45 protein-coding genes (2 of these 45 only partly in view) are annotated in these 57,671 nt (G+C 68.8%); 26 read left to right on the top strand and 19 right to left on the bottom strand.

Annotated features, from left to right (window positions below):
* Positions 1-951: the start of a DNA polymerase III subunit alpha gene (gene dnaE / locus BM252_RS02295; RefSeq protein WP_093383031.1), read on the bottom strand. 2,601 nt of this gene lie to the left of the window's left edge; only the first 951 of its 3,552 coding nucleotides appear in the window; the start codon lies at positions 949-951; its stop codon lies beyond the left edge, outside the window.
* A gap of 129 nt (positions 952-1,080) precedes the next feature.
* Between dnaE and BM252_RS02290 the strand changes: the two genes are divergently transcribed.
* The 4 genes from BM252_RS02290 (at position 1,081) to BM252_RS02280 (ending at position 2,925) form a co-directional block, all read left to right on the top strand.
* Positions 1,081-1,263, top strand: coding sequence for a type II toxin-antitoxin system HicA family toxin (locus tag BM252_RS02290; RefSeq protein ID WP_093383028.1), 183 nt, complete (start codon positions 1,081-1,083; stop codon positions 1,261-1,263).
* A 9-nt stretch (positions 1,264-1,272) separates the two neighbouring features.
* Positions 1,273-1,662 carry a type II toxin-antitoxin system HicB family antitoxin gene (locus BM252_RS02285; RefSeq protein ID WP_093383025.1) on the top strand — a complete coding sequence of 130 codons (390 nt, stop codon included), beginning with the start codon at positions 1,273-1,275 and terminating at the stop codon, positions 1,660-1,662.
* Between the two features lie 211 nt (positions 1,663-1,873).
* Positions 1,874-2,152, top strand: coding sequence for a hypothetical protein (locus BM252_RS30840; protein ID WP_174900386.1), 279 nt, complete (start codon positions 1,874-1,876; stop codon positions 2,150-2,152).
* Positions 2,071-2,925 carry a Fic family protein gene (locus BM252_RS02280; protein WP_174900385.1) on the top strand — a complete coding sequence of 285 codons (855 nt, stop codon included), beginning with the start codon at positions 2,071-2,073 and terminating at the stop codon, positions 2,923-2,925. The genes BM252_RS30840 and BM252_RS02280 overlap by 82 nt, the downstream gene beginning before the upstream one ends.
* A 96-nt stretch (positions 2,926-3,021) precedes the next feature.
* On the opposite strand, the gene BM252_RS32175 is transcribed toward BM252_RS02280, so the two are convergent.
* Positions 3,022-3,210 carry a type II toxin-antitoxin system HicA family toxin gene (locus tag BM252_RS32175; RefSeq protein WP_093383018.1) on the bottom strand — a complete coding sequence of 63 codons (189 nt, stop codon included), beginning with the start codon at positions 3,208-3,210 and terminating at the stop codon, positions 3,022-3,024.
* The gene (locus tag BM252_RS02270; protein WP_093383015.1) at positions 3,207-3,470 is read right to left on the bottom strand and encodes a DUF1902 domain-containing protein; all 264 of its coding nucleotides are present in this window, start codon (positions 3,468-3,470) and stop codon (positions 3,207-3,209) included. The genes BM252_RS32175 and BM252_RS02270 overlap by 4 nt, the downstream gene beginning before the upstream one ends.
* A gap of 160 nt (positions 3,471-3,630) precedes the next feature.
* Between BM252_RS02270 and BM252_RS02265 the strand changes: the two genes are divergently transcribed.
* Complete coding sequence (locus tag BM252_RS02265) at positions 3,631-3,858, top strand: AbrB/MazE/SpoVT family DNA-binding domain-containing protein (RefSeq protein WP_093383012.1); 228 nt, start codon at positions 3,631-3,633, stop codon at positions 3,856-3,858.
* Positions 3,859-3,888: 30 nt separating this feature from the next.
* Positions 3,889-4,011 (top strand): hypothetical protein, encoded by a 123-nt coding sequence (locus BM252_RS31950; protein ID WP_281249336.1) that lies wholly within the window; start codon positions 3,889-3,891, stop codon positions 4,009-4,011.
* Between the two features lie 29 nt (positions 4,012-4,040).
* On the opposite strand, the gene BM252_RS02260 is transcribed toward BM252_RS31950, so the two are convergent.
* Together BM252_RS02260 and BM252_RS32170 are read right to left on the bottom strand one after the other, a co-directional pair.
* A complete protein-coding gene (locus BM252_RS02260) occupies positions 4,041-4,355 on the bottom strand; it encodes a colicin immunity domain-containing protein (protein WP_093383009.1) in 315 nt (104 codons plus the stop codon).
* Positions 4,355-4,681 carry a colicin D domain-containing protein gene (locus BM252_RS32170; protein WP_093383006.1) on the bottom strand — a complete coding sequence of 109 codons (327 nt, stop codon included), beginning with the start codon at positions 4,679-4,681 and terminating at the stop codon, positions 4,355-4,357. Before BM252_RS32170 ends, BM252_RS02260 begins: the two co-directional genes overlap by 1 nt.
* A 190-nt stretch (positions 4,682-4,871) precedes the next feature.
* Between BM252_RS32170 and BM252_RS02250 the strand changes: the two genes are divergently transcribed.
* Positions 4,872-5,780, top strand: a complete 909-nt coding sequence (locus tag BM252_RS02250) for a sulfurtransferase (RefSeq protein ID WP_093383003.1) — start codon at positions 4,872-4,874, stop codon at positions 5,778-5,780.
* A gap of 80 nt (positions 5,781-5,860) precedes the next feature.
* Here the strand turns inward: BM252_RS02250 and BM252_RS02245 are convergent, their stop codons facing one another.
* The 6 genes from BM252_RS02245 to BM252_RS02220 all read right to left on the bottom strand — a co-directional run bounded on the left by BM252_RS02245 (position 5,861) and on the right by BM252_RS02220 (position 15,794).
* On the bottom strand, positions 5,861-6,067 hold the full coding sequence (locus BM252_RS02245; RefSeq protein ID WP_245774045.1) for a DUF6447 family protein: 207 nt from the start codon (positions 6,065-6,067) through the stop codon (positions 5,861-5,863).
* A gap of 21 nt (positions 6,068-6,088) precedes the next feature.
* Complete coding sequence (locus tag BM252_RS02240; protein ID WP_093383000.1) at positions 6,089-7,432, bottom strand: TolC family outer membrane protein; 1,344 nt, start codon at positions 7,430-7,432, stop codon at positions 6,089-6,091.
* Positions 7,432-8,793 (bottom strand): HlyD family type I secretion periplasmic adaptor subunit, encoded by a 1,362-nt coding sequence (locus tag BM252_RS02235; protein ID WP_093382997.1) that lies wholly within the window; start codon positions 8,791-8,793, stop codon positions 7,432-7,434. Before BM252_RS02235 ends, BM252_RS02240 begins: the two co-directional genes overlap by 1 nt.
* 2 nt (positions 8,794-8,795) lie before the next feature.
* Positions 8,796-10,595 (bottom strand): type I secretion system permease/ATPase, encoded by a 1,800-nt coding sequence (locus BM252_RS02230; protein WP_093382994.1) that lies wholly within the window; start codon positions 10,593-10,595, stop codon positions 8,796-8,798.
* Positions 10,596-10,801: 206 nt separating this feature from the next.
* Entirely contained in the window at positions 10,802-14,002 is a 3,201-nt protein-coding gene (locus BM252_RS02225) for a DUF4214 domain-containing protein (protein WP_093382991.1), read from the bottom strand.
* A 433-nt stretch (positions 14,003-14,435) separates the two neighbouring features.
* On the bottom strand, positions 14,436-15,794 hold the full coding sequence (locus tag BM252_RS02220) for a FecR family protein (RefSeq protein ID WP_093382988.1): 1,359 nt from the start codon (positions 15,792-15,794) through the stop codon (positions 14,436-14,438).
* Positions 15,795-15,985: 191 nt separating this feature from the next.
* On the opposite strand from BM252_RS02220, the gene BM252_RS02215 reads away from it, so the two are divergent.
* The 12 genes from BM252_RS02215 to BM252_RS02160 all read left to right on the top strand — a co-directional run bounded on the left by BM252_RS02215 (position 15,986) and on the right by BM252_RS02160 (position 34,130).
* Positions 15,986-17,887, top strand: a complete 1,902-nt coding sequence (locus tag BM252_RS02215) for a CHASE2 domain-containing protein (RefSeq protein ID WP_093382985.1) — start codon at positions 15,986-15,988, stop codon at positions 17,885-17,887.
* Positions 17,884-19,263: a tetratricopeptide repeat protein gene (locus BM252_RS02210; protein ID WP_245774044.1), complete on the top strand. Its 1,380-nt coding sequence runs from the start codon at positions 17,884-17,886 to the stop codon at positions 19,261-19,263. Before BM252_RS02215 ends, BM252_RS02210 begins: the two co-directional genes overlap by 4 nt.
* 67 nt (positions 19,264-19,330) lie before the next feature.
* On the top strand, positions 19,331-19,654 hold the full coding sequence (locus BM252_RS02205) for a VanZ family protein (protein ID WP_245774043.1): 324 nt from the start codon (positions 19,331-19,333) through the stop codon (positions 19,652-19,654).
* Positions 19,651-20,466 (top strand): Crp/Fnr family transcriptional regulator, encoded by an 816-nt coding sequence (locus BM252_RS02200; RefSeq protein ID WP_245774042.1) that lies wholly within the window; start codon positions 19,651-19,653, stop codon positions 20,464-20,466. The genes BM252_RS02205 and BM252_RS02200 overlap by 4 nt, the downstream gene beginning before the upstream one ends.
* Positions 20,467-20,626: 160 nt before the next feature.
* On the top strand, positions 20,627-21,412 hold the full coding sequence (locus tag BM252_RS02195) for an ABC transporter permease (RefSeq protein WP_174900384.1): 786 nt from the start codon (positions 20,627-20,629) through the stop codon (positions 21,410-21,412).
* Position 21,413: 1 nt separating this feature from the next.
* On the top strand, positions 21,414-22,637 hold the full coding sequence (locus tag BM252_RS02190) for an ABC transporter ATP-binding protein (RefSeq protein ID WP_093382977.1): 1,224 nt from the start codon (positions 21,414-21,416) through the stop codon (positions 22,635-22,637).
* A complete protein-coding gene (locus tag BM252_RS02185; RefSeq protein ID WP_093382975.1) occupies positions 22,634-23,935 on the top strand; it encodes an FkbM family methyltransferase in 1,302 nt (433 codons plus the stop codon). The genes BM252_RS02190 and BM252_RS02185 overlap by 4 nt, the downstream gene beginning before the upstream one ends.
* 2 nt (positions 23,936-23,937) lie before the next feature.
* Complete coding sequence (locus BM252_RS02180; protein ID WP_093382972.1) at positions 23,938-28,338, top strand: glycosyltransferase; 4,401 nt, start codon at positions 23,938-23,940, stop codon at positions 28,336-28,338.
* Positions 28,335-29,798, top strand: coding sequence for a UbiA family prenyltransferase (locus tag BM252_RS02175; protein WP_093382970.1), 1,464 nt, complete (start codon positions 28,335-28,337; stop codon positions 29,796-29,798). The genes BM252_RS02180 and BM252_RS02175 overlap by 4 nt, the downstream gene beginning before the upstream one ends.
* A 34-nt stretch (positions 29,799-29,832) precedes the next feature.
* On the top strand, positions 29,833-30,174 hold the full coding sequence (locus tag BM252_RS02170) for an SMR family transporter (RefSeq protein WP_093382968.1): 342 nt from the start codon (positions 29,833-29,835) through the stop codon (positions 30,172-30,174).
* Positions 30,175-30,209: 35 nt separating this feature from the next.
* The gene (locus tag BM252_RS30835) at positions 30,210-32,192 is read left to right on the top strand and encodes a hypothetical protein (protein WP_093382966.1); all 1,983 of its coding nucleotides are present in this window, start codon (positions 30,210-30,212) and stop codon (positions 32,190-32,192) included.
* A 15-nt stretch (positions 32,193-32,207) separates the two neighbouring features.
* Positions 32,208-34,130, top strand: a complete 1,923-nt coding sequence (locus tag BM252_RS02160; RefSeq protein ID WP_093382963.1) for a hypothetical protein — start codon at positions 32,208-32,210, stop codon at positions 34,128-34,130.
* 75 nt (positions 34,131-34,205) lie between these two features.
* Here the strand turns inward: BM252_RS02160 and BM252_RS02155 are convergent, their stop codons facing one another.
* A complete protein-coding gene (locus BM252_RS02155) occupies positions 34,206-35,999 on the bottom strand; it encodes a DEAD/DEAH box helicase (RefSeq protein WP_245774041.1) in 1,794 nt (597 codons plus the stop codon).
* Positions 36,000-36,422: 423 nt separating this feature from the next.
* Between BM252_RS02155 and BM252_RS02150 the strand changes: the two genes are divergently transcribed.
* Together BM252_RS02150 and BM252_RS02145 are read left to right on the top strand one after the other, a co-directional pair.
* A complete protein-coding gene (locus tag BM252_RS02150) occupies positions 36,423-39,635 on the top strand; it encodes a ligand-binding sensor domain-containing diguanylate cyclase (protein WP_093382958.1) in 3,213 nt (1,070 codons plus the stop codon).
* A 20-nt stretch (positions 39,636-39,655) separates the two neighbouring features.
* Complete coding sequence (locus tag BM252_RS02145) at positions 39,656-39,880, top strand: oxidoreductase-like domain-containing protein (protein ID WP_425442245.1); 225 nt, start codon at positions 39,656-39,658, stop codon at positions 39,878-39,880.
* Positions 39,881-39,981: 101 nt separating this feature from the next.
* Here the strand turns inward: BM252_RS02145 and BM252_RS02140 are convergent, their stop codons facing one another.
* From BM252_RS02140 to BM252_RS02115, 5 genes are all read right to left on the bottom strand, one after another.
* Positions 39,982-41,709 (bottom strand): methyl-accepting chemotaxis protein, encoded by a 1,728-nt coding sequence (locus BM252_RS02140; RefSeq protein ID WP_093382956.1) that lies wholly within the window; start codon positions 41,707-41,709, stop codon positions 39,982-39,984.
* A 200-nt stretch (positions 41,710-41,909) separates the two neighbouring features.
* Positions 41,910-43,847: an alkaline phosphatase family protein gene (locus BM252_RS02135; protein ID WP_245774040.1), complete on the bottom strand. Its 1,938-nt coding sequence runs from the start codon at positions 43,845-43,847 to the stop codon at positions 41,910-41,912.
* A gap of 109 nt (positions 43,848-43,956) precedes the next feature.
* Positions 43,957-46,197 carry a TonB-dependent receptor gene (locus BM252_RS02130; protein ID WP_093382953.1) on the bottom strand — a complete coding sequence of 747 codons (2,241 nt, stop codon included), beginning with the start codon at positions 46,195-46,197 and terminating at the stop codon, positions 43,957-43,959.
* 209 nt (positions 46,198-46,406) lie between these two features.
* The gene (locus BM252_RS02125) at positions 46,407-48,257 is read right to left on the bottom strand and encodes a hypothetical protein (protein WP_139236241.1); all 1,851 of its coding nucleotides are present in this window, start codon (positions 48,255-48,257) and stop codon (positions 46,407-46,409) included.
* A complete protein-coding gene (locus BM252_RS02115; protein ID WP_093382946.1) occupies positions 48,254-48,982 on the bottom strand; it encodes a PEP-CTERM sorting domain-containing protein in 729 nt (242 codons plus the stop codon). Before BM252_RS02115 ends, BM252_RS02125 begins: the two co-directional genes overlap by 4 nt.
* A 323-nt stretch (positions 48,983-49,305) precedes the next feature.
* Between BM252_RS02115 and BM252_RS02110 the strand changes: the two genes are divergently transcribed.
* Positions 49,306-49,719 carry a hypothetical protein gene (locus BM252_RS02110; protein ID WP_245774039.1) on the top strand — a complete coding sequence of 138 codons (414 nt, stop codon included), beginning with the start codon at positions 49,306-49,308 and terminating at the stop codon, positions 49,717-49,719.
* Positions 49,720-49,843: 124 nt separating this feature from the next.
* Here BM252_RS02110 and BM252_RS02105 read toward each other — a convergent pair whose 3' ends face one another.
* The gene (locus BM252_RS02105) at positions 49,844-51,877 is read right to left on the bottom strand and encodes a methyl-accepting chemotaxis protein (RefSeq protein WP_093382943.1); all 2,034 of its coding nucleotides are present in this window, start codon (positions 51,875-51,877) and stop codon (positions 49,844-49,846) included.
* 261 nt (positions 51,878-52,138) lie between these two features.
* On the opposite strand from BM252_RS02105, the gene BM252_RS02100 reads away from it, so the two are divergent.
* From BM252_RS02100 to BM252_RS02085, 4 genes are read left to right on the top strand one after another with little or no spacing between them, the layout of a single operon-like run.
* Positions 52,139-52,888: a substrate-binding periplasmic protein gene (locus BM252_RS02100; protein WP_139236240.1), complete on the top strand. Its 750-nt coding sequence runs from the start codon at positions 52,139-52,141 to the stop codon at positions 52,886-52,888.
* A gap of 8 nt (positions 52,889-52,896) precedes the next feature.
* On the top strand, positions 52,897-54,840 hold the full coding sequence (locus tag BM252_RS02095; protein WP_093382938.1) for a PAS domain-containing protein: 1,944 nt from the start codon (positions 52,897-52,899) through the stop codon (positions 54,838-54,840).
* Entirely contained in the window at positions 54,825-55,256 is a 432-nt protein-coding gene (locus BM252_RS02090) for a response regulator (RefSeq protein ID WP_093382935.1), read from the top strand. The genes BM252_RS02095 and BM252_RS02090 overlap by 16 nt, the downstream gene beginning before the upstream one ends.
* A 6-nt stretch (positions 55,257-55,262) precedes the next feature.
* Entirely contained in the window at positions 55,263-56,966 is a 1,704-nt protein-coding gene (locus BM252_RS02085) for a hybrid sensor histidine kinase/response regulator (protein ID WP_245774038.1), read from the top strand.
* A gap of 15 nt (positions 56,967-56,981) precedes the next feature.
* On the opposite strand, the gene BM252_RS02080 is transcribed toward BM252_RS02085, so the two are convergent.
* A protein-coding gene (locus BM252_RS02080; RefSeq protein WP_093382933.1) for an aldo/keto reductase crosses the window boundary here: on the bottom strand, positions 56,982-57,671 show its 3' portion. 336 nt of this gene lie beyond the right edge of the window; 690 of the gene's 1,026 nt are visible here — the last part of the coding sequence; the start codon falls outside the window, past its right edge; its stop codon occupies positions 56,982-56,984.

Here is a 57,671-nt window from a genome sequence, read left to right as displayed (position 1 = left end):
GCCGGGCGGCGTGGGGAAGTTGGGCAGCTGCGGCTTGCCCAGTGTGAGCGTCAGGTTGCAGCGCTTGGCGATCTCCACCGAGTTGGCCAGCGCCGCCGGCAGGTCGGCGAAGCGCTCGGCCATTTCGGCCTGGGTCTGGAAGCGCATCGACTCGTTGAAGCGGCGCACCCGCTTGGCGTTGGCCAGCATTTCGCCCTCGGCGATGCAGGTGCGCGCCTCGTGGGCGATGTACTCGTCGGGCGAGATGAACTGCACCGGATGGGTCGCCACCACCGGCAGGCCCAGCTTGGCCGCCAGCGCCACGGCGTGGCGCACCTGGGCCTCCTGGTTGGCCTGGCCGGCGCGCTGGATCTCCAGGTAGAAGTGGCCGGGGAAGATCGCCGCCCACTTCTGCGCGTGGCGCTCGGCCAGCGCCAGGTTGCCGTTCTCGATGGCGATGCCGACGTCGCCGAAGTGGGCGCCGGACAGCGCGATCAGGCCGTCGGCCGGGTTCTCGCCGGGCAGCAGCTCGTAGGTGTTGGTGGTGAGCGCCTGCAACCACTCCAGGCGCACCTCGGCGCGGCCCTTGTACTGGTTGGTCAGGAAGGCCGACGACAGCAGCTCGCACAGCTGCAGATAGCCCATGCGGTTCTTGGCCAGCAGCAGCAGGCGGCTGGGTTTGTCGCGGTTGTCGTCGTTGCTGATCCAGACGTCGACGCCGACCACCGGCTTGATGCCCTTGCCGCGCGCCGACTTGTAGAACTTGACCATGCCGAACAGGTTGGACAGGTCGGTCATCGCCAGCGCCGCCTGTTTGTCTTTTGCGGCGGCCGAGATCAGGTCGTCGATGCGCACCAGGCCGTCGACGATCGAGTATTCGGAGTGCACCCGCAGGTGGACGAAGGCCGGGCCGCTGGCGGCCGCCGCAGGGGCGGAGGCCGCGTTGTCTTGTTCGTTTGCTACCATGTTCATTCGCTGCTACCCGCTGGATTCATATCGCGCTATTTTACCGTGTTCAACGCTCCAGCCGGGTTTGAATGATGGGGCGCGGCGCTGGCGGGACTGGCTTGCGGGGCGGCGCTTTGTGTGTATCATACACACATGAACAGCGCCGAACTTATTAAGCGGCTTGAACAGTCGGGTTGGGTGCTTCGAGGCATCAAAGGCTCGCACCACGTCTACACACATCCCGGCAAAGGCGGCCATATCAGCGTTCCCCATCCCAAAAAGGATCTTGGCATCGGGTTGGTGAACAACATATTGAAGCAGGCCGGCTTGAAATAGGAGAGGCTGATGAAGTATCCCGTTGCAATTGAACCCGGCAATGATAAGCAGGCGTTCGGCGTGGTGGTGCCCGACCTGCCCGGCTGCTTTTCCGCCGGCGACACCTTGGACGAGGCGATCGACAACGCCCGCGAGGCCATCGACCTGTGGCTGGAGACGGTGATCGACGACGGCGGCCCGGTGCCCGACGCGCGCCCCATTGCAGAGCACTACCACGATCCCGCGTTCGCCGGCTGGATTTGGGCGGTGGTGGAGATCGATTTGGCCAGCCTGTCGGACAAGACCGAGCGCATTAACATCACCCTGCCCTCGCGCGTCCTGCGGCGCATCGACAAGGCGGCGCTGGCGGCCGGCGAATCGCGCTCGGGCTTTATCGCCCGCCGCATGCTGGCGGTCTGAGGCCATTCCCGACTACATCCATGGGAAGCGCGCTATCTCAGCGCATTACTTGCAAATGGCTGTTCTTTGTCAGCACTGCCTTGCCGGTCACCAGACCATTACCATTTAACGTTTTCTTGAAAAACTCCCGTTTTTTTAATGGTTTCATCTAGATCAGAACGTTTTGTGAGAGACTAGGCTAGGTTTAAACAAAAATAATGCGGGGGTGTCAATGCTCGGCGCCGACCGCGTCCTAGCCTATGTGGAACGCCAGCCAAACGGCAAGTACGCGCGTCAACTCGGCTACCTATATGAGCTGCTGGCTGGCGAACAGCTGCCGTTGCAGGTGGTGATCGGCGGCGCCTACGTCGACCTGCTCGACGCGGACAAATACCTGGTCGCCGCCATGCCCGACAAGAGCAGCGTTTCGTGCGCGCCTTGCGCGATGCCGGCAAGTCGACGTTCGCCGAGGTGTTGGCGGAGTCCGCGCTCGCCGAGCTGCAGAATCTGATCGTCGAGCAACGCTATGCCCAGGCCGCCTTTCGCGATTGGCAGAACTATGTTGGGGAATCGATGCCGGGACGCGCCCCCATCGTGCACTACGTCTGCCCGCCGGGCAACATGGTGCGCGACCTGATGGCAGGCCTGGTCGACTGCGCCGCCAGGACGCAGGGCGTGCACCCGATCGTGCGCGCCGCATTGGTATCGTTCGGGTTCGTCTTCATCCACCCTTTCGAGGACGGCAACGGGCGTATCCACCGCTTCCTGATCCACGACTTCCTGGGCCGCGACGGTGTCGTGCCGGCCGGGATGGTGCTGCCCGTATCGGCCCACATGCTGCACCACCCGCAGGAATATGATCGCGTGCTCGATTCGTACTCCAAGCCGCTGCGCACCGTCGTCAGCATCAGCGTCGACGACGACGAGCAACTGACGATCAACAACCCCGCCGAGGCTTCCGGATCGTACCGCTACCCGGACCTCACCGGCCAGGTCCATTATCTGCTGCAAGCGGTCGAACAGACCATTCGTACCGAGCTGGTGACGGAAATCGTGTTTATCCGCAGCTATGACCGAGCCAAGGTAGCCATCCGCGAAGTGGTGGACATGCCGAACGCGCGCCTCGACCTGCTGATCAAGCTGCTTTATCAAAACAAAGGCAGCCTTTCCAACGGCAAGCGCCCGCTGTTCAAGGAAATCGTGGACGAGGAGTTGGCGCGTATCGAGATGGCGTTCCAGGCTGCTTTCGCCGAGCAGACGATTGAGCTGGGCGAAGCAGACTGAAGACGTATTTGACGCGGCGCATGGGCCAGGCGCGCGCCACGGGCAACAGCGGGTGATCGTAAAAAAACCCGCGCGGGGCGGGTTGTTCGATGCGGCCTAGAACCGATGGTTAATTTGACAATCCCTCATGATTCCGTTCGCAGTATGCCGTGATGCACAGTTGAACGGGACAATCTGATGATGGCTTCCTTTGCACCAAATTTCGTGAGACCCTTTGCCCTGTCGGAGGTACACATAGCCATGTTTTTTTAAGAGTTCAATGACAAGCTTGTAATACCCATTCATGCCAGGCAAAGGCGCAGATCTGTTATAGGCTGAGGAACCGGCATCGAGTGCATCTGCAGCGATAGTAGTTCGCATGTGGCAAGGTTCACCTCTTTTACGAGATCATCCATTGACGTCGCTTCGCAGACCAGCCCCCGCAGATCGTCGCTGGTTGCCACAAATACGCCAGCCTCGTCATCGCGGATCACATTGACTCTCAGCTTCAAGGGCACGCCCAGACGGGCCATCTGCTTCCAAAACGGAAAACCGATTCTGTACATGTTGTGCGCCCTAAAGCTTGTTGAATAGTAAGGTGTTTCGCGTGTTACTTTGGCATGGCTCTGATACGGCCATGGAATCCGAATCATTGTACATAAAAAATTGGCGTATTTCCTTGCTAGACCAGATATACAATAAAACTCATTTAGAAAGGAGGACCTCGTGATCGCAATCAAAGTAACTACCGTAGGTGCATCTGAGGGGCTGATCTTGAACAAGGAGGTCAGTCGCATCCTGAACGTGCGGAAAGGCGATACCCTGTATCTGACCGAGGCCCCGGACGGCGCGATGCGCATCACACCGTACAACCCGGCGTTTGAGCGGCAGATGGCCTTGGCCGAGTCGATCATGCACGACGACCGCGAGATCCTGCGGGCGCTCGCCAAATGAGCTGGCAATGGGTGCGGCGAGATACGGTTTTTGCGCTCCACGACAAGCAACTGGCAGTTCGACGCCATCAATTTCATGCTTGCCATCGCCGCCGGCAACATGACGGAGCTGCAGGCGGCCGACTGGATACGCCAGCGCCTTGTCACAGCATAATCCCCCTGCCCTCGTCTACAGTGGCGAAGTCAGCGAAAATTTGCTGAGGCCAATTGGGAGCGCGCATGCCACTCCCCCATGCGCGCCGCAATTTCCGCCGCCTTGCGCTCCACCCCGGGCTCGTCCAGGTAATAGCTGGGGTCGCTGGCCAACAGCTCCATGTCGTCGGTATAGGAATCGAGGACGGCAAAAAGCTCATCAAGCAGGAGGAACAGCGGTTCATCGAGCGCCAGAGACTCCGCCTTGAACCGTGCGATGAAAATACGTTGAAAGTCCGGCAGAGACAACTCATGGTTCAGATAGCTCGCCAGCAACTTGCTGAAAATGGCGTAAGCGTCAATCATCACCCACCTCCCAATCTTCCCGTGTTTAGCACATGCCACAACTGTAATTCTGTCAACTTCCAGGCGGACAAAAAATCGCCATTCGGCTTGCGTATAACGTTTAGCCCGCTAGACCTATCCACCAAATGTACCACTGGCAAGTTTCTGAAGCTACCGACGCATACCACGGTGTGCGGCGATGCCACGTGCCGAAGCAACGCCATTTGAAAAGCATGCAAACTTGCAGAATCCCGTTGGCCAAAAATGCCAAAGTCAGCCGCATGTTTAAACGCATGACATAGCTGCTTCTTGGTGAAGCGGATCCTCTTTCCCCGACTCGTATCCATTCGACGTTACCTCAGACGACATAGTTCAAATGGTATGGTGGGCGCATCGGCAGCCAACGACCATGATACGCCGCAAAACCCAAGCGGCGGCGCGGCGCCCACAATTTGCCCAATAAACAGGCAGCGGCGGCGCCCGCCGCCGCGTTAGCGCTTATAATGTCGCCTGTCCCGCTTTTTACCGATACGCACCATGCAAGAGCACACCTCCAGCGCCGCCGACCAGGCCGGCGCAGCCGCAGCGGCGGCCGCCGCCGCGCTGCACGTCAACATCTCCGCCTACAAGTTCATCACCTTCGACGACACCGAGGAAATGCGCCCGCAGTACCAGGCCATTTGCGCCGAGCTGGGCCTCAAGGGCACCATTTTGCTCACGCCCGAGGGCATCAACATGTTCCTGTCCGGCCCGCGCGGCCAGATCGACCGCTACCTGGCCTGGGTGCGCAGCGACGCCCGCTTCGCCGACCTCGAGGTCAAGGAGAGCTACTCGGCCGAGCAGTCGCACAAGCGCATGCTGGTGAAGATCAAAAAAGAGATCATCACCATGCGCATGCCGCTGATCAAGCCGGAGGACGGCCGCGCCCCCTTCGTCGAGGCCAAGACGCTCAAGCGCTGGCTCGACAACGGCGTCGACGACGCCGGCAAGCCGGTGGTGATGGTCGACACGCGCAACGACTTCGAGGTCGACGTCGGCACCTTCGACAACACGGTTGACTACCGCATCGCCAAGTTCACCGAGTTCCCCGAGGTGATCGCCGCGCACAAGGACGACTTCGCCGGCAAGACCGTGGTGACCTTCTGCACCGGCGGCATCCGCTGCGAGAAGGCGGCGATCCACATGCAGAACATCGGCTACGACAGCGTCTACCAGCTCGAGGGCGGCATCCTCAAGTACTTCGAGGAGGTCGGCGGCGCCCACTACACGGGTGACTGCTTCGTGTTCGACTACCGCACCGCGCTCGACCCGCAGTTGCAGCCGACCGAGACGGTGCAGTGCTTCGTCTGCCGGGCCGTGGTCACGCCGCGCCAGCAGTTGTCGCCCGAGTACGTCTATGAGGTGTCCTGCCCGCACTGCCACGGCAAGCAGCAGCCTGAGGCCTGAGGCCTGGCGCCCGGTGCGCCGGGCGCGGACGAAAAAAAGGGCGGACCGCGCTGGTCCGCCCTTTTTTCGTCCGCGCCGCGCTACTGCCGGGCGCGCGGCACCAGTTGCTGCAACACCGACTGGTAGGCGTTGCGGGCGGTCTGGAACACCGCCAGCTTGGCGTTCAGCTCGGCCATCTGCGCGTCGACGAACTGCAGGTTGGTGACCTGCTCGCGGGCCGCCTCGCTCAGCTCGCCCAACCTATAGCTGACGCCGTCGACCGTCACTTCCACCTCATCGTTCAACATGTCGATCCCTCCGCCGGCCGCTTAGCGGAAGTACATCGCCGTGTCGCGCACGTCGTCGGCGGCCAGCAAGCCGGCCGAGGCGCGCATGCGCAGCGAGGTCAACAGATAGTTGTAGCGCGCCTGTGCCAGATCGCGCTTGCTGGTGTAGAACTGCTGGCGTGCGTTCAGCAGGTCCAGGTTGATGCGCACGCCACCCTTGATGCTCTGGGTGGTGGCCTTCATCAGCAGTTCCGCCGAGGCGACCGACTTCTCTAGCGCGCCGATGCGCGCTACGCTGCTGAGCAAGGCGTTGTAGTCCTTGCGCAGCTCAACCAGCACCTTGTTGATCTGCCCCTGCAAATCGGACTTGGCCTTTTCCTCGTTGGCGATGGCCTGGCGCGCCTGCGCGTTGACCGAGCCGCCGGAGTAAAGTGGAACATTCAACTGGATGCCGATGCTGCGCACCGTGGTGTCCTGGTTGACCGTGGTGATCGAGTCGGACGAGCCCTTGCTGTAGTTTGCGACAAAATCGACGCGCGGGGCATGACCGGCCATCGCCTTGTTAAACTCCTGGCGGGCAATCTCGGTGCCGACCGTCAAGGTCTTGATGTCCGGATTGCGCTCCATGGCGATCGCTTTCCAATCTTCGAAGCTCTGGCCGTCCGACGGCCGGACGCGGAAGTCTGGCGCCAGGGGATCGAGGTCGCCGACGTCGCTGCCGATGATCTTAGCCAAGGTCTCGCGTGCGTTGGCGACGCCGTCTATGCTTTCCAACACCTGGGCCTCCGCCACATCCAGCCGGGCCTGGGTTTCCAGCATGTCGGTGCGAGTTCCCTCGCCCTTTTCGAACATCTTGTCGTTGACCTTGCGCTGCTCAGTGTACAGGTCGCGCTCGGCACGGGACAGGTTCAGTAGATCGTCCTTGTACAGCACGTCCAAATAGGCGTTGACCACGCGGACGATCACCTCCTGTTGCTGGCTGGCGAACTGCGAGGCGGCATATTTGCTTTGCGCCTGGCCCTGCTTAAAGCGTGCCCAGGCATCCAGATTGAACAAGGTCTGGCGCAGTTGCACACCGGCCGAACGGCTGATGTAGTCCTCGGGAAGGGTCGTCTTACCGATGACACGGGTGGTCCGGTTCTGGCTGCCGCTGTAGTTTGCCGACAGGCTGGGCAGCAGGTTCGATAGACCCAGCTGACGGTTTTCCTTGCCGCCCTCGTTGGCGAAATACGCCGAGCGGTAGACGGGGTCGTTCTGCAAGGCCGCCTCGTAGGCCTGCATCAAACCCAAGGCCATGGCGCCTGAGCTATGCAGCAGCAGTGCGGCGCCGACGGCCAGCGCGCCGGCGAGCGGACGCGGTAGTGCTTTCGACAATCGGGCCACCATCACTCCTCCGACATGGACGATTTAGCGCGGTCGAAGACCGGCTTGAGCAGGTAGCTCATCAAGGTGCGCTCGCCAGTCTTGACGAACATTTCAACCGGCATGCCGGCCTGTATATCCAGCTTCTTCTGCGCGATCATCTTCACGCCCTCGGGCGAGACCCTGGCGCGCACCTTGTAGTACGGGTTGCCGGTGCGCTCCTCGACGGCGCGGTCGGCCGACACCTGGATCACCACGCCGGAAATGTGCGGCGTCTGGTTGGTGTTGAAGGCGGAGAAGATCAGATCGACCGGCAGGCCGTTGTGCACGCGGTCGATCAGATTGACCGGCAACTGCCCTTCCACCACCAGCGGATCGGCGCTCGGCACGATCTCCATCATCTTGGCGCCCGGCCCCACCACGCCGCCCGGCGTGAACACGGCCAGTCCAACGATGGTGCCATCGACCCCCGCTTTCACGTCGGTGTTCCCCAGCTCGTACTCCTGCCCGGCGATGCGGCTGACCAGGCTCTCGGCCTCGCGCTGCACGTCGGCCAGGTTGGTGCGCACTTCTTTCTGGAAATCCTGACCACGCTGCTGGCGACGCAGGCCCATCTCCATGATCTGGCGGCGGTAGCGGCCGATATTGCCGATATCCTCGGCAATGGCGCCGCTGATCTGCGAGTAGCTACGCTCTGCATCGAGCAGACGGGTACGCGCCACGTAGCCTTCGCGCGCAAGATCGCGCAAGTTGTCGAGTTGTTCCTTGAGGAAGCCGAGCTGGGCTTTTTTGGCGTCGCGTGATTCCTCGATGCCAGCCAGTTGCGACTTGATGCCGGCGATGTTCTCGTCGTAGGCCGACAGTTCGCTGTTGAGCGAGCCGCGACGGGAATTGAACAACTGCGTTTGCAGCTCGAAGCCGGCGATGACGCGCGGGTCGGCCTTGTAGGGCAGCAGGCTGGGCGGGAAGGCCGGCGCGCTGGCGCCGGCCAGCTCGGCCTGCAGCCGCGCCTCGGCGGTGCGCGCGGTGATGTACTGCGAGCGGGTGGTCTCGGTCTGGGTGCTGGCCTGGGTGCTGTTCATGCGCACCAGCACCTGCCCCTTGGCCACGATGTCGCCGTCCTTGACCAGGATCTCTTGGATGGTGCCGCCGATCTGGTGCTGCACCGCCTTGCGGCTGCCCTCCTTGGTCACCGTGCCGGACATCGGCACGCCCTTATCGAGCGGCGCGAAACAGGCCCACAAGAAGAAGCCGCCCACGCCCAGCAGGACGATCAGCCAGCCTAGGCGGCTGTAGGCGCTGGCGTCGGTGTTGACGGTCAACGGGGTGACATCGCGCGACACCACGTCGGTCGGGGCGCTGTCTTTGCTTAAAATGTTACGCATGGTTACTCCTGTTCCTTAATGGCTGCCGTCTCGGCGACTGCGGCGGCGGGCGCCTGCGGCGCGGCGGCGGGCGGCTGGGCCGGGGCCGCCTTAGCCTGCTGCTGGGCCAAGGCTTTTTGGTTCGATTCGTTGAGGGCGGCGAGCACCTCGCGGGTCGGGCCGTAGGCCGCCACGCTGCCCTCGCGCAGGATCAGCAGCCTGGAAGTGGCGCTGATGATGTTGGTGCGGTGGGTGATCAGCACGATGGTCTTGCCGCGCTGGCGCAGCTCGTTGATCGCCAGCACCAGGGCCTGCTCGCCGGCGTCGTCTAGGTTCGAATTCGGTTCATCGAGCACGATCAGGGCGGGGTCGCCGTACAGCGCGCGCGCCAGGCCGAGGCGCTGGCGCTGGCCGCCGGACAGGCCGGCGCCGCCGTCGCCGAGCACGGTGTCGTAACCCTTGGCCATGTGCAGGATCATGTCGTGCACGCCGGCCCGCTTGGCCGCCTGCACCACTTGGTCGGGCACGATCTCGCCGAAGCGGGCGATGTTCTCGCTGACCGTGCCGGCGAATAATTCGATGTCCTGTGGCAGGTAGCCGATATGCGGTCCCAGCTGGGCCTTGTTCCAGGCGTAGATGTCGGCGCCGTCCAGGCGCACCTTGCCGACCATGGAAGGCCAGACGCCGACCAGCAAACGGGCCAGCGTCGACTTGCCCGAACCGCTTGGGCCGATCACGCCGAGCACGTCGCCGGCGACGATGGCGAAATTAACACCCTTCAACACCGGCACCTGGACGCCCGGCGGCGCCGCCGTCACGCCTTCGACGGCGACGGCGCCGACCGGCTTGGGCAGGGGCATGCCGGCGGAACGCTCGGGGTTGTCGCCCAGCAGTTTGACCAGGCGCTCGTAGGCGCTGCGGGTGTTGCTGTAGCTTTTCCACACGCCGATGACCTGCTGCACCGGCTGCAGCGCGCGGCCGACCAGGATCGAGGCGGCAATCATCATGCCGGAGGTGATCTTTCCCTCCACCGCCAGCAGCGCGCCATAGCCGAGCACCAGCGACTGCAGCGAGACCTGAACGAACTTGGTCACGGCGGCGACGCGGCCGGCCTTTTCGCTGGCCTCGGCCTGCAGTTGCAGGAAGCGCGAATGCAGCGACAACCAGCGGCTCATCAGGTTGGGCAACATGCCCATCGATTCGATCACCTCGGCGTTGCGCAAATTGTTGGTCGCCAGGTTGTTCGAGGCGATGGCCATGGTGTTGGCCTCGGCCAAGGGCTTGTGCGAGACGCGCTCATTGATGTAGGCCAGCGCCACCAGCACGGCCGTGCCGCACAACGCGAACACGCCCAGCGAAGGTTCGAACATGAAGATGACGATCAGGTAGACGGGGAACCATGGCGCGTCGAAGAACGCGAACAGCGCGTTGCCGGTCAGGAATTGACGGATATTGGTCAGGTCGCTCAGCGCCTGGCCAGCGTTGCCGCCGGCCTTCTTCAAGTTCTGCTCGAACGCGGCGGTGTAGACACGCTGGTTCATCTGCAGGTCGAAGCGGGCGCCGACGCGCACCAGCACGAAGCTGCGCACCAGTTCGAGCAGGCTCATGAACAGGTAGGCGCCCAGCATCATCAGGGTCAGCATCAACAGCGTGGTCTCGTTGCGGCTGGGCAGCACACGGTCGTAGACCTGCAGCATGTACAAGGAGGGCACCAGCATCAGCATGTTGCTGACCGCGCTGAAGCAGCCGACGGTCATGAAGGTGCCTTTGAACGTGGCGAGCGCCTGTTCGATCTCGTTCTTAGGTTTGAGGAAATTTTTCATTGATACATCACAGTGCAATGTTAAACGGCTGGACGGCAAGGCTACCGCGACAGCGGCGAGAAGCTACATTATCGCTCAAAACAATTGGAAAATGTGATGTGCGTCACAATTTTTTGCGGGAAATGAAAAAAAACCCGCCTCCGTTGCAGGGAGGCGGGCTTCGCGGTGTCATCCCCCACTCGCGCGGGGGACTAGCCGATCACTGATTAGTGCAGCAGGAATGCGGCAGCGGTGATGGTGGTGACGCCGGTCAGTTGGATGACCGTGTCGGCGGTACCGTTGGAGTCCAGATCGATGTACAGCTTGCCGGTCGTGGAATCCAGAGCAACAGCGATGGTGTCGGTGGTCGACGTGCCGGTGTTCTGCAGGAACACGGTTGCGTCGGCGGCGTTGGTTTGCACGCTGACAACCACTTTCGAGAAGGTGCCGGTATCGACGTTCAGGTCGATGATGTCGCCGGTGCGCAGGGTAGCGTCCGAGGTGACAGCGCCAGTACCAGCAGCGCCGGCGGTGCCGTTGCCGTAGGTGTTAGCCACGAAGTCGCTGATGACGTCGGTTTTAGCCAGGGTCGAATCGGAACCGTCCAGAGTTTCGAACTTGAAGATGTCGTTGCCAGCGCCGCCGGACAGGACGTCAGCACCAACGCCGCCGGTGATGGTGTCATTGCCAGCGCCGCCGGACAGGGCATCCTTGCCAGCCGTACCGATGATGCTGTCGTTGCCCGCGCCGCCGTCGATGGTGGCGATGGTAGCGCCGCTAGCCAGCAGGGTTGCGTCGTTGACGGAAGCAGCGCTCAGAACGTCGGCACCGTTGCCGCCCTTGATGGTCACAACCTTGTCGGTCACAGCGGTGCTGAAGGTAACAGCGCCGGCGGTGCCGATTTGGGCGGCGGTAGCGGTCGAGTCGGCGCCGGTGGCGACAACACCCGAAGCGTCCAGCGAGGTGACTTTGGTCAGCGTGCTGCCCGAGAAGTCAACACCGTGGTTGCCCGAAACGGTGATCGTGGTTGCATCAGCAGCGTTCAGCAGAATGGTGCTGGCGGCGGCTGGGTTGGTCAGGCTGACCGCGTCCGAGCTGCTGTCGGTGGTGGTGATCTTGATCGTTTCGACGTTCGACACGGTCAGAGCGGCGGTGTTGACCAGGTTGGCCGAGCCATTCAGACGGATGTTCAGCGTATCGTCGGTTGCCAGGGTGGCACCCTTGACTGCAACGCTCGAAGCACCAGTGATGGCACCAGTCAGTTCCAGGGTACCGTTGGCAGCGAAGTTGCTCAGCGCGAGGGTACCGGCTGCAACAGCAGCAGAACCGGCGTTGCCAGCAGTGGTTTGAACACTCTCAGCAAAGTTGATGCCGTTGTTGGTTGCGGTTGGGATGACAATGACGTCACCTTCGGTGGTCTTGTAGGTCAGCGTCAGGGTCGCGCCGACTGCGGTGATGTCCAACAGCTCGCGGGTGCCATTTGCGAGGTTCCAAGCGTTCATAATGGCGACTTTGTCAGCAACAATGCGGCCGGCGGTAGCTGCCGCGTCGTCCAGATTGGCGGAGCTGGCGACAGCCGTACCCAGGAAAGTTACCTGGGCAGTAGCGCCACCGGTAATGACAACGGTCTGAACTTCGGAAACGGCAGGAACAAGAGCCGAACCGGCAGTAGTGCCAGCGCTGATGACGTAGTTGATGTCATCGAGGCCAGCCATGTCGATCGAAGCAGTACCAGCGGCAGCAACAGCACCGATTTTCACTTTTTCGAAGTTCGAAATGCCTGCGTCGAAATCGGCGTTGGCCGAGTTGGTGGCGGCGTTAGCGGCGGTCATCGACAGGGTGTCGGTGCCGGCGCCAGCGTCCACGGAACCATTGGTGCCAACAGCACCGCTCATGGTGACGGTGTCGTCGCCAGCGCCGGTGGTGATGGCTTTGGTGGTCGCGCCAACGGTGATGGTGTCTTTGCCGGCGCCGCCGGTGAAGGCAACAGCGGTACCCAGAGCGGCGGTCACGGTGACGCCACCGGTCGAAGCAGCGGAGGAGATCGACTCCAGAGCGGTCACGGTCGAGTTAGCCGAGATGGTCACCAGCGAATCGCCGGTCACGGTGATGGTCTTGGCAGCGGCGATGTTCACGTCGGCCAGGGTCACTTTTTCGTCAGCAGCGATGGTCACTGCGGTTGCTTTAGCAGCGTTCAGGGTGATGCCGGTCGAGGCGCCGCCGGTCGACGAGATTGCAACGGTGGTTGCTTCTGCGTCGGCGATGGTGCGGGTGCCGGTCACGGTGTTCAGCGTCAGGCTCAGAGCGTGCGCGGTGTCAACGTCGGCAACGGTAACCAATTTGGCTGCGCCGGTCAGGTTGGCCAGGGTGACGTTGTTCACGCCAGCGCCGGTGATGGTGACGTTGTCGGTAGCGCCATCAACTTTGACGGTGGTCAGCGACGAACCGGTATCGGCAGCAGCGGTGTCTTCGTCGGTGATCGCAACGGTCGAACCGCCGGTGACAGCAACGGTGCTCGCGCCTTTGGTGGTGATGTCCTGGGCAGCAGCGGTGCCGCCTTGGTTCACGTTGACGGTTTTAACGCCGGCCCACGAGGTCAGGTTTTGGGTCAGCGCGTTATCAACGATGAAGTTGACGGTTTCGACGTTCTTGACGGTAGCGGCCGGGGTGGTGAGCTGGGCGCCGGTGTAGTACACGTTCAGGGTGTCGTTGCCGCCGGCGCCGTCGATCGAGTCGAACGAGGTCAGGGTGGCGACGGTAGCAGCGCCACCGGTCGAGCCCAGCACGGCGTTGAAGATGTCGTTGCCCGCGCCGCCGACTTTGATGTCAACGCCTACGGTCAGCGTGTCGGTGGTGGTTGGGGTACCGGCGGTAACCAGCGCTTGGCCGGTGGTGTGCACGGCAGCAACAGCGGCGGCCAGCGAAGCTGCGTCGGTGACGCCAGCGATGTAGTCTTTGGCCAGTTGCAGAACAGCTGGCTTGCCTTCGGTGTAAGCATTGCGCTCGGCTTCGTTGCCGACCGTGCTCAGCTCTTTGGTGAACGCATCAGCTGCGGACACTTTGTTGGCGTAGACTTGGCCGTCGGCGTTCAGGGTACCGTCTGGGTTCAGGGCACCTTTGGTGATCTGTTGAACGATGTCCGAGATTTGCTCTGGGTGAGCGGCCAGGGCTTGGCCCCAGAAATTCAGACCGGTGGTATCGGCATGACGACCGAACAAGTTCATGTAGATCTTGTCGATGACGTTGTCAGGCTTCATGCCAGCGTAGGTGTCTTTGTATTCTTGCGCAGCGCCGAAGCTCTTGGCTACGTCAGCGATGCTCGCGCCTGCATCCAGCAGTGGCAGGTAGTAGTTCATGCCAGGTACGTCGCCTGGACGGTTGTAGTATGCGACGTACAGCTGTTGCAACAGTTCGGTATTGGTAGCCATGTAAAACTCCTAGTATTTAATTAAATAAGTGCATCGGCGACGCAGCACTTGCGAGTAGCAAGAAAGCGTACCGAATGATGACAGAGGGAAGCTGGGGTAGAATGTGACGGTCATCACATCCAACCTCAATTAACTCTATTTTTTTTGCATTTTTGCGACATTCATATTAATCGCGCGGACATTATGTAAGAAGCCTGTGGATAAATCAATGTTTGCCCACAACGCGATGCTAAAGAACGCCATTCCCGCGCTTCCCACACAAGACCGTGGTCATACCACTAATGCTTTAAGTGATATTTATTCAATCGTGGCAGTTGGAGAATGTATCCAATACTCACACTTTTGAATTCGGAGCGACCAGTTCCGGGTAAAACGGGCGAAAAAAAAGCCCGCCCCGCCAAAGCGGGAACGGGCACTCCATTGGTGACAAATACTATCGTTTGAACTCGGCAATGCCACTGACGGACCGACGCTCGTCCAAGCTGCCCTGGAACAGATAGGCGGCGCTATTCATATTCGTCAAGGCACCAGAGATGTTCAAGTTAGCACTTGGCAAATATTTACTCTGCGCACCCAACAAGCCATCCTTGCCAACCTTACCAACGCCCGCCATCGCGTAACTGCCCGTACCGGTGTTCACATCGAAGCCTGTGGCAAAGTTGGACGTATCGAAGTTGACTTGCAAATAGCCGTTCGCCAGCGTCACCGGCAATTTTTCCTGGGTTCCGACGTCTTTCATATAGGCCGCGCTATCGCTCATGCCGAAGGTCAGGCTGCCTCGCTCGGGCGCCACAAAGGCCGCCCCCTCGCGGCTACGGAACAGGACGAAATATTCGTTCATCGCGATGCGGTCGGCACCCGCCTTTTCGATGCCCGAGGTGGGCGCCTCGCCCAGCACGGTCGCCCAGCGCCCCCAGCTGATCTCGCGCACCGGCAAGGCTGGCGGCGGCAACGGCTGCACGTCGACGACCGGCGGTGGCGACACAGGATTGGTGCCGCCCGTGTTGCCGGGATTGGTCTTGCTCTCGTCGACAGCGTTCGGGCCGATCTTGTTCTGCAGCGCCAGGTTTTTCTTCACATCCAAGCTGGGCTCGGTACTGGAGGTGCCGGGCGCACCAGAATTACCGCCCTTGCCGGCCGGCTCGTCGCTGCGCGGCGGCGCCACGGTGTCGGGCGCCAGCAGGCTGTTGCCCTGCATCAACTGCGGCGCCGCCTGGCCGCGCTGCACCTGCAGCAACTGGCCTTTTTGCGCGGCGGTCAGCTCGCGGCTGGTGTTGCCCTCGCAGGGGCCGCTGCCCTCGGGACGGCAGCCGCCGACGAAGCCGCTGATGGTGATGCCGCCGGAAATGACGGCCACGCGCGAGGTGTCCTGGTCGGTGAAGACGGTGAAGTCGGTGCCGCGCACGCCAATGGCGGCCACCGGCGTGTTGAAGCGGAAGTTTTGCCGCGCCAGCTTGACGGCCTCGCCGGACTGGCTGCGCGCCACGCCGCTGAGCAGCTCGAGCTTGATGCGGGTGTTGGCCGGGTTCTTGGCGTCCACATGGTAGCTGGCGATGCGCGCCTTGGTGTTGGGGCGCAGGATGAAGAGGCCGTTGTCGACCGTCTTGACGTAGACATAGCCGTCGGCGCCGGTGCTGAGCAACTCGCCTTCGTTGACCATGGCGCCGAGCACGGCGGGCTTGTCGAGCACCTGGGCGTTGCCGGCGACAAATATGATTTTGCCCGCCTCCGCGGCCTGGGCCGCTTGCGCCGCCAGCATGGCGCCGGCCAGCAGTATCGATTGACGTATCATATTTCCCTCCTGAACAGCCCCGATTATCACGCGCAAGGCCGGATTGTTTCCGTGATGAAGATCACATTCTACTGCAAGCATTCTTGACTTCAGGAAGCGTTACACTTTGTAGCAAAAGGTTTCAGCCGCCGGCAACACGATATACTCTTGCAATTCCGCCGCCACCCACGCCGCCGCCCGCCGCCCGCCCCATGATTCGATTCCCGGTCCCGCCCCGCCCGTCCGCCCGCCAGTTGCGCTGGCTGCTGGCCGCGCTCACCGTGCTGCTGACGGCGGCGCTGGAGTGGGCGCCGGCCGGCGACGGCTATTTCGGCGACGAGTGGCTGCGCGACCGCTACATCCGCCTGCACACCACCGACGCGCCCGAGCCGCGCGTGCTGGTGGTCGACATCGACGAGGCCAGCCTGGCCGAACTGGGCGCCTGGCCCTGGCCGGGCGGACGCATCGCCGACCTGGTCGAGGTGCTACTGACCAGCTACAGCGCGCGCGGCGTGGCGCTCGACATCGTGCTGCCAAAAGCCAACGACCCGGCCGGCGACCGGCGCCTGGAGTTGCTCGCCAACAACGGCCCGCTGGTGCTGGCGCAGGCGCTGGACTACAGCGCCTACCGGCCCGAACCGCTGCGCGAGGGCGTGCTGGGCGGCGCCGTGGCCGGCGCCGGGCCGGCCGCCGCCGCCACCGGCTACCTGGCCAATCACGCCGCGCTGGCGCGCGCCCCGCACATCGGCAACATCGGCTTCATTCCGGACGCCGACGGCGCGCTGCGCCGCCTGCCGCTGGTGAGCAGCTTCGCCGGCCGGCGCTACCCGGCGCTGGCGCTGGCCCTGCTCGACTGCTGCGGCGGCGCCGCGCCGCTGGCGGCTGGCACGCTGGCCGACGGCGCCGCCGCGCGCATCTCCTACCGGCGCGACTGGAGCGCCTACACGGTGGTCGGCGCGGCCGACATCCTGGCCAACCGCATCGAGCCCAACAGCGCGGCCGGCCGACTGGTGCTGGTCGGCTCGTCGTCGCTGAGCCTGGCCGACCGCGTCACCACGCCGCTGGCGGCCAACCGCCCCGGCCTGGGCGTGCAGGCGGCCATGCTGTCGACCCTGCTCGACCGCCGCGACGGCACGGCGCCCACGCCCTGGCCGGGGCGCTGGATCGCCTGCCTCTACACGCTGCTGCTGGCCGGCCTGGCCGGCTACACCTTCCCGCGCCTGTCGGCGACGCGCAACGTGCTGCTGCTGGGCGCGGCGGCGGCGCTGTGGCTCTCGCTCGGCCTGGTGGTCAGCGGCCACGACGCCGAGTTCTCGCCGACGGCGCCGCTGGCCTCGATCCTGTTCCTGCTGGCCTTCGCCGTGCCGTTCCAGTGGCAGCAGACGCAGCACCGCTCGCGCCACCTGCTCGACACGCTGCGCCAGTACGTGGCGCCGGCGGTGGTGGCCGAACTGATGCGCAGCGACCTGAAGGACCCGCTGGCGCCGCGCCAGCTCGACGTGACCACGCTGATCGCCGACATGGAGGGCTACACCAGCCAGGTCGAGGCGCTGCCGGTGGACGAGGCGGCCAAGCTGACGCGCGACTTCCTCGAATGCCTGACCGGCCCGGTGATCGAGACCCAGGGCACGCTGGACAAATACACCGGCGACGGGCTGGTGGCGTTCTGGGGCGCACCGTTACCAAATCCTCAACATTCCGATTTGGCATTAGACGCCGCTCGTGATATTGTGCGGCGCGTGCAGGCGCTCAGTTTGGCCCAGCAGGCCCGTGGCCGGCCGCCGCTGCGCGTGCGCATCGGCATCGACAGCGGGCTGGCCATGGCCGGCGACTTCGGCACCGCCTTCCGCAGCATCTACACGGCGGTGGGCGACAGCGTGAACACGGCGTCGCGGTTGGAACAGGCGGCGCGCGACTACCCTTACGACGTGATCGTCGGCGCGGGAACGGTCGAGCGCGCCACCCGCCACCAATTCTTGTACCTGGGCGAACGCCTGCTGCGCGGCAAGGGCAAGCCCACCACGCTCTACACTATCGACACGGGGACAATGGTTTCTTTGGATGCAACAATAACAACACCGCGCGGCGCCGAGGCGGCCGAGGGCGCGGCGTGAGCCGGACCCGGCTGCTGCTGCCGACCGCCGACGCGCCGGCCGCGCGCCCGGCCGCGCCCGTGCGCCTGGGCGCGCCGGTGCGTGGCCGCGTGAGCGCGCGCCTGGCGGCGCTGTTGGCCGCGCTGTTGGCAAGTTCGCTGCTGGCCGGCGCGCCGGCGCGCGGCGCCCCGGCGGGCGACGCGGCCCCGGCGGCGGCGGCCGCCAGCGCCGAGGCCGACGGCGCCACCGAGAGCCAACTGCTCTACCAACAGGCGCTGCAGTCGATCTCCGAGGGCCGCAAGAACGACGCCAGCGAGGCGCTGAGCCGGGTCATCGAGCAGGAGCCGCTGCACGCCGGCGCCTGGCTGGACCTGGCGCTGATCCAGTGCGCGCTGGGCCACGCCGACGAGGCCGAGCGCCTGTTCGCCGCCATCGAGGTGCGCTTCAACCCGCCCGATGGCATCATCGAGCTGATCGCCGAGGCGCGCGCGGCCGGCTGCCACAATTGGCAGCCGCATTCGCAGAGCTCGTTCAGCTTCAGTCGAGGCATCGACCAGAACGTCAACCAGGGCTCGGCGGCCACCAGCTACCTGGTCAACCAGGGCGGCGTCGAGGTGGAGCTGCCGCAGCCGCTCGACTTCCAGCCCAAGCACGACCAGTTCAGCCTGCTCTCGGCCGACTACCTGCGCGACCTCACGCCCAACGGCAGCAGCGGCTTCGTGCAGTTGCAGGCGCGCCGCTACGACCGCCTGCGCCAGTTCGACTCGAACTCGCTGTTCGTCGGCGCCGACACGCCGTGGCGCTTCGGCCGCTGGACCGTGCGCGGCAGCGCCACGCTGGGCCTGATCACGCTGGGCAACCAGTTGTACCAGCGCCAGTCGCAGCTGCAGGCGCGGATCGGCCCGCCGCTGCCGCTGCCCAACAGCCTGCAGTTCCACCTGACGGCCGGCCTGACCCACGTCGAATACCTGACGCTGAACAACTTCAACGCCAACACGGCCGAGCTGCGCGGCCAGCTCAGCTACCGCAACGAGGACGACTACGCCAGCGCCAGCCTGGGCCTGCTGGACGACCGCGCGCTGGCGGCGCGGCCGGGCGGCGACCGCCGCGGCCTGCAGGCGGGGGTGCAGTGGCGGCGCCGTCTGGTCGGCGAGCTGACCGGCGAGCTGGCCTACAGCCACCAGCGCTGGAACGGCAGCAGCGCCTACTCGCCCGGCTTCCTCGACAGCGTGCGCGACCAGCGCACCGACATCTGGCGTGCCACCCTGAGCTACCCGCTGAGCCGCACGCAAACGCTGCAGATCGAGGCGCGCCAGGTACGCAATAAGGAAAGTATCTCGATCTTTCAGTACAATGACCGCCAATTGCAGATCAGCTGGCAGTGGTTCAGCCCCTAGACGGGGACGGACGCGCCGGCCGCTGCCGCCGTCTATCACAGGGTTGTATATGGAATTGAGTTGGGGAATGTTTATCGCGGCCGCCGCGCTGCTGTCGCTGGGCTGCCTGGTGCCGAACCGCTGGCTGCCGGCGAACCTGCCGAACGATAAGTTGATGCACTTCGGCGGCTTCGGCGCGCTGGCCCTGCTGGCACTGCCGCTGGCCGGCAGCCGCTTCGAGGGCCTGTGCTGGCTGGGCGGCCTGCTGCTGGCCAGCTGGCTGATCGAATGCCTGCAACAACTGGTGCCGGAACGCAGCTTCTGCTGGCGCGACATGGCGGCCAACGCCGCCGGCATCGCCTGCGCCGGCCTGTTGGCGCTGGCCTACACCACCGTGCGCGCCACGCCATGAGCGAGAAGCCGACCATGAAGCCGACCGAGCCAACCGATCCGCCCGCCCCCATTGCGGCCCAAGCCTCCATCGTGGTCGCAGCCCCCGTCACAGCGGCGGCTGAGACCGCCGTCCCGGTACCGGAGGAACAACAGCAACGCAACGCCCAGGTCCACCTGCGCAAGATCCCCCTGCTGGCCGACCTGTCCGACGAGGAGATCGTCGCCGTCAAGGCCGAACTGCGCATCCGCCAATACGCCAAGCGCGAGGTGGTGCTGCACAAGGGCGGCAGCGGCGACGGCCTGCTGTTTCTGCTGTCCGGCCAGCTGCAGGTGATCGACGTGACCGAGGACGGCCGCGCCGTCGGCCTGCGCATGCTGGCACCGGGCGACTTCTTCGGCGAGATCGCGCTGATCAACGGCACCACCCGCTCGGCCTCCGTGGTGGCGATGAGCGAGGTGCTGGTGGCGTTTTTGCCGGCGCCGCTGGCGATGCGCCTGTTCTCGCACTCGCCGTCGGTGGCCAAGCAGATGCTGCAGCACTTGGCGCAGAAGATCCAGCGCGACTCGGAGTTCCGCGCCCTGCTGAGCATCAACAACACTTCGCGGCGCATCTACACCTTCCTGGTGCTGATGCAGAAGCGCCTGCCCGACGGCACCGTGGTGGACAACCTGCCGACCCACCAGGACATCGCCAACATGATCAACACCAGCCGCGAGACGGTGACGCGGGCGCTGCTGACGCTGGTGCAGCAGGGCATCGTGCAAAAGGAGCCGCACCGCCTGGTGATCAAGAATCCCGAGGCGCTGCAAAAACTGGTCCAGGGCGAGTGATTCCCTGTAACAACCTATTACAACTGTGGCAAGTCAGTGCTGTATAATCCACCCCTCTTAACTTCAGGGGCCAGCAGGCTGTCTGCGCGCCGCACCGTCTGCTTATGAGCTTTCCATCGTCATTTTCCCCACGCCGGGGCGCCGCGTGAGGGCGCCCGCCATGCTGGGCGCCATGTGGTCCTACCGCGGCTTCGTGCTCGGCAGCGTCAAGCGCGAGTTCCAGGCCAAATACCGCAACACCATGCTGGGCGCGGCCTGGACCGTGCTCAGCCCGCTGGCCATGATCCTGGTCTACACGCTGATCTTCTCGCAGGTGATGCGCAGCAAGCTGCCGGGCGCCAGCTCGGAGTTCGCCTACAGCATCTACCTGTGCGCCGGCGTGCTCACCTGGGGCCTGTTCGCCGAGCTGACCACGCGCCTGCAAAACATGTTCCTCGAGCAAGCCAACCTGCTCAAGAAGGTCAGCTTTCCGCGCGTCTGCCTGCCGCTGATCGCCGTGCTCAACGCGCTGGTCAACTTCGCCATCATCTTCGGCCTGTTCCTGCTGTTCCTCGCGCTGTCGGGCCAGTTCCCCGGCTGGATCATACTGGCCCTGGTGCCGGTGCTGCTGTTGCAACTGGCGCTGGCGCTGGGCCTGGGCATGGTGCTCGGCGTGCTCAACGTGTTCTTCCGCGACGTCGGCCAGTTCTTCACCATCTTCCTGCAGTTCTGGTTCTGGTTGACGCCGATCGTCTACCCGGTCAGCATCATCCCGCCGGCGCTGCGCTCCTACCTGGCGTGGAACCCGATGATGCCGATCATCGAGTCCTACCAGAACCTGCTGGTGGGCGGCCGCATGCCGGACTGGGCGGCGCTGCTGCCGGCCGCCGCGCTGGCCGCGCTGTTGTGCCTGCTCGGCCTCAAGCTGTTCCGCAAGCGGGCGGGAGAAATGGTGGATGAACTGTAATATGGGCGCGATCACCGTCAGCAATCTGGGCAAGGCCTACAAACAATATCCGACCCGCTGGTCGCGCCTGGGCGAGTGGCTGCTGCCGTCGGCCGGCGCGCGCCACAAGCTCAAGTGGATTCTGCAGGACATCAACTTCCACGTCGCCAGCGGCGAGGCGGTGGGCCTGATCGGCATCAACGGCGCCGGCAAGAGCACCCTGCTCAAGCTGATCACCGGCACCACCCAGCCAACCACCGGCGCGGTGCACCTGGAGGGCCGCGTCGCCGCCCTGCTCGAACTGGGCATGGGCTTCCACCCCGACTTCAGCGGCCGGCAGAACGTCTACATGGCCGGCCAGCTGCTCGGCCTGGGGGTGGCCGAGATCGACGCGCTGATGCCGCAGATCGAGGCCTTTGCCGAGATCGGCGACTACATGGACCAGCCGGTGCGGGTGTATTCGAGCGGCATGCAGATGCGCGTCGCCTTCGCCGTGGCCACCGCGCGCCGGCCCGACATCCTCATCGTCGACGAGGCGCTGTCGGTCGGCGACACCTACTTCCAGCACAAGAGCTTCGAGCGCATCCGCCAGTTTCGCCGCGAGGGCACCACGCTGCTGCTGGTGTCGCACGACAAGCAGGCGATCCAGTCGGTGTGCGACCGCGCCATCCTGCTCGACGGCGGCCGCCTGGCCAAGGAAGGCGCGCCGGAGGAGATCATGGACTACTACAACGCCCTGATCGCCGAGCGCGAGAACCAGACGGTGCGCCTGACCGAGCGCGACGACGGCAAGGTGCAGACCACCTCGGGCACCGGCGAAGCCACCGTGGCCGAGATCAGCCTGCTCGACGCCGACGGCCTGGCCGTCGAGGTGGTCGACGTCGGCGCCGAGGTGACGCTGCGGGTGGTGGTGCAGGCCCACGCGGCGATCCCGCGCATGGTGCTGGGCTACCTGATCAAGGACCGGCTGGGCCAGCCGATGTACGGCACCAACACCCACCTGCAGGAGCTGGCGCTGGAGGCGGTGGCGGCCGGCGAGCGGGTGGTCTACGATTTCCGCTTCGCCATGAACCTGGGCGCCGGCAGCTACTCGGTGGCCACCGCCATCGTCAGCACCGCCACCCACCTGGTCAACAACTACGAGTGGCGCGACCTGGCGCTGGTGTTCACCGTGGTGAACATGCGCCGCCCCCACTTCGAGGGCTCGGCCTGGCTGAACCCCGTTATCGAGATCGAACGCACATGAGCTTTATTTCCTACGCCCAGAACGGCGAAGACGTGCTGCTGTGGCGCGCCCTGCAGCATGTCGAGAACGGTTTCTACATCGACGTCGGCGCCAACGACCCCGAGCAGCACTCGGTGACCAAGGCCTTCTACCAGCGCGGCTGGCACGGCATCAACATCGAGCCGCTGCCCTCGTTCCGCGCCGCCTTCCTGGCCGAGCGGCCACGCGACCTGACGCTGACCGTGGCGGCCGGCGCCGCCGAGGGCCAGATCACCCTGTTCGACGTGCCCGACGTGAACGGCTGGGCCTCGACCGACGCCGCCGTGGCGGCGGCGCACCAGGCCGAGGGCTACGCCGTGGTCGAGCAGACCGTGCCGCTGCGCACGCTGGCGGCGATCTGCCGCGAGCACGTGCGCGGCCCGGTGCACTTCCTCAAGATCGACGTCGAGGGCTTCGAGGGCGAGGTGCTGCGCGGCATGGACTGGAGCGTCTGCCGGCCGTGGATCGTGGTGGTCGAGGCGACCCTGCCCAACAGCCGGGTGAGCAACCACGCCAGCTGGGAGCAGCTGGTGGCCGGGCACGGCTACACCTTCCGCTATTTCGACGGCCTGAACCGCTACTACGTGGCCGACGAGCACGCCGAACTGGGCGAGCAGCTGACGGTGCAGGCCAACGTCTTCGACGACTACATCAGCCACCACCTCGACAAGGCCTGGCGCCAGGCCGAGGCGGCCGGCCAGCGCGTCGCCGAGCAGCAGGCCGAGGCGCAGGCCGAGGCGGCGCAGGCGGCGCAGCGCGCCGCCGACCTGGAGGGCGCGCTGCAGGACGCGCGCCGGCAGACCCGGCTGGCGGTCGACGAGGCGGCCCAGTTGCAGGCCGAGTTGCACCAGACCGAGCAGCGCGCGCTGGACTTCGAGGCCGAGCTGCACCGCAGCGCCGCCTGGGCCGGCGGCCTCGAACAGAAATTGCTGGCGATGCAGGCGAGCAGCTCGTGGCGCCTGACGGCGCCGCTGCGCCTGCTGTGCCGGCGCGGCGAGGGCAGCCTGTTGAGTCTGGCGCGGCGGCGCGCCCGTGGCGCCGTGCGCCGCGCCGCCCGCTGGCTCAGCTCGCGCCAGGCGCTGCGCCGCCTGCTGCTGCCGCTGCTGGCCCGCTTCCCCGCCACCCAGGCGCGCGTGCTGCGCGCGCTGGCGGCGGCCAAGGGCGGCGGCGGCCTGGTGCAGCACGCGCCCGACCTGCCCTACCAATTGCGCGAACTGCCGCTGTCGGCCCGCCAGGTGCTGGCCGACCTGCGCCGCGCCCACCAACCCACCGAACACTGATCATGCGTCTCGTTATCGATTTACAGTCCTGCCAGAACGGCGCGGCGCGCCAGCCCGACGCCGTGTTGGCGCTGGCCCAGGCCCTGGCGCGCCAGGCCGCCCCGCAGCACGTCGTCCTCATCGCGCTCGACGGCGGCCACGGCGACAGCGTCGAGCCGCTGCGGCTGGCCTTCGCCGGGCTGCTGCCGGCGGCGCAGGTGCTCTGCTACGCGCTGCCGGCCGGTGCCGGCGCCTGGCGCCAGGGCGCCGCCGAACTGATCCGTGACGCCTTCCTGGCCGAGCTGCGTCCCGACGCCGTGCTGGTGCCCGGCCTGTTCGACCGGCCGCTGGCCGACAGCGTCTGCGGCGCCGGTCCGGCCGGCGCGCTGCGCGCCTACACGCTGGCCGACGCGGCGGCGCTGGGCGCGCCGGCCGCCGCCGCGCTGCGCCCGCTGGCCGAGCGCCAGCGCGCCCTGCTCGGCCGCGCCGACCTGGTGCTGGCCGGCGCCGCCGCCGAGACGGCGGCGCTGGCCGCCGCGCTGGCGCCGGTGCCGGTGCTGGCGCCCGCCGCCGACGACGACGCCGAGGCCAACGCCGCCGCGCTGTGGCGCGCGCTGGAGGATGCCCTGGCGCGCCGCGCCGGCGCCGGCGCCGAAGCCGGCAAGGCCGCCGCCAACGCCGTGGCCGTGGCGGCAGCCGCCACCGGCAGTGCCGCCGCCGCGCGGCCCAAGCTGGCCTTCGTTTCGCCGCTGCCGCCGGAAAAATCCGGCATCGCCGACTACAGCGCCGAGCTGCTCGCCGAGCTGGCCCCCTACTACGACATCGAGTTGGTCAGCCCGCAGGCCGAGACGCCGCTGGCGGCGCGCTGGCCGCTGCGCACGCCGGCCTACTTCGAGCGCCACGCCGGCGCCTACCAGCGGGTGCTCTACCATTTCGGCAACTCCAACGCCCACCAGCACATGTTCGGCCTGCTCGAACGCCACCCCGGCGTGGTGGTGCTGCACGACTTCTTCCTCAGCGGCGTGCTCGACAACATGGAGCGCGACGGCGTCCAGCCGCAGGCCTTCCTGCAGGCGTTGTACGCCTCGCACGGCTACAGCGCGCTGTTCGAGCAGCGCGAGCGCGGCCGCAACGCCGCCATCTGGGCCTACCCCTGCAACCGCCCGGTGTTGGAGCAGGCCAGCGGCGTCATCGTCCACGCCGACTTCTCGCGCCAGCTGGCCGAGCGCTGGTACGGCGCCGGCAGCGCCGCCGCCTGGCGCACGCTGCCGCTGCTGCGCGGCCTGCCGGCCGGCACGGCGACGCGCGCCGAGGCGCGCCGCGCGCTCGGCGTGGCCGACGACGCCTTCCTGGTGTGCAGCTTCGGCATGCTGGGCGCCACCAAGCTCAACGAGCGCCTGCTGGCCGCCTTCCTGGCCTCGCCGCTGGCGGCGCGCGACGACTGCCGGCTGGTCTTCGTCGGCGACAACGACGCCGGCCCCTACGGCGCGGCGCTGCTGCGCCAGATCGCCGACAGCGGCCGCGCCGACCGGATCGGCATCACCGGCTTCGTCACGGCGGCCGACTACCAACACTACCTGGCCGCCTGCGACGTCGCCGTGCAGCTGCGCTGCCAGACGCGCGGCGAGACCTCGGCCTCGGTGCTCGACTGCCTGCTGCACGGCGTGCCGACCATCATCAACGCGCACGGCGCCGCCGCCGACCTGCCCGACGCCGTGCTGCTCAAGCTGGCCGACGAATTCAGCGACGCCGAGCTGACGGCGGCGCTGGCCGCGCTGCACGCCGAGCCGGCGCGGCGCGCCGCGCTGGCCGAGGCCGGCCGCGGCCACGTCCGCGCGTTGCACGCGCCGGCCGCCGTCGGCGCCCTCTACCACGAGGCGATCGAACACTTCGCCGCGCACAGCCCGGCGGCGCGCTACCGCACCCTGCTGGGCGCGCTGGCGCGCCTGGCGCCGCCGCGCGGCCCGGCCGAGGCCGACCTGGTGGCGGCGGCGGCGGCGATCGCCGCCAACCGCCCGGCCGCCGCGCCGCGCCAGCTGCTGGTGGACATTTCGGCGCTGGTGCAGGCCGACCACAAGACCGGCATCCAGCGCGTGGTGCGCAGCATCGTGCTGGCGCTGTTCGCCGCGCCGCCGGCCGGCTACCGCGTCGAGCCGGTGTTCAGCGAGGGCGGCAACCACTGCTACCGCTACGCCCGCCGCTTCACCGAGGGCATGCTCGGCGTCGAGCCGCTGGGGCTGGAGGACGCGCCGATCGAGGTGCGCGCCGGCGACCACTTCCTCGGCCTCGACCTGTTTACCAACGGCACCACGCAGAACGAGGCGCTGCTGGCCTCGCTGCGCCGGCGCGGCGTGCGCATCGACTTCGTCGTCTACGACCTGCTGCCGCTGCTGCGGCCGGAGGCCTTCCCCTTCGGCGCCGAAAAGTACTACGGCGACTACCTCGACACCGTCTCGCACGTCGCCGACGGCGTGGTGTGCATCTCGCGCGCCGTGGCCGACGAGCTGGCCGGCTGGCTGGCGACGCGGCCGAGCCGGCGCGCCGCGCCGCTGCAGCTGGGCTGGTTCCACCTCGGCGCCGACATCGCCGCCAGCGCGCCGAGCAGCGGCCTGCCGGCCGACGCCGGCCAGGTGCTGGCGGCGCTGGCCGCCGCGCCGACCCTGCTGATGGTCGGCACGCTGGAGCCGCGCAAGGGCCAGGCCCAGGCGCTGGCCGCCTGCGAGCTGCTGTGGGCCAAGGGCGTCGAACTCAACCTGGTGGTGGTGGGCAAGACCGGCTGGCTGGTCGACGGCCTGGTCAAGCGCCTCGAGCAGCACCCGCAACGGGGCCGCCGCCTGTTCTGGCTGCCCGGCGTGTCCGACGAGATGCTGCTCAAGCTGTACGCCGGCGCCGCCGCCCTGCTGGCCGCCTCCGAGGCCGAGGGCTTCGGCCTGCCGCTGATCGAGGCGGCCGGCCACGGCCTGCCGATCATCGCCCGCGGCATCCCGGTGTTCCGCGAGGTGGCCGGCGAGCACGCCTACTACTTCGACGGCGTCGAGCCGGCCGAGCTGGCCGGCGCCGTCGAGCGCTGGCTGGCGCTGCGCGCCGCCGGCGCCGCGCCGGCCTCGGCCGGCCTGCGCGGGCTGAGCTGGGCGCAGAGCGCCGAGCAGCTGCTCGGCGTGGTGCTGGGCGGCCACTGGTACCGCGCGCTGGGCGGCAACGCGCCGGCGCCGCAACTGCTGGTCGACGTCTCGGCGATCTGCCGCAACGACCTGCAAACCGGCATCGAGCGCGTGGTGCGCGCCCAGCTCGCCGAGCTGCTGCGCACCCCGACCACGCGCTACCAGGTGCGCCCGGTCTACCTGAGCGACGAGGGCGACCGCTGGCACTACCGCCACGCCCGCCGCTACAGCCACCGCCTGCTCGGCGTCGACGAGGCCGGCATCAGCGACGACGCCGTGCGGGTCGGCGCCGGCGACGTCTTCTACAGCCCCGACTTCTTCCCCGGCGCCGTGGTGGCGGCGGCCGCCGCCGGCCTGTACCGCGAGTGGCGCCAGCGCGGCGTGGCCATCAACTTCCTCGTGCACGACCTGCTGCCGGTGCTGCAGCCGCTGCACTTCCCGCCCGACAGCGCGGCCGGCCACGCCCGCTGGCTGGCCTGCGTCGGCGCCGAGGCCGACCGCCTGGTCTGCATCAGCGCGGCGGTGGCCGACGAGCTGCGCCGCTGGCTGGCCGAGGCCGGCCTGGCCGCGCCGGCCATCGCCGTGCTGCACCACGGCGCCGACCTGGCCGCCTCGGCGCCCAGCGTCGGCCTGGCGGCCGACGCCGAGGCGGTGCTGGCGCGCCTGGCGGCCAGCCCGGCCTTCCTGATGGTCGGCACGATCGAGCCGCGCAAGGGCCACCTGCAGGCGCTCGAGGCCTTCGAGCGGCTGTGGGCCGACGGCGTCGACGCCCAGCTGGTGATCGTCGGCCGCGAGGGCTGGCGCGGCCTGCCGGCGGCGCAGCGGCGCAGCATCCCGGCCGTCGTCGCCCGGCTGCAACAGCACCCCGAGGCGGGCCGCCGCCTGCACTGGCTGGCCGGCATCAGCGACGAGTACCTCGAGCGCGTCTACGCCGCCAGCGCCTGCCTGCTGGTGCCCAGCGAGGGCGAGGGCTTCGGCCTGCCGCTGATCGAGGCGGCGCGCCACCGCCTGCCGGTGCTGGCGCGCGACCTGCCGGTGTTCCGCGAGGTGGCCGGCGGCCACGCCGCCTATTTCAGCGGCCACGACGGCGCCGCGCTGGCGCTGGCGCTGCGCGCCTGGCTGGCCGGCCTGGCCGCCGGCGGCAATCCGCCGTCCGACGCCATGCCCTGGCTGAGCTGGACCGACAACGTCGCCGCGCTGACCGCGTTGCTGTTCGAGGCCGCCGCCGACACCGCAACCCCCAACCCTGCCGAGACCGAATGAGCACACTGCCCCAGCCCTCCTCCCCGCCTGGCGCCGCGCACGACCTGGCGCGCGCCGAGCCGCCCCTGGTGATCGACCTGGACGGCACCCTGATCTACTCCGACATGCTGTGGGAGGCGCTGCTGCTGTTCCTCAAGCAGCAGTTCTGGCAGGCCTGGCGCCTGCCCGCCTGGCTGCTGCTGGGCAAGGCCGGCTTCAAGGCCAAACTGGCCGCCGAGGTCGCCATCGACCCGGCCACGCTGCCCTACGACCAGGTGCTGCTGGCGCACATCCGCGTCGAGCGGGCGCGCGGCCGGCGCATCGTGCTGGCCACCGGCAGCGAGCGCGGCTTCGCCGAGCGCATCGCCGCCCACCTCGGCCTGTTCGACCTGGTGCTGGCCACCGAGGACGGCGTCAACCTGACCTCGGGCAACAAGGCCGCCGCCCTCGAGCGCCACTATGGCGCCGCCGGCTTCGACTACGTCGGCAACTGCCGCGTCGACCTGCCGGTGTGGCAGGCCGGCCGCCACGCCTTCAGCGTCAGCCGGCGCCCGTTCCGCCTGGCCGGCGGCGCCAGCACGGTGCACCTGGGGGCGCGCCGCGGCCATCCGGCGGCGGCGCTGCTAAAGGCCATGCGGCCGCGGCAGTGGCTGAAGAACCTGCTGGTGTTCCTGCCGATGCTGGCCGGCCACGCCTTCGGCCTGGCCACGCTGGCCGACTCGCTGCTGGCCTTCGCCGCGTTCTCGCTGTGCGCCTCCAGCGCCTACCTGCTCAACGACGCCCTCGACGCCCACGACGACCGGCTGCACCCAACCAAGTGCCGCCGCCCGATCGCCGCCGGCAGCCTGTCGCTGGCGCTGGCGCTGGGCGCCAGCGCACTGCTGGCCGGCGCCGCGCTGGCGCTGTGCGCCGTGCTCAAGCCGCTGCTGCTGGGCGTGGTGCTGGTGTACTTCGCCAGCACGCTGTCCTACTCCTTCGTGCTGAAGCGCCTGCTGATGGTCGACATCGTCACCCTGGCCCTGCTGTACACCCTGCGCATCCTCGGCGGCGCCGCCGCCACCCACATCGCGCCCTCGTTCTGGCTGCTGGCCTTCTCCTTCTTCATCTTCCTGTCGCTGGCCCTGCTCAAGCGCTACAGCGAGCTGTTCAACCTGAAGCGCCAGGGCAAGGAAAAGACCAGCGGCCGCGGCTACACCATCGCCGACAAGGCGCCGATCGGCGCCATGGGGGTCAACGCCGGCTTCCTGTCGGTGGTGATCTTCATGCTGTACATCAACTCGGCGAACGTGCTGCCGATGTACCGCCACCCCGAGTACCTGCTCGGCGTGGTGCCGCTGCTGGTGTTCTGGCTGGGCCGGCTGTGGATCCTGGCCTACCGCGGCGAGGTCAACGAGGACCCGGTGCTGTTCGTCAGCAAGGACCGCCTCAGCCTGGCCATCATCGCCGCCTGCCTGGCGCTGGCCACCGTCGCCGCGCTGTGAGCCGGCGCCACCCACCATTCCATTGAAAGAGCACATGAGTCCCACCCTGATCGGCTACCTGTGGTGCGCCCTGGCCGCCCTGGCCAGCGCCGCCGCCACCTACCTCATCAAGCTGTCCGGCATGGCCGGCAGCGACTGGAGCGTGACCCGCCTGGCCTACCTGGGCGGCGCCTGCGCCACCTACGGCCTGGGCTTCGTCTGCTACTCGCTGGCGCTGCAGCGCATGCAGATCAGCCTGGCCTACCCGGCCATGACCGCCATCACCATGGCGCTGGTGGCGCTGCTCGGCTACGCCGCACTGCAGGAGCCGATGACCGTCTCCAAGGTGGTCGGCCTGCTGCTGATCGCCGCCGGCGCCTTCGCCCTGACGCGCTGAACCGCCGCGCCGCCATGTCCACGCCTGGAGCCATCTTGACCGCCCTCCCCCTCACGCCGCCGGCGCGCGCCGCCGCGCCGGGCCGCTTCGCCCTGCTGTTGCTGCTGCTCCTGCTGGCGGTGCTGGCCGGCCGCCCGCCGCAGCTCAAAGGCGACGCCAGCGAGTACACGCTGATGACCCTGGCCGTGGCCAACCACGCCACGCCGGAGATCCGCGCCGGCGACCTGGCCGCCGCGCGCACGCTGCTGCCGGCCTACTTCGACGCCGACCTCGACCGCCTCGAACAGGGCCTGCGCGACGACGCCCAGGTGCCGCTGCGCGGCTTCTACCGCAGCCTGCACGGCCAGGTCCAGGCGCTGCACTTCTTCGCCTACTCGGCGCTGGCGGCGCTGCCGTTCAAGCTGCTGCAGGCGGCCGGCCAGGACCCGTTCAAGTGCTATCTGGCGCTCAACCTGGCCTGCGTCTTCGTGCTCGGCATGAGCCTGCTGCGGGTGTTCGGCTCGGCGCCGCGCGCGCTGTTCGGCCTGGCCCTGTTCATGCTGTGCGGCGGCTGGCTCTACCTCGACTGGAGCAGCCCGGAGCTGATGACGGCCAGCCTGCTGCTGTCGGCCCTGCTGCTCAACACCGCCGGCGCGCCGCTGCTGGCCGGCGCGCTGGGCGGCCTGGCGGCGCTGCAGAACCCGACCGCCGTGTTCTTCCTCGGCTTCGCCCCGCTGCTGCAGCTGTGCCAGGACTACCGCGCCGACGCCGGCTGGCGCGCCGCGCTGGGCGCCGGCCTGCGGCCGCGCCGCCTGCTCGGCCTGGCGCTGGGCCTGGCCGTGTTCGCCCTGGCGCCGCTGTTCAACCTCTACCAGTTCGGCCTGCCCAGCCTGATCGCCAAGGTGGCCACCGACGTCTCGCTGATGAGCGCGGTGCGCCTGTTCTCCTTCTACTTCGACCTGAACCAGGGCATGCTGGTGGCCGTGCCGGCGCTGGCGCTGTGGCTGCTGGCCTGGACCGGGCGCGACGGCGCCGGCGCCGGCCTGGCCGGCGCGCGCCGCCTGGCCATGCTGCTGCTGGCCGTGGCCATGACACTGGCGCTGGCCGTGCCGACGCTGGCCATCCACAACTGGAACTCGAGCGCCGCCGGCGTCATGCGCTACGCCTTCTGGAGCGCCATGCCGCTGCTGTACGTGCTGCTGTGGCAGCTGCGCGCCAGCCCGGCCTGGCCGCTGCCGGCCCTGCTGGCGCTGCTGGCGCTGCAGGCGCTGGCGACGGCCAACGCGCGGCGCTACGACAGCCTCGAGTTCAGCCCGCTGGCGCAGGCCGTGCTGCGCCGCGCGCCGGCCTGGTACAACCCGGAGCCGGAGCTGTTCGCCGAGCGCGTCCAGCACGGCGAGGTCGAGCTGACGCCGGAGCGCATCACCACCTACGAGCAGGACGGCAAACGCGTCAAGACCATGTACAACCGCGCCAACCTGGACGCCGCGCAGAGCCTGTGCGGCGCCGGCCGCGCGCTGGCCGCCGACAACCTGGCGCGCGACAGCGCCGGCCTGTGGCGCTACGTCGACGGCGCGCTGCGCTGCGTCGACGCCGGCGCGCCGGCGCTGCGCTACCGCCTGGCCGAGTTCCTCGCCGCCGACGGCGTCCAGCTGGCCGCCGGCTGGAGCCGGCCGGAGTCGGGCGGCGGCATCTGGAACGGCAGCTGGTCGGACGGCGACAGCTCGAGCGTCACGCTGGCGCTGCCGGCCGGCGGCCGCTACGCCGGCCTGCTGGTGATCGGCCACTACTTCGACGGCAACGGCCGCACCCGCGTGCGCATCAACGGCCGCGACCTGGGCTGGCAGCGCCTGCGCGAGCTGCCGCTGCTGCCGCTGCCGGCCGGCGCCACGGCGCTGACGCTGCAGCTGGACCACGAGGCGCCCTACCAGCCGCCGGCCGGCCAGGCCGACCGCCGCCGCATCGCCTTCTTCCTGCAGGAGATCGCGCTGCAGCCGGCGCCGCCGCAACCCGACGGCCGCCCCGGCGGCCCTCCCTAGATCGTGGAGTTGTTTTTGAGCCTAGACCCGACCCCAACCGGCCGCCGCGCCGCCGCCTGGCGCTTCGCCCTGCTGCTCGGCGCGCTGCTGCTGGCCCTGCTGCTGAGCAAGGGCCCGGCCCACAACGGCGACGCCGTCGAATACTCGCTGCAGACCATCGCCCTGGTGCGCCACGGCTCGCCCGACATCCGCCTCGACGACATCGCCGTGGCCAAGCAGCTGGTGCCCAGCCGCGTCGGCGTCTACCAGATCATCGAGGACGACATGCGGGCCAACAAGCCCGAGCTGTACGCCGCCTTCACCCGTGGCAAGGACGGCCGCGTCTACGCCGTCCACTTCTTCGGCTACGCGCTGCTGACGGCGCTGCCGTTCAAGCTGCTGCAGGGGCTCGGCGTCGACCCGTTCAAGGCCTACCAACTGGTCAACCTGGGCATGCTGTTCGTGCTCGGCATGAGCTTGTTCCGCCTGTTCGGCTCGACGCCCAAGGCGCTGCTGGCGCTCGCCCTGTTCATGCTCAGCGGCGGTGCCCAGTACTGGGACTGGGGCAGCCCGGAGTGCCTCAGCGCGGCGGCCCTGCTGGCCGCCCTGATCCTGTACTGCGACGGCGCGCCGCTGCGCGCCGGCCTGCTGGCCGGCCTGGCGGCGCTGCAGAACCCGACCATCGTGTTCTTCTTCGGCTTCGCCCCGCTGCTGCGCCTGTGCCTGCTCGAGGGCGGCGCGCGCGCCCGCCTGGCCGCGCTGCTGCGGCCGCGCTACCTGGCCGCGCTGGCGCTCGGCCTGGCCGTGTTCGCCGTTCCGCCGCTGTACAACCTGTGGCAGTTCGGCGTGCCCAACATCATCGTCAAGCTGTTCTCCGACCCGACCCTGGTCAACCCGACCCGGCTGCACTCCTTCTACTTCGACCTGAACCAGGGCATGCTGATCGGCATCCCAGGCGTCTGGGCGGCGCTGCTGCTGTTCGGCTGGCGCGGCCGGCCGGCCGCCGAGCGGCGCCGCAACGCCGCCCTGCTCGGCCTGTGCCTGCTGTTCTCGCTGGCGCTGTCGGTGCCGGCGCTGGCCGTGCTGAACTGGAACTCCGGCGCCACCGGCGTCATGCGCTACGCCTTCTGGGGCGGCGCCGCCTTCCTGTTCCCCTTGCTCTGGCGCCTGCGCGACCATCCGCGCTGGCCGCTGGCGCCGCTGCTGGCGGTCGCCCTGGTGCAGGCGCTGTTCACCTATTCGGCCAGCCGCTACCACTATCTGGAGCTGAGCCCGCTGAGCCGCTGGGTGATGCAGCGCGCCCCCGGCCTGGTCAACCCGGAGCCGGAGATCTTCGCCGAGCGCAACGGCCACAACGACGGCAACGTGCGCACCGACCAGGTCTACGGCCTGAGCGTCGAGGGGCCGTCCAACAAGCTGCTGTACAACCTGGCCAACGGCGACATCGACGTTTTGCTGTGCGGCGAGGGCAACAGCCTGGCGGCCGACAACCACACCGTCGACACCATGCGCCACTGGCGCTACATCAACGGCCCGGTGCGCTGCAAGAGCGGCGGCGGGGCCGGCCGCACGCTGGCCATCGAGCAGTTCCAGCAATTGCAGACCCAGCTGCTGGCCTTCGGCTGGAGCAACCCCGAGCGCAACGGCAGCGGCTGGGACGGCGTCTGGTCGAACGGGCCGAACTCGCGCCTGCAGGTGGCGGTCGACGCGGCGCAGCCGCCGGCCACGCTGACGCTGAGCGGCTACTATTTCGCCGGCAACCGGCGCAGCCGGCTCAGCGTCAACGGCGTCGACCTCGGCTGGCACGACCTGCAACAGGGCGCCGCCGTGGCCCTGCCGGCCGCCGTGCGCGGCGCCAGCCAGCTGCAAATCGAACTGGCCCACGAGGCGCCGGGCGAACCCGGCCCCGGCGACCAGCGCCACCTGGCGCTGTTCCTGCGCAAGGTGGTGCTGCGCTAGCCGGCGCGCATGGACGTAAAAAAAGCAGCCTGGGCTGCTTTTTTTACGTCCGCCGGATCGGCGGCGCCGAGCGGCTTACTGCTTCGGCAGGCCGCCCAGCAGGGCCGCCACCTTCTGCTTCGGCTTGACGCCGACGCTGGTGGCGCTGGCCAGCGAGGCGCTGGGCGCCGGCAGGGCGCTCTTGGCCGGCTCGTAGGGCTTGAGGAACCACGGGTCGGTCTTGTCGCGGCGCGACGACGGGCCGCCCGGGCGCGCACCGCGCTCGAAGCCACTGCTGCTGCGTTCCAGGTTGCTGCGGTCCGTGCTGCTGCTGCGTTCCGTGCTGCTGCGATCCGTGCTGCCGCGCTCGCCGCCGCCGCGTTCGCCGCCGCTGCGCTCGGCCGAGCGTTCGAACGGGCGCGCCGCCGGCGCGCCGCCCTCGCTGCGCCGTGGCCGGCGCTCGCTGCCGCGCTCCTCGCCGCGGCCGACGCCCGGCGTGAAGCCGACCAGCTCGCCGCGCTTGATGCTTTGCTTGATCAGCTTCTCGATGTCGACCAGCAGGCGCTCGTCCTTGTCCGAGTAGATCGAGATGGCGTCGCCGGAGGCGCCGGCGCGGCCGGTGCGGCCGATGCGGTGGACGTAGTCCTCGGCGTTGTAGGGCAGGTCGAAGTTGATCACGCAGGGCAGGTCGGAAATGTCGAGGCCGCGCGCCGCCACGTCGGTGGCCACCAGCACGTCGATCTCGCCCTTTTTGAACGCGTCGAGCGCGGCCATGCGTTCCTGCTGGGTGCGGTCGCCGTGGATGGCGGTGGCCTTCATGCCCTCCTGCTCCAGGCTGCGCGCCAGGCGCGAGGCGCCGATCTTGGTGTTGGAGAAGATGATCACCTGCTTCAGGTCGCGCTGGCGCAGCAGGTGGGCGACGACGTCGCGCTTGTGCTCGTCGGCGACCTTGTAGACCACCTGGCTGACCTTGTCGGCGGTCTGGTTGCTGCGCGCCACCTCGATGGTCAGCGGGTTGTTCAGGAAGGTGTTGGCCAGCTTCTTGATCTCCGGCGAGAACGTCGCCGAGAACATCAGGTTCTGGCGCTGCTTGGGCAGCAGGTTGATGATGCGCTGCAGGTCGGGCAGGAAGCCCATGTCGAGCATGCGGTCGGCCTCGTCCATGACCAGCATCTGCACCTGGCCCAGCGAGATGTTCTTCTGCTCGATATGGTCGAGCAGGCGGCCCGGCGTGGCGATGACGATCTCGACGCCGCCCTTCAATATCGTGGTCTGGCCCTTCATGTCCATGCCGCCGAACACCACGGTCGAGCGCAGCGGGGTGTGCTGGGCGTAGGCCTTGACGTTCTCGGCCACCTGCACGGCCAGCTCGCGGGTCGGCGTCAGGATCAGCGCGCGCACCGGGTGGCGCGCCGGCGACATGCTGGCGCTGGCGTGGGCCAGCAGCATCTGGATGATCGGCAGGGCGAAGCCGGCGGTCTTGCCGGTGCCGGTCTGCGCCGCGCCCATCACGTCGCGGCCCTGCAGCAGCACGGGGATGGCCTGGGCCTGGATCGGCGTCGGGTGGACGTAGCCCTGGTCGGTCAGCGCGCGCAGGATCAGCGGCGACAGGCCGAAGTCGGCGAACTTGACATCGGCGGCGGGGGCGGCGGCCACAATGACGACGTCGGCCGGCGCGGCGGCCACGGCTTCGGCTGCTTCGGCTGCTGCGACGGGTGCTACTGGTGCTACTGGTGCTACTGGTGCTACTGGTGCGGCTGCAACAATTGCCGCTTCGACTGGCGCGGTGTCAACCGGCGCGGCTTCAACAGCGGCGACTTGTTCAATGGCCGCAACGGCGGCGGGGGCGGACTCGGCGCCAGGCAGGGTGTGGATCTGGTTTTCGGACATAGATTTTGGTCGGCTTCCGTCCAGCGGGCAGCCATGCTTTCTTCAATAAACAACAGTTTCTGCGTGCGGCGGCCGGGACTCGCGCCCGGCCGGAACCGGCCCTGGCTAGGCACCTGCGCGCTCCGGGGCGATGGTGGACCGACACTGGGGGAGAGCGAGGCGAAGGCAGGCGGCGGCGCCACACAGGAAGCGCCACGACGGCCTGGCCGTCATCGCGCGCGCAGACATGGATACAATATCAGCGCCGTAAACTATACCCTAAATCGGCGCAACTGCACACGAAAACAGCACTTTTTGTATGGAAATTATTGCATGATTGGAATGTATAATAGTCGGTCTGTCCCTGACAATTACCTTCCCGACATCAGAATTCCCCCGCGAAACCACCCCGCAAGTCCTTTGCGCCACCGGATACCCCCCGCCATGCCCGTGCCACCGCCGGTTCCCCAGTCGAACCGTTTTTGCCTGACCCGTTACGCGCCGACGGCGCGGCCGCCGGCGTTGCTGGCGCCGCTGCTGGCCCTGCTGGCGCCGCTGCTGGCCCTGCTGCTGGCGCTGCTGGCGCCGGCCGCCGCGCTCGCCGCCACGCCGCCGGGCGCGCTGGCCACGGCGGCCGCGCCGGCGCCGTCGCTGCGCTTCAAAAAGCTCGGCCCGCTGGGCGACGACGAGCCGTCGATGCTGTCGCTGATGCAGGACCGCAAGGGCTACGTCTGGGTCGGCACCCACACCAACGGCCTGTACCGCTACAACGGCTACCACGCCGTCAAGTACAGCAACAACCCGGCCGACCCGCGCAGCCTGCCGCACGACCGCGTCTCCGCCCTGTTCGAGGACCGCCGCGGCGGCATCTGGGCCGGCACGCAGAACGGCCTGGCCCGCTTCAACCCGGCCAGCAACGACTTCACCGTGTTCGCCCCGGCGCAGGCGCCCAACAACCACCGCATCATCAAGAGCATCGTCTCGGACGGCGCCGACGGCATGTGGATCGCCAGCTGGGGCGGCCTGCAGCACTTCGACCCGGCCAGCGGCAAGTTCGCCGTCTACGGCCACGACCCGGCGCGCCCCGACAGCCTGGCCAGCAACGACATCAACGCGCTGGCGCGCGACGCCGCCGGCGGCGTCTGGGCCGCCACCTGGCCCGGCGGGCTGGACTACCTGGCGCCGGGCGCCAGCGGCTTCGTCCACCACCAGGTCGACGCGGCGGCCAAGCCGGACGCCCGTGGCAACATCGTGCGCGCGCTGCAGTTCGACCGCCAGGGCGCGCTGTGGATCGGCACCGAGTCCGGCGTGCTGCGCTGGGACGGCAAGGGCGACTGGGCCGGCCGGCAAGCCGTCGCCGCGCCCTACAGCCGGGTCACCAACTTCTACGTCGACAACGCCGGCACGCTGTGGTGCACCACCCTGTCGGCCGGCCTGCTGCGCTGGGACGCGGCGGCCGGCAGGTTCGACCAGTTCGTCCACGCCGCCGACGACCCCAACAGCCTGGCCGGCGACAACCTGCGCGCCGTCATGCAGGACCGCGGCGGCATGCTGTGGATCGCCTCCTTCACCGACGGCATCAGCCTGGCCAACCTGAGCAGCGGCGGCTTCACCCGCCACGTGCCGTTCCGCATCGACAGCCGCTCCATGCCGGCCAGCAACGCGCTGCTCAGCCTGGCGCGGGCGCCGGCCGGCCGCGTCTGGCTCGGCGGCAACGTCGGCATGAGCTTGTACGACCCGGCCAGCGGCACCGTGATGAAGAACTACCGCGCCGACGAGCGGCGCGCCGGCGCGCTGAGCCACAACATCGTCTACAGCATGTACCAGCGCATAGCCGCCGACGGCAGCGCCGCCGGGCCGCTGTGGGCCGGCACCTCGAACGGCCTGAACCGGCTCGACACGCCCGACAGCGCCTTCCAGGTGGTCCATTTCGGCAACACCGCCAGCGACTTCATCAACTTCATCGCGCCCGGCGCCGGCGACGTGCTGTGGCTCGCCACCGGCAACAGCCTGATCCGCTACGACACGCGCAGCGACGAGCGCCGCATCTACTACCACGACCCGGCGGACCCGGCCAGCCGCAGCGTCAACGGCACCTCGGCGGTGCTGGAGGACCGCGCCGGCCGCGTCTGGGCCGGCTCGGAGTGGAACGGCGGCGGCCTCGACCTGCTCGACCCGCGCACGGGCAAGTTCCGCCACTTCCGCCACAACAAGGACAACCCCGCCGGCCTGAGCGACGACAACATCTCCAGCCTGCACCAGGACGCCGCCGGCCGCGTCTGGATCGGCACCGGCAAGGGCCTCGACCTGGTGCTCGACGGGGCGGACGGCGCGGTCAGCTTCCGCTCCTACGCGGCGCCCATGCGCGCGGCGAAGATCCTGGCGATCCGCGACGACGCCGCCGGCAACATCTGGTGCAGCACCATCGCCGGCCTGTACCGGCTCGAGCCGCGCAGCGGCAAGGTCAGCCACTTCACCGCCGCCGACGGCCTGAGCGACGGCTTCACCGTCGGCTCCTCGGCCGCCGACGGCGCCGGCCTGTTGTACTTCGGCGGCGTGCACGGCATGACCGCCGTCGACCCGGCGGCGGTGCGCAGCGACTCGGTGGCGCCGCAGGTGGCGATCACCGACATCAGCGTGTTCAACCGCTCGCTGCAGCACGGCGGCCTGGGCGAGGGCACCAGCATCGAGGGGCCGCTGACGGCGCCGACCCGGCTGACCCTGTCGGCCCAGGCCTCGGTGTTCGCCATCGAGTTCGCCGCGCTGCACTACACCGAGCCGGGCGAGAACCGCTACCTGTACCAGTTGCAGGGCTTCGACCGCGACTGGGTGGCGGCCGACGCCGCCCACCGCGTGGCCAGCTACACCAACCTCAACCCGGGCAACTACACCTTCCGCGTCAAGGCGGCCAACCACCGCGGCGTGTGGAACGCCGAGCCGGCCACGCTGCAGATCACCATCACGCCGCCGTTCTGGCAGCGTTGGTGGTTCCGCCTGCTGGCCGGCCTGCTGGCGGTGGGCGCCCTGCTCGGCGCCCACCTGCTGCGCCTGAAGCGCGTGACGCGCCAGCAGCGCGAGCTGAGGCAGCTGGTGACCGAGCGCACCGGCGAGCTGGAGGCGTCGAACCGCAAGCTGGCCGCGCTCAGCACCACCGACGGCCTGACCGGCGTGGCCAACCGGCGCGGCTTCGACCTGGCGCTGGAGCGCGAATGGCGCCGCGCCGAGCGCACCGGCCAAACGGTGGCGCTGACCATGCTTGACGTCGACCACTTCAAGAAATACAACGACCATTACGGCCACCTGGCCGGCGACGCCTGCCTGCGCGCCGTCGCCGAGCTGATCACCAGCCACGGCCGCCGCACCACCGACCTGGTGGCGCGCTACGGCGGCGAGGAGTTCGCCCTGCTGGCGGCGGCCACCGACAGCGCCGACGCCTTCGGCGTGGCCGAGGCGATCTGCGCCGAGCTGGTCAAGCTGCAACTGCCGCACGCCGGCTCGCCGTTCGGCGTGGTGACCATCAGCATCGGCGTGGCGGTGCTGCTGCCGGGCGGCGACAACACGCCCGAGCGGCTGCTGCAACAGGCCGACCGCGCCATGTACCGGGCCAAGGAAAAGGGCCGCAACATGGCCCTGCTGGCGCTGCCGGCGCTCGACTAGCCCATTCAGGAAGCAGTATCATGAGCACCATGCAACAGACACGACAACAAAACACCGACCTCCAGGACCAGCCCGCCGTCGCCGAGGCCGAGGCCGACCCGATGCCGCAGCCGCCGGCCTCGCCGGAGCCGGACGCCTGCTGCCACAGCGGCTGCACCTACTGCGTCGACGACCTCTACCAGGACGAGCTGGACAACTACCGCGCGGCGCTGGCCGCCTGGCGCGCGCGCCATGGCCTAGGCTAGCAGCCGTCTTTCAAAGACCGGGGTATCCGGTCCTCACCACGCCCCTGATGCGCAGCGACAGCCAGCGCGACCACTGCTTCAGGTTCTAAACACCTGCGGGATTAGAAGGTTTCCCACTCGTCGCCGTCGGCCGGCTCGCTGGCCGACTGCTTGGGCTGGGCGCGCGCGGCGGCGGCCTTGGCCGGCTTGGCGGCGAGCCGGCGCGGCGCCGGCGCGGCGGCGCGGGCCGGCACGGCGCGCCGCGCCGGCGGTGCCGCCACACGCGCGGCGGAGGCCGCCGAGGCGTCCAGCTTGAACACGCTGACCACGTCGCCCAGACGGGCCGCCTGCTCCTGCATCGCCTCGGCGGCGGCGGCGGCCTGTTCGACCAGCGCGGCGTTCTGCTGCGTCACCTGGTCCATCTGCACGATCGCCGTGTTGACCTGCTCGATACCCAGGCTCTGCTCCTGGCTGGCGGCGGTGATCTCGCCCATGATGTCGGTCACCCGGGTGATGCTGGCGACGATCTCGTCCATCGTCGTGCCGGCCTCGCCGACCAGGCGCGAACCCTGTTCGACCTTCTCCACCGAATCGCCGATCAGCTCCTTGATGTCCTTGGCGGCGGCGGCCGAGCGCTGCGCCAGGTTGCGCACCTCGGAGGCGACCACGGCGAAGCCCCTGCCCTGCTCGCCGGCGCGCGCCGCCTCGACGGCGGCGTTGAGCGCCAAAATATTCGTCTGGAAGGCGATGCCGTCGATGACGCCGATGATGTCGACGATCTTGCGCGAGGAGTCGTTGATCGAGGCCATCGTGCCGACCACCTGGCCGACCACATCGCCGCCCTTGACGGCGATGCCCGAGGCCGAGCGGGCCAGGGTGTTGGCCTGGCGCGCGTTGTCGGCGTTCTGCTTGACCGTCGAGGTCAACTCCTCCATCGACGAGGCGGTCTCTTCCAGCGAACTGGCCTGTTCCTCGGTGCGCGAGGACAGGTCCTGGTTGCCGCTGGCGATCTCGCTCGAGGCGGTGGTGATGGTGTCGGTGCCGGCGCGCACCTGGCCGACCAGGCTTTGCAGGCTGCCGCTCATGTCCTTCAGGGCCTGCATCAGCTGGCCCGTCTCGCAGCGCGAGCGCACCTCGATGCGGCCGGTCAGGTCGCCGTCGGCGACGTCGCGCGCCAGCCGGACGGCCTGGCGCAGCGGCCGCGAGACGATGCCGGCGATCCACATGGCGAGCGCCATGCCGAGCACGATATTGAGCGCCAGCAGGCCAATCGACAAGTTGCGGGCGCTGGCGTAGGTGGAGCTGGCGGCGGCGCTGGCGGCGTTGCCGCCCTCGACGTTGAGCTTGACCAGCTTGTTCAGCGAGGCGGTCAACTCGCCCAGGTGCTTGGCCGAGGCGCCGGCGGCGGCGGCGCGCGCCGCCACCTTGTCGTTCTTGCGCGACAGCTCGACCAGCTTGCCGTGCTCAACCATGAAGGCGTCGAAGCCCCTGCCGAACTCCTCGTACAGCCCCCTCTCCTCCGGGCTGCTGATCAGCTTCTGGTAGCGCTCGCGGTCGGCCTTGAGGGTGGCCAGGGTCTCGTCCATGCGCTTCTCATAGCCGGCCATGCCGTCGGGCTGGTCGTTGAGCAGGTGGGCCAGCTCCCAGCGGCGCAGGTCGCCGATGTCGCCGCGCACGGTCATCACCACTTGCACGCTGGGCATCCAGTTGTCCGCCAACTCGTTCGAGGCGGCGTCGATGCGGCCCATCGAGACGATGCCGGCCACGCCCATCACCAGCGACAGCAGCAGCACCACGCCGAACGACAACAACAGTTTGGTGGCGATCTTCAAATCATAGAACCAGCTCATGTCTCGTTGTCCTTTTTATGCGGCGAACCAGCGTGGCGCAGGCTGGACGCGGTGCGGGAGCGGGCACCGATTCGCCGCGTCTACTCCGTTTACTAGTATGCAACGATGCTCCGGCCGGCACCAGCCACAACACTTTTTTGTATTCTCGAAGCAACAGATGGGCCGGCGGGAAGGTCCCCGCTTGGTCGAATCGACATGATTTACCGCACCCGCTTGCCGGCGCCGCCCGCCGCCCGCCGCGCCGGCGCGAAGTCGAACAGGTTCATCAGGTCGCCGATGGCCGGCCGGTTGCTCGGCACATAGGGGTCGTCGGCGCGGTGCCGCGGGTTGGGCAGGTTGTCGCGGCTGCGCGCCGACAACGGCGGCAGGCCCCAGTTGCGCTCGATGAACTTGGCGATCGAGGCGTGGTCGTAATAGGTGTGGTCGACCGCGCCCGGCCTGGCCCAGGGCGAGATGGCGATCAGCGGCACGCGGGTGCCGTCGCCGAAGAAGTCGATCGGCTGCACGTAGCCGGAGTCGTAGTAGCCGCCGCCCTCGTCGAAGGTGACCAGGATGGCCGTGTTGCGCCACAGCGCGGGGTTGCCGCGCACCCGTTCGAGCACGTCGGCCACCAACTGGTCGAAGCTGGGCTGCATGGCGTAGCCGGGGTGGCCGGAGATGCTGTCGTAGGGCGCGATGACGGCCACCGCCGGGAAGCTGGCCGGCGCCTTGACGTCGACATAGAACTGCATCAGGTCGACCAGCTTGTCCTTGTCGGCGCCGTTCATGGTCGAGCCGAAGAAGGTCGGCGTGTCGCACATGCCGCAGTACTCCTTGTCGACCTTGAGGCCGTCGTTGCGCCCGCCGCTGTACCACTTCCAGGAGACACCGCCGGCCGTCATGGCGTCGCCGATGTGCGGCATGCTCTGCGGAGGAAGGACGAACTTGTCCGGCCCCAGCGCCAGCGGCTGGCCCAGCGGGGTGAAGGCCGGCTCCAGGTTGTTGACCATGTACCAGGTGTCGGCGGCGCAGTTGCCGTCGTTGAAGGCGCGGTAGGGCAGCGCCTCGAGCAGGCGGCGGATGCCGGCCACGCCGGGCTGGGCGCGGTCGGCGCAGTTGACGTAGGTGCCGCCGCGGTAGCCGTCTTCGGTGTACCAGTTGTTGCTGCCGGGCTGGGCGTCCGGGTTCTCGATCTGCTTGGCCGGCGGCGCGCCGGGCAGGCTGTAGACGCCGACGTCGGCGGTGGCCAGCGCGAAGTAGTTGGCGGTGGTGCCGCCCATCACCGGCTGGTGGTAGTTGTCGGCGATGGCGTAGCGCTCGGCCAGCTGGCGGAACAGCGGCGCGTCGCCGGCCGCCATGTTGTAGAAGCCCATCGCCACGCCGCCCTGCAGCGTCTGGCCCGGCGCCAGCGGGGTCGGCGTCGGGTTGGACGGGCCGGGGCCGGTCTGGTCGGCCACCCAGACGAACAGGTCGTGGCGGCCGCCGTTGACCTGCTGCCACATCTGGAAGAAGCGGTGGGTCGGGTCGCCGGTGTGGGCGCCGTAGCTGACGTGGCGGGTGATCTGGAACGGGCCGTTGGGCAGGTCGGCCGGGAAGCGCGCGTCGGGCACGTCCTGGCGCTGGCCGAAGGCGCCGCCGGCCCAGGGCTGCGGCAGGCGCTCGTAGAAGGCCAGCGGCGCCGGCGTCGGCGTGTAGGCGCCGTCCGAGCGGCCCAGCCGCTGCGCCGCGTCCTGGAAGCGCGGGCCGGGCGTGCCGTCGCGCTTGACGATGCCCTTCGACAGCAGGTTGGCGATGCTCTGGCCCTTGGGCGGCTGGTAGACGCCGTACAGGTTGTCGAAGGTGCGGTTCTCGCCGACGATGACGATCAGGTGCTCGATCGGCGTGGTGGCGGCGGCGGCGCGCGCGGCCGCCGGCGCCAGCAGGACGGCCAGCGCCAACAGCGGCGTCCACCACTGCGGCGGCCGGCGCGGTGGCGAGCCGCGTGGCGACGGCTGCGGCGACAGCCATGGTGGCGACGGCGGCGACGACAGCCACGGTGCCGGCGGCGACCCGCGCGTTGGCGGGCGCGGCGGCGCCAGCGGAGCGAGATGCGGCGGCGCCAGCGGGCCGGGCGTGGCGGTGGAATGGCGGGCGCGACGGCGCGGCGGGGTCGGGGTCATCGGCGGGTTCTCGGCAAATGGGGGGCGGCGGCGCGGCGCCGCCAAATGAAAAAAAAAGACAGCGCCGCGCCACGCCGGGGCGTGGACGCGGGCGCTGTCGCGGCGGGCCTTACAGCTTGCCGTTGAGGGTGACGAAGACCTGGCGCGGCGCGCCGGTCAGCATGGTGGCGAAGGTGCCGCTCGGGTCGGAGTTGGTGAAGCCGTTCGAGCCGATGGTGCTGAAGTAGGTCTTGTCGGCCAGGTTGCTGACGTTGACCTGCAGCGTCAGGTCCTTCAGCATGCCGACCGATTTCCACTTGTAGCCGGCCGACAGGTTGGCGATCCAGTAGGACGGCACGGCGCCGTCGTTCAGGTAGGTGTAGTAGCGCTTGCCGGTGTACTTGCCACCCAGGCGGGTGAACCAGCTGGCGTTCTCATACGACACCTCGGTGTTGAACATGGTGCGCGGCGCGTCGACCACCTGCTTGCCGCTGGCCGCCACCGTCTTGCCCTTTTCCAGGTAGTCGGACTTGTACTTGGAGTCGTTGAAGGTGAAGGAGTTGAACCAGCTCAGCTCGCGGGCGAACTTCCACACGGCGATCGCCTCCAGGCCTTGCGTCTCGACCTTGCCGACGTTGACCAGCTTGGTCGGGCAGCCGGCGATGCCGGCGCAGGTGGCGATGCTGATCTGGCGGTCGGAGAAGTCGGCGCGGTAGACGGCGACCGAACCCTGCAGCTCGGCGCGCTTGAAGCGGTAGCCCAGGTCGACGTTGGTCGAGGTCTCCGGCTTGAGCTGCGAGGCGCCCAGGTCGTAGGCCTCCTGGGTCTGCGAGAACGGGCCGTTGACGCCCGGCTGGAAGGCGCGCATGTTCTGCGAGGCCGAGGCGAAGATCTCGTCGTCGCGGCTCAGGCTGTAGCTCAGGCCGGCCTGCGGCAGGAAGGACTTGGAGGCGGTGATCTTGCCCTCGGCGCGCGAGGCGACGCGGTTGACCGCCTCGATGCTGACCTTCGGGCTCTTGAAGCCGAAGTTGAGCTTGAGCTGGCCGTCCATCGCGCTGACCGTGTCCTGCAGGTAGAACTGGGTGGTGTTGGTGGTGAAGTCCTGCTTGAATAGGGTCTTCATCGGGTTCGACAAGAAGTGGTTGCTGTCTTCCGGGCCGCTGACGGCGTACAGGTTGCGCGTGCCGGTGTGCAGGCTGCGCTCGCCCCAGAAGCCGGCGTTGACGGTGTGCTGGCCGACGTCCCAGCTCAGGTCGGCGATGAAGCCGTCGCGGCCGATCGAGTACTCGGTGGTGCGGATGGCGATCGGCATGGTCGGCGACGAGGCGGCGTACGGCGTGTACCAGTGGCCTTGGCCCTCGTTGTCGTGGTGGTACAGGGTGGTCTTCAGACTGGTGGCCGGGCTCAGCTTGAGGTCCAGGCTCAGGCCGGCCAGCTTGTCCTTGCGCAGGCCGCGGCCCAGGTAGTAGGCGTCGTCCTGGCTGGTGACGGCGCCGCTGAACTTGTTGTTGGCGGCGTCGACGGCGCGCTGCCAGTCGGGCGCGTAGTTGTCCCAGCCGTAGCCGAGCCGCCTGGCCATCTCCAGCGACAGGTCCTGGTAGTCGACCTCGCTGCGGTCGGAATAGTTGAAGAAGCCGGTCAGCGTGTTGTCGCCGAACTGGTGCTCGAAGCGCGAGTTGAACTGGTCCTGGTCCTGGGCGCCGGCGCCCTTCCACTTGTCGGCGCGCTGGCGCGTGCCGCTGATGAACAATTTGGTGCTGCCGCCCAGCAGGCCGCTGTCGTAGCGCACGAAGGTGCGCGAGGTGGAGTCGCTGCCGACGGTCTGCGCCAGGGTGACGCCCTGCTCGTCGGCCGGCCCCAGGGTGACGAACTGGACGGTGCCGCCCAGGTTGCTGGTCGAGGCGGTGCCGAGCGCGCCGGCGCCCTGCGAGACGGCGACGCGGCCGATGTTCTCGGACGAGACGGCGCGGCTGATGTGCAGGCCGTTGTTGTTGCCATAGCTCATGTCGCCGAGCGGGATGTCGTCCAGGGTGAAGCCCAGCTGGCCCTGGCTGAAGCCACGGATGCTGAAGCGGGTCGACCACTCGTAGGCGCCGAACGGGTCGGCCGACTGGAAGTTCACGCCGGGCAGTTTTTCCAGGATCTTCAGCGGGCTGGTGCCGGGCAGCGCCTTGACCAGGTCGGCGCGGTTGATGTTTTGCACCTGGCGCGACTGGCCCTGGCCGGTGATTTCGACGGTCTGCACGGGCGCGGCGGCGGCGCCGGCCAGGCTGGCGTTGGCGCCGTCGGTGGCGTCGGCGGCGTAGGCCGAGCAGGCCAGGGCCTGCAACACCAGCAGGCAGATCGGTTTCAAACGGAGACGCTGTGACATGGGTTTCTTTCTTACGGGGTTTGGGGAGAAAGGGGGCGCAGGCCGCCTCGGCGGCATGGCAGATACATAACTTGCAGGATTGTAGGAGGGGGCCGTGACAGGCCGGTGACAGGGCGATGACGCCCGCATGACAGTTGCGCGGCAACAACAGACATATAAAAAAAACCGCCGCGATGCGCTGCGGCGGTAAGGGGCAAGCGGGACGGCCGCTAGTCGCAGTTGCGGAAGCGGAAGGCGGCGATGCGGCTGCGCCAGGTGAAGCGGCCGCTGTTGGCGATGTATTGCTGGGTGTACCAGAAGGTGCAGTCGTCGACCGGGTCGACCGTCATGCCGCTGTAGTCGCCCCAACGGTTGAAGGTGTTGATCTGCACCCCGGCGCCGGCGACGATGGCGGCCTCGGCCTCGAGCGTGCCGGGCAGCTCGCTGCGCAGCCGGCCGCTGTAGCGCACGCCGGGGAACAGCGCCGCCCCGGCCACGCTGTAGCCGAGCGCGATGTCGCCGGCGCGGTCCATGGCGATGCCGGCCATCCAGCGGCTCAGCGCGTCCGGCGCGTGGGTGCCCTGCTGGTAGACGGCCGGGCCGGCGCCGGCGCCGGGGCCGGCGCGCAGCTCGTACCAGCGCACGCCCAGCGGGCCGTCGGTCGGCGCGCCCGGCTGCTGCACCGAGTGGTTGGCCAGCAGCACCTGGCGGTCGCCGAAGTTGCGGTAGGGCAGGCGGTACATCAGGCGGTCGCCGACCGAGTCGAGCCGCTCGCCGGGCGGCGGCTGGCGCACGCAGGGGCCGCCGAAGGTGCTCGGGCAGGCGATCGTGTAGGGCGCCACGGCCAGCGCCTGCGGCCCGCTCAGGCTGTCGGCGGCGAACGAGTAGCGCCACAGGAACAGGGTGTCGCCGTGGCCGGCGCCGTCGAAGTCCATGGCCAGCAGATAGTTGGCGCTGCCGGCCGGCGGCGGCGTGGTGCCGTCGAGGTCGGCCGGCAGCGCCGGGCCGAAGCTGTCGCCCAGGTCGCGGCAACGGCCCAGCGCGGCGGCGCCGGCCAGCATGGCGGCGCGGTCGTAGCCGCACACCTGCGGGCCGAAGTAGCCGCTGCCGCCGAGCGGTGCGAACAACACATAGGTGAGGTAGTAGGCGTCCGGCCAGATGCCCATCTTGGCGTAGTCGTTGAAGACGATGGCGTTGGCCGCGTCGCGGCTCTCGAACACGTAGCGGTGGTAGCTGCCGGTGGCGTCGGCGCTGGTGGAGACGGCGATGCACTGGTAGTAGGGGCCGCTGTCCTCGTCGGCGTCGAGCCAGGCGAACTGCGACAGCACCCAGCGGCCGGCCAGCTTGTCGTACTGGGCGATCGGGTCGCCCCGGTTGCTCAGGCGGCAGGCGTCGGCGCCCCGGCTGCCGCTGAAGCCGGCGAACAGCAGGTTGCCGTCGACGGGGCCGAGCAGCAGGGCGCCGGCCTTGTCGTAGACGGCCAGCTCGGTGTTGACCCACTGCACGTACTGGCTGGCGCCGACGGCGCCGTTGGCGTCCGACGGCGCGCCGCTGTTGGCGCCGACGCCGTCGATGTTGACCAGGGTGGCGCCGGTGTTGACGCGCGGCGCGCCGGTGGCGGCGGCGGTGCCGGCGGCCGTGCTGGCGACGGTGGGAGTGGCGGAGGCGGAGACGGAGGCGGAGGCGGAGGCGGCACCGGCGGCGGCGCCGTCAGCGGCAACGGTGGCGCTGGTGGCGGCTTCGGCCCCAGCCGCGGCGGCGGCGGCGGACGGGGGACGGACCGGCGCCTGCGGCCGGCCGCGCATGGCCGGCGTCACCAGGCGCAGCGGAAACACCCGCATCTGTTGTGGCGCCGTGCGGGCCGCCGCGCCGCGCGCCAGCTCGGCCAGCGGAGCGCCGGTGTCGTGGGCCTCGTCGCGCTGGACGCTGGCGGCCGGCGCAGCAGCGGCAGCAGCAGCAGCAGCAGCAGCGGCGGCGCCGGGCAACGGCGCGGCGGCCAGCGCACTGGCGCACAGCAGCGCCAGCGCGTACCGGCGGCCGCATGACGGCGATACGGCGGCGCCGCCGCGCAGCGGGTTCACGAGCGCCCCCAAGCGGCCGGCCGGCCGTCGCCGTGACCACCGCCATCGCCGCCGACGTCATCGGCGCGACGGGCGCCGACGCGCCGCCTCAGCAGCAACACCGCCAGGCCGGCGCCCAGCAGCGCCGCCGGGCTCGGCTCCGGCACGACGCCGGTCAACTGGAAGGCGTGCTCGCTGCCGTTGGCGCCCCAACTGGCGCCGCCGTTGTAGGACTCGCGCCCGTCCGGCCCGCCGTTGGCCGCCGCCGTGGCCCAGTAGAAATCGTTCGGGTCGCCCATCTGGCCGAAGCCGCCGTTGTGCAGCACCAGCCAGTAGCGGCCGGCCGCCAGCGCCAGCGGCGCGTTCAGGTCCAGGCCGTACTGGTAGCCGTCCAGGCCGGCCTGGACGGCGCCGGTGGCGCTGCGCGCGACGGCGCCCTGCTGGCCGCTGGCCAGCAGGGCGCCGACCGTGCCGCCGGCGTCGGCGGCGATGGCCCAGGCGATGCTGTTGCGGTAGGCGCCGGCCGCCTCGAAGGTCCAGAAATGCAGGTCGCTGAGCACGGCGCCGCCGCCGAGCACGAAATCGTCGGCCTGCCAGGCGATGCCGGCGTTGTTGGCGCCGGCGCCGTCCGGCCCGCCGTTGTCGTACAGCACGCCGGCGGCGGTGGCGCCGCCGGTCCAGCCGGCCAGGAGGCAACACAGCGCCGCCAGTCGGCGCCATGGTCGAAGCAAGTGTCGTGGTGTCATCGCAGCCCCCTCGTGCGGTGCCGGCCCGTGCCGGCGTTCGCCGTGCCCGCCGCGCTGCGGCAGGCCCTGCGGCAAGGTGAGCAAGATGAATGCCCGGCGCCGCAATCGCCTTTAATTCAAGCGCTTGCGCGCGGCCGGCCACCGTCGCCGCGTCCGCTTGTCAATTCCGCCGACAACGGCGGCCCGACGTGCACGCACTCGGTAGACTGTGCACCGGGGCGATGGGCGCGGTGTGCTCGCGGTGCGGGCGGCGCGGGCGACGCTGGGCGGCTGAGGCCGCCACCGGCCACCACGGCCGGGCCGAAGCGGTGTAAGCTGGCGCCATGCCCACTCTGGAGGACGCCACCATGCGGCGCACTTGCCACCTGGCCGCCGTGCTGGCGGCGCTGGCCCCGACCCTGCCGACCAGCCTGGCGCTGGGCCTGACACTGGCGCTGGCGCCGCCGCTGGCCGCAACGGCCGCCGCCCAGGGCATCGAGCGGCCCTTCCCGCCCGACGCGCTGCGCGGCAAGATGACGCCAGGCTACTTCCCCGACCTCCTGATCGACGGCAAGCCGCGCCGGCTGGCCGCCGGCGCCCGCATCTTCAACCAGGACAATATGATCGCCATGCCGGCCACCTTGCGCGGCAGCGACATCGTGGTCAACTACACGGTCGACGCCGCCGGCATGCTGGAGCGCGTGTGGATACTCAACGACGACGAGGCGGCCCGCCCCGCGCCGGCCGCCGCCAAGTGAGGTGGCCGGGCGGCAAGGCGCGCCGGCCGGGCGGCACCATTGGCGCAGCCGCTGCCGCAGCCGGTGCCGGTGCCGGTGCCGGTGCCGGCGCCCGCCGGCGCCGCACCGGCGTCCCGCGCCAGCGCTAGCGCCCGGCCAGCGCCAGCGACGGGCGCGCCGCCGGCGCCGCCGCGCCGGCCCGGCCCTGCGGCGCCGCGCGGCCGCCGGCCGCGCCGCCGAGCTCGCTGGCGTCGAGCCGGAACACGCTCATCGCCGCCACCAGGCTCTGCGCCTGGTCCTGCAGGCTGGCCGAGGCGGCGGCGGTCTGTTCGACCAGGGCCGCGTTCTGCTGCGTCATGTCGTCCATCTGCGTCACGGCCTGGTTGATCTGCTCGATGCCGCTGCCCTGCTCGGCCGAGGCGGTGGCGATCTCGCCCATGATGCCGGTGATGCGCGCCACGCTGCCGACGATCTCCTCCATCGCCTTGCCGGCGCTGTCGGCCAGCCGGTTGCCGGCCTCGACCTTCTCCACGCTCTGCGCGATCAACTCCTTGATCTCCTTGGCCGCCGCCGCCGAGCGCTGCGCCAGGTTGCGCACCTCGGAGGCGACCACGGCGAAGCCACGGCCCTGCTCGCCGGCGCGGGCCGCCTCGACCGCCGCGTTCAAGGCCAGGATGTTGGTCTGGAAGGCGATGCCGTCGATCACCCCGATGATGTCGACGATGCGGTGCGAGCTGGCGTTGATCTCGCCCATGGTGCGCACCACCTGCGCCACCACCGCGCCGCCGTGGCTGGCCACGCCGGCGGCGCCGGCCACCAGGGTGTTGGCCTGGCGCGCGTTGTCGGCGTTCTGCTTGACCGTCGAGGTCATCTGCTCCATCGACGAGGCCGTCTGCTCCAGGCTGGAGGCCTGCGCCTCGAGCCGGCGCGAGACGTCGGCGTTGCCGCTGGCGATGTCGCGCGTCGCCGCGCCGATGTTGTCGATGCTGCCGCGCACGTCGCCGACGATGTGGCGCAGGCTGTCGTTCATCTCCTTCAGGGCGCGCAGCATGCGCCCGACCTCGTTGGGCGGGCCGGTGTCGAAGTCGCCCACCAGGTCGCCGCCGGCGACCCGCTCGGCCACCAGCACGGCGTGCCGCAGCGGCCCGGTGACCGAGCGCGAGATCATCGCGGCGACGGCGCCGGCCAGCGCGATCAGGCCCAGCATGCTGGCCAGCATCAGCCAGCGGGTGCGGTGGAAGTCGCCGATCTTCTCGGCCATCAGCTCCTCGAGCACCGCGCCGGACGCGCCGTTGAGCTTGAACTGGGCGTCGATCGCCTGGGTCGCCAGGGTCACGTACTGGTCGGCCGCGTAGCTCAGTTGCTCGGGCTTGACGATCTGCTCGCTGGCGGTGCGCACCAGGCCCTGCGCCAGGCCGGCCGCCTCGCGCATCGCCTCGCCCAGGCTGCTGGCCAGGCGCGGGTTCTCGCTGGCGGCCTTGTTGAAGGCGGCCTGGGTCTGGTCCAGGCGGTCGCCGACGCGGCCGGTGTAGATCGACAGCGCGATGCGCTCCTCGGCCGAGGCCTCCTTGCGCGCCAGCATGCCGGCGCCCTGGGCGCGCGTCTTGCCCAGCTCCTCGGTCAGGTAGGGCAGTTGGTAGAACATGGCCTGGATCAACTGGTAGCTGTCCTTGTCCGGGTCCAGGCTCAGGCCGTAGTGGTCGCCCACCAGGTCGTTCACCCGCAGCAACAGCGGCACCAGCGCCGTGTGGCCGGCGAAGCTCTGCGGCACCGTCAGGCGGCGCGCCACCACGCCCTCGCGCAGCGCGTCCCAGTCGCGCCGGGAGGCGGTCCAGGCCGCCGTCACGCCGTCGTCGCCCATCGCCTTGACGATGGCGTCGACCTCGCCGTAGGCGCGGTCCGCCTCGGCCTGCTTGGCGGCCCGCTTGGCCTCGCCGCCGGCCACGCCGCCCAGGCTGAGCGCGGCCAGGCCGCGATGCTGCTGGGTAAACTGGATGGTTTTCAGCACCGCCGCCACCCTGACCAGACCCTGTTGCTCGGACTGGTAGGCGTCCAGGCTCTTGCCCGCCTCGCGCACATAGAAGAAGGTGGGCACCGCCGCCAGCAGCAGCGCGATCAGACTGAGGATCAGGAATTTATGTGGCAGCCGCAGGCCACCGACGACAGAATAGGCACTCATGGCACGCTCCGCACTGGGGGATCGGACAAGCAAGCAAGAAACTTGCATTACTGATGTATCTATTTCTCATCATAATCATTATGCGCCGCAAATGCAGCGTTTTCTGACACGTGCGCGACTTTTCCTACAAGCGGGCCGCGCGCTGTTGCCAGATGGCACCGACGGGTGCGCGCGCGTAGCCAAACGGCGGGAAACTAGTCATACTAAGTTGCAAGCTTTCACCGTTGTCGACCGCACCGAACACCACCCGCGGGGCCCGCCATGAGAACACTGTTGACCTGCTTCGCGCTGTCGCTCTGCCTGGCCGGGCGGGCCGCCGCCGCGCCCGCCGCCATCCCGCCGCCGCCGCCAACTGCGCTGGTACTCAACACCTCCTTCTTCGCGCCGGTCACCTCGCCCGAACGCGACGGCGTGCTCGACCTGTTCTACGCCGAGCTGTTCGGCCGGCTCGGCCTGCGCGTCGAAATCCAGGCCTCGTCGGCCGAGCGCGGCCTGCTCAACGCCAACAGCGGCGTCGACGACGGCGACGTCTCCCGCGTCGCCGGCATCGAACGCGACTACCCCAATCTGCTGCGCGTGCCGGAGCCGGTGATGGCCTACCAGATGGTCGCCTTCAGCCGCCGCCACGACTTCGCCGTGGCCGGCGCCGCCAGCCTGGCGCCCTACGACGTCGGCATCCTGACCGGCTGGAAAATTCTCGAACGCAACATCGTCGGCAGCCGCTCGCTGCAGAAGCTCGAAACCGGCCGCCAGTTGTTCGCCATGCTCGACAAGGACCGCATCGACGTCGCCGTGATCGAAAAGCTCGAGGGCCTGCACTTCATCCAGAGCATGGGCTTGCGCGGCGTGCGCCAGCTGCGGCCGGCCTTCGTCGAGGGCGACTGGTTCCTCTACCTGCACCGCCGCCACGCCGCCCTGGTGCCGCTGCTGGCCGCCGAGATCCGCCGCATGAAGGCCGACGGCAGCCACCAGCGCATCTTCGACGGCGTGCTGCGCCGCTACCCGCAGTAGGCGCCCGCATGGAGTCGCTCCGCACCTGGTTGCACAAGTCCGCCGGCAACAGCCTGGGGCGCCGCTTCGCCGTGCTGATCCTGGTGTTCAGCTCGGTGGTGACGCTGGTCTCGACGGTGTTCCAGCTGGCCATGGAGTACCGCCGCGACGTCGACGAGGTCGGCCTGCGCCTGCGCCAGATCGACAGCAGCTACGCCGACAGCCTGGCGTCTAGCCTGTGGATCACCAGCGGCCGCGACCTCGAGCTGCAGCTGCAGGGCATCCTGCGCCTGCCCGACCTGCAGTACGTCGAGGTGAGCAACGAGCACGGCCAGGTGGTGGCGCGCGCCGGCGCGCCGCGCGCCGACGGCGTGCTGGGCCGCGACTTCCCGCTCAGCTACGCCCACCGCGGCCGCCTGCTGCGCATCGGCACGGTGCGCGCCGTGGCCAGCCTGGACGGCGCCCGCCAGCGCCTGCGCGACAAGGTGGTGGCCATCCTGATCTGGCAGACCATCAAGACCTTCCTGGTCTCGCTGTTCATCCTGGTGCTGTTCCAGCTGCTGGTCGGACGCCACCTGAAGCGCATCGCCGCCTACTCCGACCTGCTCTCGGCCGGCCGCATGCAGCAGCCGCTGACGCTGGAGCGGCGCGGCAGCGGGCGCAACGCCCACGACGAGCTGAGCCAGATGGTGGCCGCCCTCAACGCCATGCGCGAGCGCCTGCACCAGGCCTTCCGCGACCTGCAGGACAGCGAGTACCGCTGGAAGCACGCGCTCGAGGGCGCCGGCCACGGCGTCTGGGACTTCCACATCGCCAGCGGCGTGGTGCTGTACTCGCACCGCTGGAAGGAGATGCTGGGCTACCGCGACGACGAACTGCCCGACCTGCTCGAAACCTACCAGCGGCTGGCCCACCCGGACGACCTGCGGCGCGCCCTCGTCCTGCTCGCCGGCAACTTCGACGGCAGCACCAAGACCTACGCCATCGAGCAGCGCATGCGCTGCAAGGACGGCAGCTGGAAATGGGTCGAGGCGCGCGGCATGGTGGTCGAGCAGGACGCCGCCGGCCGCGCCACCCGCATGATCGGCACCCACACCGACATCAGCGCCCACCGCGCCGCCGCCGAACAGATGGCCGCCCTGCTGGCGCAGGCCGAGCAGGCGCGCGCCGAGTTGCGCAGCGCCAACGAGGGGATGGAGGCCCAGGTGGCCGAGCGCACCGCCGAGCTCGAGCGCGCCAACCGCGAGCTGGAGGCCTTCTCCTACTCGGTCTCGCACGACCTGCGCAGCCCGCTGCGCGGCATCGACGGCTGGAGCCTGGCGCTGCAGGAGGACTACGCCGACCGGCTCGACGCCATCGGCCTGGCCTACCTGGCCCGGGTGCGCGGCGAAAGCCAGCGCATGGGCCAGTTGATCGACGGCATGCTGGAGTTCTCCCGTCTGGGCCGCGCCGCCCTGGCCTGCCAGCCGCTCGACCTGTCGGCGCTGGCGCGCACGGTGGCGGCGCGGGTGGCCGAGGCCAACCCGGCGCGCGCCCTCGAATTCGACATCCAGCCCGGCCTGCGCGCCTGGGGCGACGCCCGCCTGCTCGAGGCGGCCCTGCACAACCTGCTGGAGAACGCCTGCAAGTTCTCCGCCATGCGCGCGCCGGCGCGCATCGCCTTCGGCCGCGCCGACGTCGTCCCGCCCGGCCCCGCCGTGCCGGCCGTGCCGGCCGAGTCTGCCGTGTCTGCCGTGTCTGCCTATTTCGTGCGCGACAACGGCGCCGGCTTCGACATGGCCCACGCGCAACAGCTGTTCGGCGTCTTCCAGCGCCTGCACAAGGCCAGCGAGTTCGCCGGCACCGGCATCGGCCTGGCCACCGTCCAGCGCATCGTGCAACGCCACGGCGGCGCCATTTGGGCCGTCGCCGCGCCCGGCGCCGGCGCCACCTTCTACTTCACCCTCAAGGAACCGCCATGCACGGCAAAGTGATCCTGCTGATCGAAGACAACCCCAGCGACATCGCGCTGACCGAGCGCGCCCTGCAGCGCAACAACATCACCAACACCCTGGTGGTGGCGCAGGACGGCCAGGAGGCGCTCGACTACCTGTTCGGCGAGGGCGCCCACGCCGGCCGCGACCCGACCAGCCTGCCGGTGCTGGTGCTGCTCGACCTCAAGCTGCCCAAGATCGACGGCCTCGAGGTGTTGCGCCGCATCCGCGCCGACCCGCGCACCCACCGCGCCCCGGTGGTGATCCTGACCTCCTCGCGCGAGGAGCAGGACATCGCCGCCGGCTACGACCTGGGCGTCAACAGCTACATCCGCAAGCCGGTCGACTTCCTGCAATTCAATGAAACCATCCGCCAGCTCGGGCTATACTGGCTGGTAATCAACGAAGCGCCGTGAGCGACCATGATGACGCCCCTTTCCATCCTGCTGGTTGAGGACTCCGACAGCGACGCCGAGCTGCTGCTGCGCAGCCTGCGCCAGGCCGACTTCGACGTCGCCGCCACCCGCGTCGACGACGCGGCCGGCATGCGGCTGGCGCTGGCCGCGCCGCACTGGGACCTGGTCATCTCCGACTACAACCTGCCCGGCTTCAGCGCCAGCGCCGCGCTGGCCCTGCTCGGCGAGGCCGGCCTCGACCTGCCCTTCATCGTCGTCTCGAACAACATCGGCGAGGAGACGGCGGTGCTGCTGATGCGCGCCGGCGCCCACGACTACGTAATGAAAGGCAACCTGGCGCGGCTGGCGCCGGCCGTCAAGCGCGAGCTCAAGGAGGCCGAGCGGCGCCGCCAGCACCGCGCCGCCGCCCAGGCCCTGCGCGACAGCGAGGAGCGCTGGAAGTTCGCCCTCGAGGGCGCCGGCTACGGCGTGTGGGACTGGGACATTCCCAGCGGCAACGTCGTCTTCTCCGCCTGCTGCACCGCCATGCACGGCTACGCCGACGGCGAGATCGAGGCCAGCATCGGCGGCCGCGACGCCCTGCTCCACCCCGACGACCGCGAGCGGGTGCAACAGGCCATGCGCGACTACTTCGCCGGCGCCACGCCGCGCTACAAGCAGGAATACCGCGCCCGCTGCCGCGACGGCAGCTGGAAATGGGTGCTCGACAACGGCATGATCGTCGGCCGCGACGAGCACGGCGCGCCGCAGCGCATGATCTGCATCCGCATCGACCTGTCCGAGCGCAAGCGGGTCGAGCAATCCTTGCAGGAACTCAACGAGCAGCTGGAAAGCCGGGTCGAGGCGCGCACCAGCGAGTTGCGCCAGGCCATGGCGCAGATCATCGAATCGGAGAAACTGGCCTCGCTCGGCGTGCTGGTGGCCGGCGTCTCGCACGAGCTCAACACGCCGATCGGCAACATGGTGCTGGCCGCCACCGCCCTGCACGACAAGCTCAAGGAGCTGAGCGGCGCCATCGAGCGCAACCAGCTGACCCGCTCCGGCCTGCAGCACGGTCTGGCCGACTGTCTGGGCGCCAGCGAGATCATCGCCCGCAACGGCCACCGCTCCAACGACCTGATCGAAAGCTTCAAGCGCGTCTCGGTCGACCAGACCAGCCAGCGCCGGCGCACCTTCGACCTGCGCACCACCGTGCAGGACAGCCTGACGGCGCTGGGCGCCATCACCCGCCGCGCCAAGGCCACCGTCGAGCTGAACATTCCCGACGGCATCATGCTCGACAGCTACCCCGGCCACCTGGAACAGATCATCAACAACGTCATCATGAACTCGATCACCCACGGCTTCGACGGCATGCCGGACGGCCACATCGTCATCGAGGCGCGGCGCGACGGCGACATGGTCGAACTGGTCTACAGCGACAACGGCCACGGCATCGCCGCCGAGCTGCAGCACAAGGTGTTCGAACCGTTCTACACCACCAAGCTGGGCCAGGGCGGCTCCGGCCTCGGCCTGTCCATCGTGCACAACCTGGTGCAGGCCATCTTCAAGGGCCAGTTGCGCCTCGACAGCAGCCCCGGCCAGGGCGTGCGCCTGCAATTCACCTTCCCGGCGCAAACCCCGCTGCCCAACAACGCCGCCGGCGGCGCAGGCGATGGCGACCAGATCGACGACGATGGCTTCACGATCCCGCCGTTTGGCACCATGTAGCGGCCGCCGGCACGCCTATACCGGGCTGGGGTTCAGCTCGGCGAAGCCGCGCTGGTGCCAGTAGGGATAGGCAGGCGTGACGGCGCTGGCCGCGTCCAGCGCCGCCATCTGCGCCGCCGTCAACTGCCACCCCACCGCGCCCAGGTTCTGCCGCAACTGCGCCTCGTCGCGCGCGCCGACCACCACTGTCGCCACGCCGGGCCGCTGCAGCAACCAGTTCAGCGCGATCTGCGCCACCGTCTTGCCGGTCTCGGCCGCGACCAGGTCGAGCGCATCGACGACGCGGAACAACAACTCGTCGGCCACCGGCGGCCCCATCTCGGCCGTCTTGTGCAAGCGGCTCTGCTCGGGCAGCGGCTGGCCACGGCGGATCTTGCCCGTCAGGCGGCCCCAGCCGAGCGGACTCCACACCATCGCGCCGACGCCCTGGTCCAAGCCCAGCGGCATCAACTCCGACTCATAATCGCGGCCGATCAGCGAGTAATACGCCTGATGACAAATATAGCGCGGATAACCATAGCGCTCGGCCGTCGCCAGCGACTTCATCAAATGCCAGCCGGAGAAATTGGACACGCCGACATAGCGGATCTTACCGGCCCGCACCAAATCGTCCAGCGTCGACAATACCTCCTGCACCGGCGTATGGGCGTCGAAACCGTGCAACTGAAACAGGTCGATATAATCGGTGCCCAAGCGTTTCAATGC

Origin of the sequence: Rugamonas rubra (genome assembly GCF_900114705.1) — a bacterium.
Classification (GTDB): Bacteria; Pseudomonadota; Gammaproteobacteria; order Burkholderiales; family Burkholderiaceae_D; genus Rugamonas; species Rugamonas rubra.
The sequence above is the reverse complement of the archived record's forward strand: the minus strand, read 5'-3'. Positions and strand labels throughout refer to the sequence as shown.

Bases quoted from the DNA above. Each gene is read 5' to 3' on its own strand.
- BM252_RS02170 (WP_093382968.1), top strand. From the start codon at position 29,833: ATGAGTCCCACCCTGATCGGCTACCTGTGGTGCGCCCTGGCCGCCCTG.
- BM252_RS02150 (WP_093382958.1), top strand. From the start codon at position 36,423: ATGCCCGTGCCACCGCCGGTTCCCCAGTCGAACCGTTTTTGCCTGACC.
- BM252_RS02090 (WP_093382935.1), top strand. From the start codon at position 54,825: ATGCACGGCAAAGTGATCCTGCTGATCGAAGACAACCCCAGCGACATC.
- BM252_RS02095 (WP_093382938.1), top strand. From the start codon at position 52,897: ATGGAGTCGCTCCGCACCTGGTTGCACAAGTCCGCCGGCAACAGCCTG.
- BM252_RS02225 (WP_093382991.1), bottom strand. From the start codon at position 14,002: ATGGCTACCAATACCGAACTGTTGCAACAGCTGTACGTCGCATACTAC.
- BM252_RS02185 (WP_093382975.1), top strand. From the start codon at position 22,634: ATGAGCTTTATTTCCTACGCCCAGAACGGCGAAGACGTGCTGCTGTGG.
- BM252_RS02155 (WP_245774041.1), bottom strand. From the start codon at position 35,999: ATGTCCGAAAACCAGATCCACACCCTGCCTGGCGCCGAGTCCGCCCCC.
- BM252_RS02250 (WP_093383003.1), top strand. From the start codon at position 4,872: ATGCAAGAGCACACCTCCAGCGCCGCCGACCAGGCCGGCGCAGCCGCA.
- BM252_RS02140 (WP_093382956.1), bottom strand. From the start codon at position 41,709: ATGAGCTGGTTCTATGATTTGAAGATCGCCACCAAACTGTTGTTGTCG.
- BM252_RS02105 (WP_093382943.1), bottom strand. From the start codon at position 51,877: ATGAGTGCCTATTCTGTCGTCGGTGGCCTGCGGCTGCCACATAAATTC.
- BM252_RS02240 (WP_093383000.1), bottom strand. From the start codon at position 7,432: ATGGTGGCCCGATTGTCGAAAGCACTACCGCGTCCGCTCGCCGGCGCG.
- BM252_RS02135 (WP_245774040.1), bottom strand. From the start codon at position 43,847: ATGACCCCGACCCCGCCGCGCCGTCGCGCCCGCCATTCCACCGCCACG.
- BM252_RS02175 (WP_093382970.1), top strand. From the start codon at position 28,335: ATGAGCACACTGCCCCAGCCCTCCTCCCCGCCTGGCGCCGCGCACGAC.
- BM252_RS02245 (WP_245774045.1), bottom strand. From the start codon at position 6,067: ATGTTGAACGATGAGGTGGAAGTGACGGTCGACGGCGTCAGCTATAGG.
- BM252_RS02115 (WP_093382946.1), bottom strand. From the start codon at position 48,982: ATGACACCACGACACTTGCTTCGACCATGGCGCCGACTGGCGGCGCTG.
- BM252_RS02205 (WP_245774043.1), top strand. From the start codon at position 19,331: ATGTTTATCGCGGCCGCCGCGCTGCTGTCGCTGGGCTGCCTGGTGCCG.
- BM252_RS32175 (WP_093383018.1), bottom strand. From the start codon at position 3,210: ATGAATGGGTATTACAAGCTTGTCATTGAACTCTTAAAAAAACATGGC.
- BM252_RS02230 (WP_093382994.1), bottom strand. From the start codon at position 10,595: ATGAAAAATTTCCTCAAACCTAAGAACGAGATCGAACAGGCGCTCGCC.
- BM252_RS02270 (WP_093383015.1), bottom strand. From the start codon at position 3,470: ATGTACAGAATCGGTTTTCCGTTTTGGAAGCAGATGGCCCGTCTGGGC.
- BM252_RS02260 (WP_093383009.1), bottom strand. From the start codon at position 4,355: ATGATTGACGCTTACGCCATTTTCAGCAAGTTGCTGGCGAGCTATCTG.
- BM252_RS02235 (WP_093382997.1), bottom strand. From the start codon at position 8,793: ATGCGTAACATTTTAAGCAAAGACAGCGCCCCGACCGACGTGGTGTCG.
- BM252_RS02200 (WP_245774042.1), top strand. From the start codon at position 19,651: ATGAGCGAGAAGCCGACCATGAAGCCGACCGAGCCAACCGATCCGCCC.
- BM252_RS02195 (WP_174900384.1), top strand. From the start codon at position 20,627: ATGCTGGGCGCCATGTGGTCCTACCGCGGCTTCGTGCTCGGCAGCGTC.
- BM252_RS02285 (WP_093383025.1), top strand. From the start codon at position 1,273: ATGAAGTATCCCGTTGCAATTGAACCCGGCAATGATAAGCAGGCGTTC.
- BM252_RS02220 (WP_093382988.1), bottom strand. From the start codon at position 15,794: ATGATACGTCAATCGATACTGCTGGCCGGCGCCATGCTGGCGGCGCAA.
- BM252_RS32170 (WP_093383006.1), bottom strand. From the start codon at position 4,681: ATGGATACGAGTCGGGGAAAGAGGATCCGCTTCACCAAGAAGCAGCTA.
- BM252_RS02145 (WP_425442245.1), top strand. From the start codon at position 39,656: ATGAGCACCATGCAACAGACACGACAACAAAACACCGACCTCCAGGAC.
- BM252_RS02290 (WP_093383028.1), top strand. From the start codon at position 1,081: ATGAACAGCGCCGAACTTATTAAGCGGCTTGAACAGTCGGGTTGGGTG.
- BM252_RS02215 (WP_093382985.1), top strand. From the start codon at position 15,986: ATGATTCGATTCCCGGTCCCGCCCCGCCCGTCCGCCCGCCAGTTGCGC.
- BM252_RS02100 (WP_139236240.1), top strand. From the start codon at position 52,139: ATGAGAACACTGTTGACCTGCTTCGCGCTGTCGCTCTGCCTGGCCGGG.
- BM252_RS02180 (WP_093382972.1), top strand. From the start codon at position 23,938: ATGCGTCTCGTTATCGATTTACAGTCCTGCCAGAACGGCGCGGCGCGC.
- BM252_RS02130 (WP_093382953.1), bottom strand. From the start codon at position 46,197: ATGTCACAGCGTCTCCGTTTGAAACCGATCTGCCTGCTGGTGTTGCAG.
- BM252_RS02085 (WP_245774038.1), top strand. From the start codon at position 55,263: ATGATGACGCCCCTTTCCATCCTGCTGGTTGAGGACTCCGACAGCGAC.
- BM252_RS02110 (WP_245774039.1), top strand. From the start codon at position 49,306: ATGCCCACTCTGGAGGACGCCACCATGCGGCGCACTTGCCACCTGGCC.
- BM252_RS02190 (WP_093382977.1), top strand. From the start codon at position 21,414: ATGGGCGCGATCACCGTCAGCAATCTGGGCAAGGCCTACAAACAATAT.
- BM252_RS30840 (WP_174900386.1), top strand. From the start codon at position 1,874: ATGCTCGGCGCCGACCGCGTCCTAGCCTATGTGGAACGCCAGCCAAAC.